Consider the following 56,764-nt stretch of genomic DNA (forward strand, 5'->3'; position numbering starts at 1 on the left):
GGCGGCATTGCCGTGGGTGGGGCGGACGTGGTCGCTGTCGTGCCGCAGGTCCGCGAAGTCGGGCAGCGGGTGCTCGGCGAGGTCGATCCACTGCTGCTCGACGTCGCCCGGGAGCTGCTCGGCGGCGGCGCGGGCGAGCAGTTCGGTGTTGCCGTCGCTGCGGCTGCTGCCCAGCACGAAGAGGAAGCGGCGGGTCATGGGGTCCCCCAGACAAATCGGCGCGCATCAATAATGGTCATGTGCATCATATGCACATGCATGAAATGTCTCAAGGGAAAACCGGCCCGCGGGGCGGACGCTGCTTGGGACGAGCCTGTGACACCTCGGTGACATGAGAATCGCGGGCGAGCGGAGAGACTCGGTGACAGGTGTACGTATGACCGGAGACTCCCCGGCGCACCCGAATGAGGGGACGATGTCTCGACTCAGCCGCGAGAACACGCGGGAACAGAAGGGTGACGCGGGCTCCGCGGCTCACCGGCCCCCGATCGAGGTGCGCGTGTCCGTGCCGGCCCCCACGCGGGGAGCGGACGGGGGCGAGGACGCCGGGCAGGCGCGGGCCGGTGCGTCGGTCGGCGGCGTCCCGGTCGCCGCGGCGGACGGCGAGGAGATCCAGCGGACCGTCCTCGACCGCCTGCACCGCATGGCCCTCGCCTCCGGGCAGCCGGTCCTGGCCACGGTCCACGACGAGCGGATGGGGTACGTGATCCCGCTCCGGATCGACCTGGACGGCTCCAGCCATCTGACGGCGGATCCCGTACCGATGGCGTCGCCGCCTCACGGGCCGGCGCCGACTCCGGCGCCGGCCGGGTCCGCGGTACCGGTGGTGTCCGGCGCCGAACCGCCCGAGCCGCCGCCGGCTCAGGCGTCCGTGACAGATGACCGGCACACGCACGTCTTCCGGCCGGTCGCCGAGCCGGTGGGGGAGTCGGCCCCCACGTTCCGCATGAGGGCGATTCCCGAGCCCTCGCCCGAGTCCCGGGGGGCAGGCGCGGGCGCCGCCACGTTCCGCCTGCGGGCGGTGCCGTCATGGGCCGCCGAGCGTGAGGCGCGCGCCGGGCAGGAACCGCCGTCGGACGCCGCGCCGCCCGGTACGGTCACCGCCCCGACGGGCGCGTTCGGCCCGCCGCCGCGCATGGACGCCGGGACGCACACCGCCGCCGCCCCGGACGCCACCCGCCCGCCGGATCACGGCCACATCCCCGAGCCGCCCCGCCCGGCGGCACAGGGCCATGTTCCCGAGCCGCCCCGCCCGGCAGAGCGGGGTCACGCTCCCGAGCCGCCCCACCCGGCGGCACACGGCCCCGCCCCTGAGTCGACCCGCCCGGCAGAGCGGGTTCCCGCTCCTGACCTCATCCGCCCGGCAGGCCACCACCGCGTCCCCGCGCCGATCCCGCCATCTCCGGCCGTTCGCCGCCCCGCCCCCGGCGTCACCCTCCCGCCCCGCCCGGGGCCCGACCCCAAGCCCACCCCCGCGCGCGGGTTCGACGCCGTGGCCGAGGCCGTGCTCGGGGTCGAGCCGGTCACCGCGCCCGGGAACGGCACCGCGCCCGCGCTGCTCGCCGAGCCGGTGGGACGGATCAACGAGGCCGTGCGGAGCGGGCGCACCGAGGAGGCGGCGAGGCTGGCCGAGCAGACCGTCGCCGACGCGTCCGGGACGCTCGGGGCGGAGCACCCCGAGGTGCTGCGGCTGCGGGAACTCACCGCGTACATCGCCTACTTGGCCGGGGAACCGGTCCGCGCGCTGCGGCTCTCCCTCGAACTGGCCGGCGTGCACCGCCGCCTGGGCGACGCGGAGGCCGCGTACGGCAACGTCCAGAGCGCGGCGACCGCCTGGCGTGCCGTACGCGACCCGGCGCGGGGCCTGCAGCTGGGCCGCGAGCTGATCGGCGTGTGGACCGGGCTCGCGGCCGAGGGCGGTCCGGCCGCCGACGAGATCGAGCAGCTGGACTCCGTGCGCACCCGCATGGAACGGCTCGCCCGGCGCGCCCGGGCGTCGGAGGGCCGGAACCAGGACAGGGCCTAGAGCGACAGCTGCCAGATCGCGTGGGCCAGGGCGTCGCTGTTGCGGTTCAGGGCCGTGTCGTTGATGTTGGACGTCGTGTCGCAGGACGAGTGGTAGCAGCGGTCGAAGGCCACGCCCGCCGTACCACCCCACTTCTGGGCCTGCGCCGCCGTCTTCGTGCGGCTCGCGCCCGTGAACAGGCCGCCCACCGGCACGCCCGCGCTCTTGAACGGCGCGTGGTCGGAGCGGCCGTCGCCCTCGGTCTCGATCTCCGTGGGCACGCCGATGCCGGCGAAGTAGTCCTTGAAGGTCTTCTCGATGGCGGGGTCGTCGTCGTAGACGAAGTAGCCGGGGTTGGGCGAGCCGATCATGTCGAAGTTGAGGTAGCCTCTGATCGTCGCGCGGCTCCCGGCGGAGAGGCTGTTGACGTAGTAGCGGGAGCCGACGAGGCCCAGCTCCTCCGCGTCCCACCAGGCGAACCGCAGGTGCTTGGTGGGCTTGTACTGGGCCCGTGCCACGGCGAGCGCGGTCTCCAGGACGGCCGCCGAACCGGAGCCGTTGTCGTTGATGCCGGGGCCCGAGCTGACGCTGTCGAGGTGCGAGCCGGCCATGACGACCTGGTTGGGGTCGCCGCCGGGCCAGTCGGCGATGAGGTTGTAGCCGTAGCGGCCGGAGTACGTGAACTGCTGGATCCTCGTGGTGAATCCGGCCGCGTCCAGTCTGGCCTTCACGTAGTCGAGGGACGCCCGGTAGCCGGGGCGGCCGTGCGCGCGGTTGCCGCCGTTGGCGCCGGCTATGGACTGCAACTGCGTGAGGTGCGCCTTGACGTTGGCGACGGGTATGTCGGGTGCCGCGGCCGGCAGCGGCGCGGGTGCCGCGTCGGCGACGGTCCCGCCGGCCAGCAGGGTGGTGGCCGCGACGACGGCCGCGGTCATGGCGCGCGCGGAGACGGAGAGCTTCATGTGGGGGCTCCGAATTCCAAGGGAATCCTGGGGGATTCCATGTGAACGGGTGCCCTGGATGGTCGAGGTACGACTGACTCTTGGTCAAGAGCACTATCCGGACAGGGATTTCGTTATCCGAATAGCGGAGCGGCGGTCCGCCCGCGCCGGACCGCCCGTGCCGCCCCGCGCCGCCTAATGGACGCAGAACTCGTTGCCCTCCGGGTCCGCCATCACCACCCACGACCCCGACGGCTCCGCCACGCGCCGCAGCACGCCCGCGCCCAGCCCCTCCAGCCGCGGGACCTCCTCGTCGCGCCGGCCCGCACCCGGGTGCAGATCGATGTGGAGCCGGTTCTTCACTGCCTTCACTTCCGGCACACGCTGGAACAACAGCCTCCGTCCGAGCCCTGTCCCGCTCTCCTCGTCGTACGGGTCCTCGGGATGCCGTACGGCGGCCAGGTCCCGCCAGAAGCGCCGGTCGTGGCGCTCGACGGTGAGCCCGGCCGGTACGGCCCCGGCGCCGAGCAGCTTGTCGATGAGCGGGCTGTTGTCCTCCAGCGCGTAGTGCAGCGCGGCGGCCCAGAAGTCGGCCTGGGCGTGCGGGTCGGCCGCGTCGATGACGAGTTTCCAGTGCACGGGTGTGAGAGTCCGAGTCATGTAACCTCTTATACTGGTTACATGAGTGAGCGGGCAACGGAAACGCCGGGAACACCGGAGACGCGGGGAACAGCGGGGGCCGCCGGATCGGTGCGGCGGCGGCCCACGCCCGGCCTGACGCTGGTCTCCCGGGACGGCAAGCCCTACCGTTTCGACCCGGGCGCCCTGTGCCTGGAGCTGCTGCCGACCGGCGGCCCCGGCGCCTTCGCGCGCTACGAGGTGCTGCACGAGCCCGCCGACCTCGTCACCTGGGCCGGCCGCAGCCGGCTGCGGGGCGGCCTGGACCTCACGGTGAGCGTGGCGGAGCTGGAGCGGACCCGCGTCTTCCGCGACACCCTGTTCCTCCTGACCGCCGACCGTGCCCACGGCCGCCCGCTGCGACGGGCCCACCTCGATGTCGTCAACGAGGCCGCCGCCCGGCCCCCGCTCGTCACCCGCATCGAGCCGGACGGCACGCCCGGCTGGGCCCCGGGCGCCACGGCGACGCAGTTGCTGTCGACGGTGGCCCGCGACGCGATCGACCTGTTCACCGGCCCGTACGGGGACCGCGTCCGCGAGTGCGGCGCCCACGGCTGCCGGCTGCTGTTCGTCGACTCCTCACGCCCCGGCCGCCGCCGCTGGTGCGCGATGGAACACTGCGGAAACCGGGAGAAGGTGCGCGCCCACCGGGCCCGCACCCACCGGGAATCCCCGGACGGGCCCGGCTAACGGCCTTCCGGCAGGTCCTGGGCCTTTGAGGTCCTGGCCTCTTTCCGCAGGCCCTAGGCCTGGTGCCGGCCGACGGGGTCGGCGTTCGGTGTCGTGGCGGTGCGCGGCAGGCGCAGTTCCGCGCGGGCCTGCGCGGCCTTGCGGGCGGTGCGCAGGGCGTCGCCCGTGAGCAGCGACAGCGCCAGCCACACCAGCGCGAACCCGGCCCAGCGCTCCGGCGGCATGGCCTCGTGGAAGTACAGGATGCCCAGCAGGAACTGCAACACCGGCGCCATGTACTGCAGCAGCCCCAGCGTCGACAGCGGCACGCGGATCGCCGCCGCGCCGAAGCACACCAGCGGCAGCGCGGTCACGATGCCGGTCGCGGCGAGCAGCGCGGCGTGCCCCGCGCCCTCGGAGCCGAAGGTGAGGCCGCCCCGCGTGCCGAGCCACAGCAGATACGCCAGCGCGGGCAGGAACTGCACGGCGGTCTCGGCGGCCAGCGACTCGATGCCGCCGAGGTTGACCTTCTTCTTCACCAGCCCGTACGTGGCGAAGGAGAAGGCGAGCACGAGGGAGATCCACGGCGGCCTGCCGTAGCCGACGGTGAGGACGACGACGGCCACGAGGCCGATGCCGACCGCCGCCCACTGCGCGGGACGCAGCCGCTCCTTCAGCAGCAGCACGCCCATGGCGATGGTGACGAGCGGGTTGATGAAGTAACCGAGGGAGGCCTCGACGACGTGGCCGGAGTTCACGGACCAGATGTAGAGGCCCCAGTTGACGGTGATGACGGCCGCGGCGAACGTGATCAGCCCGAGCCGGCGCGGCCGGCGCAGCAGTTCGCCCGCCCAGGCCCAGCGCCGGATCACCAGCAGGGCGACGGACACGAAGGCCAGTGACCACACCATGCGGTGCGCGAGGATCTCCGTCGCCCCGGCCGGCTTCAGCAGGGGCCAGAACAGGGGCACGAGGCCCCACATCCCGTAGGCCGCGAAGCCGTTCAGCAGTCCTATATGCCGCTCGCTCCTCGACTTCCCGGTCACGGGCATCTCCTTCTCGCCTGGCCGCGCAGGTGCAGCACCGACGAAGGTAACGCCGGGATGCCACGGCTGTCATGCCCGTATCGGCATACGGTCATGACAGTTTCACGTCGCCGCCCGGACCTCGACGGCACGTGCCGGGCCGGGGCCGCGTACCGGCTTGTATCCGCTTTGTATGCCCGCCTCCTTCAATCGCCGCGTCACCTCGGCGACCACGGGAGGAACCATGCAGAGACGTAAGAGACACGGCCGGCGGCTGCTCGCGGCGCTGTGCGGCCTGGCCGCGCTGGCGGCTGCGGCCCCGGCCGCCACCGCGGCCCCGGAGACGGCCTCTGCCGGAGTCGAGGCCGCCGCGACCCGGCCCGCGTTCCGCATGCCGTTCGTCTGCGGCCAGACCTGGCGCGGCAGCAACTGGCAGGGCCACAGCCCCGCCCACTCCATCGACTGGAACCACTACGACGCCAACGGCACCCCGGACGACCTCGGCCGCCGCGTCCTCGCCAGCGCGGGCGGCACCGTCCTCCAGTCGTACTACGCCACCAGCACCGGCTACGGCAACACCATCGTCATCGGGCACGGCGACGGCTGGCGCACCCGCTACTCGCACCTGCAGTCCCGCGACGTGCAGGAGGGCGCCACCGTCACGCGCGGCCAGCGCATCGGCACGGTCGGCGCGACGTCCGCGCTCTACGACATCTCCCCGCACCTGCACTACGAGCAGATCCACGACGGCAACGTCGTGGTGGCCGTCGTCCAGGGCGTCTCCTGGCCCGATTACACGACGCGCTACCAGACCAGCACGAACGGCTGCTGAGCCGGGGCGGGAGTTTCGGCGCGGGGCCGGGGCGGGGGAGCGGGTGCGGCGGTCGGGTGCCCGCGCCGGGGGCCGGAGGAGCGGGTGCGGCGGTCGGGTGCCCGCGCCGGGCCGGGGGAGTGGGTGCGGTGGCTGGGTGCCCGCGCCGGGCTGGGGGGCGTATAGAGGCCGGGTGCCGACGTGCCGAAGCTTCCCCGCCCGGCGGTTCAGTGCGCGGCCGCGGCTTCGCATCGCCGTATCCGCCTGTGCCGCACCCGGCGGCTCGCCGCAGCGGCGGCACCCGCGCGCCGCCCTGCCCCCGCTCCCGCCCCCAGCGCCTCACCGCGGCGACTGCGGCATCGCGTCGCTCTGCCCCCGCTCCGGCACCCGGCGGCTCGCCGCAGCGGCGGCACCCGCGTACCGCCGTACCACCGCTCCCGCCCCCAGCGCCTCACCGCAGCAACCGCGGCATCGCGCCGCCCTGCCCCCGCTCCGGCACCCGCGGCTCGCCGCAGCGAACAGCACCCGCGCGCCGCCCTGCCCCCGCTCCCCGCCCCCGGCGCCTCACCGCAGCGACCGCAATTTCGCGTCCACCAGTTCTGCCTGGTCGCGTACGTCGAGGCGGCGCCAGGCCGACAGGGAGCGGTGGAAGTAGCGGCGTGCGGTCTGTTTGCGGCCCGTCGCGTGGTGCAGTTCGCCCAGCAGGCACGCCACCCGTGCCTCCGCGCGCCGGTCGCCGAGCTGTTGCTGCACCGCCAGCGCGCCGACCAGCAGCGCCGAGGCCCGGCCCGGGTCGCCCTGGCGCAGGCACAGCTCCCCGATGCTCTGCTGCACGTACGCCGCGCAGTGCGTGTCGGTCAGCTCGTCGAAGATCCCGAGCGCCCGCTCCAGCTCGGCCCGCGCCACCTGCGGTTCCCCGCGCAGCTCGTGCAGGACGGCGATGCGGCGGCGGACCTGTGCCTCGCGGTGCCGGTCGCCGACGTCGCGGGACAGGGCGAGTGCCCGCGCGAGCCACGGCGCGGCGGCGTCGGGGTCGCCGCGCTCCAGCCACACCGAGGCGATCGCGTTGTGCGCGACGGCCTCGCAGTGCCGGTCGCCCGCGGCCCGGGAGGCGCGCAGCGCCTCGGTGAACGACGTCAGGGCCGCGTCCGGATCGCCGGTCACCCGGTGCACCGAGCCGGTGCCGAGCCCGGCGACGGCCTCGCCCGCGCGGTGGCCGAGGCCGGCGAAGACCTCCCGGGACCGGTCGAACGCGGCGAGCGCGTCGGCGTACCGGTCCTGGTAGAGGTGGAGCTGGCCGAGGTTGCGCAGCAGGGCCGCGGACCGCGCGTCGGCCGGGTCGGGCACCGCGTCCAGGACGAGCCGGTGGGTGCGCAGCCAGTCGTCGTAGTAGCCGCGCATGTCGAAGAAGCCGGCCAGCTCCACGGCGAGATCGGCGGCCCGGGCCGGGTCGCCGAGCCGCAGCGCGGATTCCACGGCGGCGACCAGCACCCGCCGTTCGCTCTCGAACCACTCGATCGGCCGGGCCCGTACGGCGCGGGCGAGTCCGGCGGCCGGGCCGGGCAGCGGCACCGCCTCACCGAGCACCCCGAGGAAACGCGTCGGCATCGCGGCGTTCGCGCAGCGGGCCAGCGCGATCAGGGCGTCCACGGTCCGCAGCCCGCGCTCGCGCCAGAGGTCCGGCGGGTCCGCCTCGGCGAGTTCACGCGCGTAGATGCGGAGCAGGTCGTGCATGCGGTAGCGCTGGAGGCCGAGCGGGTCGGTGCCCACCACCTCCACCAGGTGCTCGTCGAGCAGCGTCTCCAGCGCCCGGTGCGGCTCGCCGGGCCGTCCCGTCGCGGCGGTCACGAGCCAGCCGGGCACCGCCTCGTCGGGCAGCCGGCCGAAGGCGCGGAAGGCGGTGGCCGCGTCCTCGGGCAGATACCGGTAGCTCAACTCGGCGCTCGCCCGCACCTCCAGTTCGCCGGTCTGCAACTGGTCCAGCCGGCCGCGCTCGTCGTGCAGGAAGCCGGCGAGCGCGCCGACGGTCCAGCCGGGCCGGTTGGCCAGCCGTGCCCCGGCGATCCGCACGGCCAGCGGCAGTGAGCCGCAGCCGGTGAGCACCCGGTCCGTGTCCGCGTCCGCCCCGGCGCCGCCCAGCCGGTCCTCGCCGACGATCCGGCCGAGCAGCGCGCGGGCCTCGTCGCGTCGCATGACGCCGAGGGGGCAGTGCTGCGCGGGCAGGGACGGCATCCGGCGGCGGGAGGCGACCAGCACCGCGGAGCCTCCGGTGCCGGGCAGCAGCGGGCGCACCTGCGCTCCGGTCGCGGCGTCGTCCAGGACGATCAGCACGCGCCGCTGGGCCAGCCGGGAGCGCAGCAACGCGGCCCGCTCGCCGGATTCGGCGGGCATGGCGTTGTCGATGACGCCGAGGCCGCGCAGCATCTCGGCGAGCACGTCGGCCGCCTCGCGCGGCCGGTCGCTCATGCCGCCGAGGTCCACGAACAGCTGCCCGTCCGGGAACAGGTGCCGCACGCGGTGGGCGACGTGCACGACCAGCGTGGACTTCCCCGATCCGGGCGGGCCCGACACCACGGCGACGACCGGCCGCCGCCCCGCGCCGGACAGCAGTTCCTCGAGCGCGGCGATCTCCGTGGCGCGGCCCGTGAAGTCGGGCACGTCCATCGGCAGCTGGCACACCGGCGCGGCCGGGGCGGTACGGCGCCGCGCCGCGTGCCCGTTGACCTCCTCGCCGGTGGCGCGCAGCGGGGCGCCGGGGGCGACGCCGAGTTCGGCGGCGAGGACCCGCTCGGCCTGCGCGTAGGCGGCGCGGGCCTCGGTGACGCGCCCGGCGCCGTGCAGGGCGCGGACCAGCATCTGCCACAGGTCCTCGCGCAGCGGGTCCTCGGCGAGCCGGGTCCTGAGGCCGGCGACGAGCGGCGGGTAGTCGCCCAGCCGCAGCCTGACCTGGAGGCATTCGTCCACGGCCAGGGAGCGCAGCTCCTCGACGCGGGTGAGCACCGGGTCCCACACCACGCTGGACGGCAGGTCCTGGAGCACGCCGCCCCGCCACAGCGCGAGGGCGGTGTCGTAGCCGCGCAGGGCGGTGCCGTCGTCGCCCCGGTCGCGTGCGACGCGGGCGCCGTCCAGGAGGTGCTCGAACAGCAGCAGGTCGTGGTCGCCGGGCTCGACGTCCAGGGCGTAGCCGGCCGGCAGGGTGCGCAGCCCGTCGGTGGGGATGCCCCCGGCCGTCAGGGCACGCCGCAGCGCGCGGACGTAGGTGCGGACGTTGGCCACCGCCGAGCGGGGCGCGCCGCCCGGCCACAGCACCTCGGTCAGCACGTCCACGGAGACGAACGCCCCGGGTTGCAGCAGCAGTGTGGCGAGCACCGCGCGCGGCTTGGGACCGCCCAGCCGCAACGGCCCCCCTCCGCCCCGCGCCCGTACCTGGAGCGGGCCCAGCACGCCGAATACCGGCTCCCCCATCCGCCTGCCTCCGTGACAGCCCGTGACTGCGGCTCAGCGTAGCCGTGGGCACAGTCGCCGAACAGGAGTTCAGCGATCCAGTACGGACGGGGCGGCGGCGTGTCAGCCCTTGAGCGCGCTCGTGATCGCCTCGGCGAGCGGCGTGGTCGGGCGTCCCGTCAGGCGGGACAGGTTACCGGAGTCGATCACCAGTTCGCCCTTCTCGCCGCGTACTCCTCGAAGCTCCACGCCTCGTCGCCGCCCAGCTCGTACGTCCGGGCCTGGTCCACCGCGACGCCCGGCCGGTCATCCCGCCCCGCGTCGACTACTCCCTCACCGGCCTCGGACGCGAGGCCGCCGAACAGGTCCGCTCACTCGCGCTGTGGACCGAGCGGCGGATGGCGGACGTGGAACGGGCCCGCCGGGCATACGACGAGGCCCGGACGCACTGAAGCGCCCGGGCCCACAGCCGTACCGCGTGCTCAGCCGACGACCGTCCAGGTGTCGCCGCCGGCGAGGAGGGCGGCCAGGTCGCCCTTGCCGTTCTGCTCGACGGCCGCGTCGAGCTGCTCGGCCATCTGCGTGTCGTAGACGGGCCGGTCGACGGAGCGGAACACGCCGATCGGCGTGTGGTGCAGCGTGTCCGGGTCGGCCAGTCTCGACAGGGCGAACGCCGTGGTCGGCGACGCCGCGTGCGCGTCGTGGACGAGGATCCGCGCCTCGTTCTCCGGCGTGACCGTGACGACCTTCAGGTCGCCGGTCTGCTGGTCCCGTACGACGCCCTTGGCGAGGCCGCTGCCGAAGCGGATCGGCTGCCCGTGCTCCAGGCGGATCACCGCCTCCTCGGCCCGCTGCTTGTCCTTCAGCGCGTCGAAGGCGCCGTCGTTGAAGATGTTGCAGTTCTGGTAGATCTCCACCAGCGCCGTGCCCGGATGCTCGGCCGCCTGCCGCAGGACCTCGGTGAGGTGCTTGCGGTCGGAGTCGACCGTACGGGCCACGAACGACGCCTCCGCGCCGATCGCCAGGGACACCGGGTTGAACGGGGCGTCCACCGACCCCATCGGCGTCGACTTGGTGATCTTGCCGACCTCGGAGGTGGGGCTGTACTGGCCCTTGGTCAGGCCGTAGATCCGGTTGTTGAACAGCAGGATCTTCAGGTTGACGTTGCGGCGCAGGGCGTGGATCAGGTGGTTGCCGCCGATGGACAGCGCGTCGCCGTCACCGGTCACCACCCACACGCTCAGGTCGCGGCGCGAGGCGGCCAGGCCCGTCGCGATGGCCGGGGCGCGGCCGTGGATGGAGTGCATCCCGTAGGTGTTCATGTAGTACGGGAAGCGGGAGGAGCAGCCGATGCCGGAGACGAACACGATGTTCTCCCGGGCCAGGCCGAGCTGGGGCATGAAGCCCTGCACGGCGGCCAGGATCGCGTAGTCGCCGCAGCCGGGGCACCAGCGCACTTCCTGATCGGACTTGAAGTCCTTCATCGACTGCTTGCCCTCGGCCTTCGGGACGAGCGTGAGCGCCTCGATCGTGCCCGTGCCTTCCGTGGACGTGTCAGCCATCGATGGCCTCCTTGAGAGCGGTGGCGAGCTGCTCCGCCTTGAACGGCATGCCGTTGACCTGGTTGTACGAGTGGGCGTCGACCAGGTACTTCGCCCGGATCAGGGTGGCGAGCTGGCCGAGGTTCATCTCGGGGATCACCACCTTGTCGTAACGCCTCAGGACCTCGCCGAGATTCCGGGGGAACGGGTTGACGTGGCGCAGGTGGGCCTGGGCGATCGTCTCGCCGGCCGTGCGCAGCCGGCGGACGGCCGCGGTGATCGGCCCGTAGGTGGAACCCCAGCCGAGCACCAGGGTCCGCGCCTGCCCGGACGGGTCGTCCACCTCGATGTCGGGCACGTCGATGCCGTCGACCTTGGCCTGCCGGGTGCGGACCATGAAGTCGTGGTTGGCCGGGGAGTAGGAGATGTTGCCCGTGCCGTCTTCCTTCTCGATGCCGCCGATGCGGTGCTCCAGGCCCGGCGTGCCGGGGACCGCCCACGGGCGTGCCAGGGTCTGCGGGTCGCGCTTGTAGGGCCAGAAGACGTCGGTGCCGTCGTCCAGGGTGTGGTTCGGGCCCTGCGCGAACTGCACCCGCAGGTCGGGCAGTTCGTCCAGGTCGGGGATGCGCCAGGGTTCCGAGCCGTTGGCGAGGTAGCCGTCGGAGAGCAGGAACACCGGGGTGCGGTAGGTGAGCGCGATACGGGCGGCTTCCAGGGCGGCGTCGAAGCAGTCGGCGGGGGTGCGCGGCGCGACCACCGGGACCGGGGCCTCGCCGTTGCGGCCGTACATCGCCTGGAGCAGGTCCGCCTGCTCGGTCTTGGTGGGCAGGCCCGTCGAGGGGCCGCCGCGCTGGATGTCCACGATCAGCAGGGGCAGTTCGAGGGAGACCGCGAGACCGATGGTCTCCGACTTCAGCGCCACGCCGGGACCGGAGGTGGTGGTCACGGCGAGGGAGCCGCCGAAGGCCGCGCCCAGGGCCGCGCCGATGCCCGCGATCTCGTCCTCCGCCTGGAACGTGCGTACGCCGAAGTTCTTGTGGCGGCTGAGCTCGTGGAGGATGTCCGAGGCCGGGGTGATCGGGTACGAGCCCAGGAAGAGGGGCAGGTCCGCCTGGCGAGAGGCCGCGATCAGGCCGTAGGCCAGGGCCAGGTTCCCGGAGATGTTGCGGTACACGCCCGGCGGAAAGGCCTGCGCGGCCGGCGCCACCTCGTAGGAGACGGCGAAGTCCTCCGTCGTCTCGCCGAAGTTCCAGCCCGCCCGGAACGCGGTCACGTTGGCCTCGGCCACCTCGGGCTTCTTGGCGAACTTGGCCCGCAGGAACCGCTCCGTGCCCTCGGTGGGCCGGTGGTACATCCAGGACAGCAGGCCCAGCGCGAACATGTTCTTCGCCCGCTCCGCGTCCTTGCGGGCCAGCCCCGAATCCTTCAGCGCCTCCACCGTCAGCGTGGTCAGCGGCACCGGATGCACGTGGTAGCCGTCCAGCGAACCGTCCTCCAGCGGCGAGGTCGCGTACCCGACCTTCTGCATCGCCCGCTTGGTGAACTCGTCCGTGTTCACGATGACCTCCGCGCCGCGCGGCACATCAGCGATGTTCGCCTTCAGCGCGGCCGGGTTCATCGCCACGAGGACGTTCGGCGCGTCGCCCGGGGTGAGGATGTCGTGGTCGGCGAAGTGCAGCTGAAAGCTGGAGACGCCCGGCAGGGTGCCTGCGGGCGCGCGGATCTCGGCCGGGAAGTTCGGCAGCGTCGACAGGTCGTTGCCGAACGACGCGGTTTCCGAGGTGAAGCGGTCGCCGGTGAGCTGCATTCCGTCGCCCGAGTCCCCCGCGAACCGGATGATCACCCGATCCAGCCGGCGGACGTCCTTCGTCCCGGCCGGTTTGCGCTGCTCTCCCGCGACGGCTCCGTCGGCCTGTTCCGCTGGGCTACTGACCTGGCTGGTCACTGAACTGGACCTCCCTGGTGGACGGCTGTCCGGGACAGGCCTTCCCGCAGGCCCGCCCGCGTCAACCCTACGTCCGCGGCGCCCGCACCCGGTGTGACATTCGCATGATGGACACGACAGCGAGACGGCCCGCGGCCCCGACGTGTCATGATTTCCCGCCCCCCGGCGACCCGCCTGCGCCGCCACCCCCGAAGACGCCCGTCCCGGTTCACCGGTTTGTCAGGAGTTGAGGTAGGTGAGGACGGCCAGGACGCGGCGATGGTCGCCGTCGCTCGGGGACAGTCCCAACTTCAGGAAGATGTTGCTGACGTGCTTCTCGACCGCCCCGTCGCTGACCACCAGCTGCCGCGCGATCGCCGAGTTCGTCCGGCCCTCCGCCATCAGGCCCAGCACCTCGCGCTCCCGGGGGGTCAGCCCCGCGAGCACGTCCTGCTTGCGGCTGCGGCCCAGCAGCTGTGCGACGACCTCCGGGTCCAGGGCCGTACCGCCCCGCGCCACGCGCACCACCGCGTCCACGAACTCCCGCACCTCGGCCACCCGGTCCTTGAGCAGATAGCCGACGCCACGGCTGGAGCCCGCCAGCAGCTCCGTCGCGTACCGCTCCTCCACGTACTGCGACAGGACGAGCACCCCGAGCCCCGGGTGCGCCTTGCGCAGCTGCACCGCGGCCCGGACGCCCTCGTCGGTGTGCGTCGGCGGCATCCGCACGTCGGCGACCACCACGTCGGGCAGCGCGCCCTGGTCGTCCAGGTCGGTGATGGTCTTGATCAGCGCGTCCCCGTCACCGACGCCGGCCACGACGTCGTGCCCGCGGTCGGTCAGGAGGCGGGTCAGGCCCTCCCTCAGCAGCACCGAGTCCTCGGCGATGACCACCCGCACCCTGTCCTCCACGTCCTTCTGCCCCCTGCCCACGGCGGCCCGCCCCACGGCGGACCTGCGACAGGTCCAGCATCCCAGCATTGGCAGAGGGATGCGGCGCCGCGCCGGGACTGGGGGAGCCGGCTCCGGTTGAGGAGCCCGGATTGCGGCTTGGGGTGGGATTCGCCCACGGAGAGGGCTCGGCCATCGGCCTGCGGTCCGCGGTCCGTGAACCGCGGCCTGCGACCCGCGGCTGGCGGTTTCGGGTGGCCGTCACCTGCGCCACGGCAGTTCGGCCGTCACCCGCGTCGGCCCGCCCGCCGGTGAGTCCACCACGAGGATGCCGTCCACCGCGTCGAGCCGTTCCGCCAGCCCGGCCAGGCCCGAACCCCGGCCCACGTCCGCGCCGCCCGCCCCGTCGTCCATGACCTGGAGCATCAGCCGGTTGTCCACGCGCCACACCTCGACCACCGCCGAGGTCGCCCGCGCGTGCTTGCTGATGTTCTGGAGCAGCTCCGACACCGTGAAGTACGCGATCCCCTCGATCGCCGGCGCCGGCCGCTCCCGCAGGTCCACCTCCACCCGCACCGGCACCGCGCACCGCGACGCCACCGCCGACAGCGCCGCGTCGAGCCCGCGGTCCGTGAGCACGGCCGGGTGGATGCCCCGCGCGAGATCGCGCAGCTCCTGAAGCGCCGTCTTCACCTCGCCGTGCGCCTCGTCCACCATCCGCGCCGCGGCCTGCGGGTCCTCGCGCAGCTTCTCCTTCGCCAGCCCCAGGTCCATCGCCAGGCTGACCAGCCGGGCCTGCGCCCCGTCGTGCAGATCCCGCTCGATGCGCCGCAGATCGGCCGCGGCGGTGTCGACCACGACACCCCGGTCCGACTCCAGCTCCACGACCCGCGTCGCCAGCCGCGACGGCCCGAGCAGCCCGTGCACCATCACCCGGTCCACCATCGTCAGCGCCCGCACGATCCACGGCGTGGCCAGCGTGAACAGCAGCCCCACCAGCGCCGCCACCGTGATCTCGAACGGGTTGTCCAGGTACACGCGGTGCGTCTCGTCCCCGTACAGCTGAAGACCGCCCTGCCCCACCCACATCGGGAAGACCCAGAACCACAGCGGATACGTCACCAGCGCCCAGCCGTACGCCCAGAGGTTCAGGGCGACGACGAAGGAGAACACCGCCCACGGGAAGTGCAGCAGCGCGTACAGCACCGCCCGCCACGACGTGCCGCTCTTGAGGACGGCACCGATCCACGCCATCGGACCCTGCTTGCGCATCCGCAGCGGCTCCGGCTCCGCCACCTCCAGGCCCAGCAGCCCGCGCGCCCGCGCCCGCTCCAGCGCCCCCAGCCCGCGGCAGCCGGCCAGCGCCGCGGCCAGCACCGGGACCCCGAGGAACGTCACCAGCAGACCCGCGCCCAGCGCGACCATCGTGACGGTGAACACGAACAGCAGCACGCTGATCGGCAGGCTCAGCAGCACGAAGCCGAACTCGCGCCAGAAGCGCCCCTCGAACGGTGCCCGCAGCCCCGCCGGCAGCCGGTGCCGCCGCTCCCTGCCGCTCATCGCGCATCCGGGCCCACCCGGCCCGTAGCCCTGCCCGTACTCCATGGCCATCGGTGTCGTCCGTTCCTCGTCGTCCGGTGCCGTACCACCACAGTGCTCCACCGCAGGTCGGCGGACCATGGAGTCCGTCGGCGTCTTGGCAGGGGGGTTTTCCCCACCCCCCGTTCGCGGCCCCGCCCACCACCCCGGCCGCGGGCCCCGCGCCCTATCCCCCATCCCGGTCCCGCCAGGGCAGTTCCGCCGTGACGCTCGTCGGGCCGCCCTCCGGCGAGTCCACGACGAACAGGCCGTCCACCGCGCCCAGCCGGTCCGCGAGCCCTCGCATCCCCGTACCGCCGTCCAGCCGCGCGCCCCCGCGCCCGTCGTCCCGGACCTGGATCAACAGCCGGTCGTCCGCACGCCACACGTCGACCGTCGCCGACCGCGCCCCGCTGTGCTTGCTGACGTTCTGCAGCAGCTCCGAGACGGTGAAGTAGGCGATGCCCTCGATGGCCGCGACCGGCCGGGCGGTCAGGTCCACCGTCACCTTCACCGGCACCGTGCAGCGCGACGCCACCGCCGACAACGCGGCATCCAGACCCCGGTCGGTGAGCACCGCCGGATGAATGCCGCGGGCCAGATCCCGCAGCTCCTGGAGCGCCAGCTTCACCTCGCCGTGCGCCTCCTCGACCATCGCCGCCACGTGCTCGTCCGCCTGGCCCTCCAGCAGCTTCTCCTTGGCCAGGCCGAGGCCCATCGCGAGGTTGACCAGCCGGGCCTGCGCCCCGTCGTGCAGATCCCGCTCGATGCGCCGCAGGTCAGCCGCCGCCGTGTCCACCACGACACCCCGGTCCGACTCCAGCTCGGCGATGCGCCGCTCCAGCTCGTCCGACGGCGACAGCAGCCCGCGCACCATCGCCCGGTCCGCGTTCGCCAGACCCCGCGCGATGTACGGCAGCACCGGCCACAGCACGAACAACGACACCAGCGTGATCACGAAGGTGACCACACCCCACGGCAACCGGATGACGTCGTACAGCACCGTCCGCCAGCCCACCGGGTCCTTCAGCGCCATCCACAGCTGCGCGAAGACCCCGCCGTCGTTCCTGCCGCGGCGGCGCAGCGGCAGCGGGCTCGGCTCGTCCACCCGCACCCCGAGCAGCGCCCGGGCCCGCGCCCGCTCCAGCTTTCCGAGCTGCCGGGCGCCCATCAGACCGGCTGCCAGCAGCGGGAACCCGATCACCGTGACGGTCAGCCAGAGGCTCGTGAACAGCACCGTCATGACGTAGACGAAGCCGAACACCGCCAGCGGCAGGTTCGCCAGGAGATGCGCGATCTCCTTCCAGGTGTGCCGGTCGTAGGCGAAACGCGCCGGCGGCAGCGGCGCGACGGTGCCGCCCCTGGCCGGGCTCGAAGACGGGAGACGTTCGGTCATACCGGCCAGCGTGCCCGGCGACGGGCGCCCCGCGCCATGAGGTGCACCGGCGACCGGCCCCTGGGGAAAACCCCACCCCGCGCCCACCCGCACGCGCCGACGCCCGACGGGCTGCTTACGGTCTCCTTAGCAGGGCCTAGACTCCCGTGCGTACAGATCGCCGAACAGCGGCAGCCACGGGGACACCCGCCGGGACAGCCACTGGCGCCCGACTGGCGCTCGAGGAACAGGGAGCGAGGGACGGACGTGCTCGAACCGACCGTCGTCCATGCGGCAGCCGCCGGCACGACCGCCGTCACCGACGCGACCGCCGCCGACGCGACCGCCGTCGGCACCACGCTCGTCGCGGCGGACTACTTCCAGTCGTACTCGGTCGTCGGACTGCTCGCCGTCCTCGGCGTGCTCTTCGTCGCGGTCGCCTTCGGCGCGGGCCGCCTGCTGCGCCCCGTCGTCCCGACCCCCGAGAAACTCCTGACGTACGAGTGCGGCGTCGACCCCGTCGGCGAGGGCTGGGCCCACACCCAGGTCCGCTACTACGTCTACGCTTTTCTGTACGTGATTTTCGCGGTCGACTCGATCTTCCTGTTCCCCTGGGCAACCGTCTTCGCCGCCGACGGCTACGGCGCCACCACCCTCGTGGAGATGTTCGTCTTCCTCGGCTTCCTCGCCGTGGGCCTGCTGTACGCATACAAGAAGGGCGTCCTGACATGGACGTGAACCCCGAACGCGTGATGCTGCCCGAACCGAAGCGCCTTGGCACCCTCGCGCGCCTCGCCCCCGAACCGATGAAGGTCGTCCTCAACTGGGGACGCCGCTACTCGCTCTGGGTCTTCAACTTCGGGCTCGCCTGCTGCGCCATCGAGTTCATCGCCGCGTCCATGGCCCGCCACGACTTCATCCGCCTCGGCGTGATCCCCTTCGCGCCGGGCCCGCGCCAGGCCGACCTGATGGTCGTCTCCGGCACGGTCACGGACAAGATGGCCCCGGCCGTGAAGCGCCTGTACGAGCAGATGCCCGAGCCGAAGTACGTCATCTCCTTCGGCGCCTGCTCCAACTGCGGCGGCCCGTACTGGGACTCGTACTCGGTCACCAAGGGCGTCGACCAGATCATCCCCGTCGACGTCTACGTCCCCGGCTGCCCGCCGCGCCCCGAGGCGCTCCTCCAGGGCATCCTCAAGCTCCAGGAGAAGATCGCGCGCGAGTCGCTGGGCGAGCGGTACGGCTCGGCGCCCCGCCCGTCCGCCGCCGCCCTCACCAGCGACTTGGTCAAGCCGCCCAGCACGGCCGACGCCGCGCGGGAGGGGGAGACCCGATGACGACGGCCGGCTGGCTGCCCGCCGACATCGAGGACCTCTTCGGCCCGGACGCCACCGCCGAGGAGGCGTACGACGTCCTGACCGTCGACGTCCCCCCGGCCGCGTGGATCCCCGCCCTGGAGACCGCCCGCGACCGGCTCGGCTGCACCTACTTCGACTGGCTCAGCGCGGTCGACGAACCCGGCACCGGCTTCCGCGTCGCCGCCCACGTCGTCGCCCTCTCCCCGGTACGGCGCCTGCTGCTGCGCACGACCGTCCCGCACGAGGCGCCGACCCTGCCGACCGCCGGCGGCGTGTACGCGGGCGCGGGCTGGCACGAGCGCGAGACGCACGAGATGTTCGGCATCACCTTCGAGGGCCACCCCGCCCTGAACCACCTCCTCCTCCCGGACGGCTTCGAGGGCCACCCCCTCCGCAAGGACTTCGTCCTGGCCGCCCGCGTCGCCAAGGCCTGGCCCGGCGCCAAGGAACCCGGCGAGTCGGAACACGGCGGCCCCAAACGCCGCCAGATGCTCCCGCCGGGCGTCCCCGACCCGAACGAATGGGGTCCCCTGAAGGGCCGGCTCCCCCCGGCCCCGGCCCGCCCGGCCCGCGGCACCGCCCGCACGGCGGCCGACCGCCCGCCCCGGCGCACCCGCACCGCGAGCGGGGGCTCGGCCGGCCAGACCACGCCGGAAACCCCGGCGACCCCGGCCACGGAAGCCCCGGCCCCCGCACCGCGCCGCACCCGTACGGCGTCCCAGGGCTCGGCCGGCCAGACGCCGGCGCAGGAGCCTGCCGCCACGGAAACCCCGGCTGCCGCACCGCGCCGGGCACGCAGCGCGGCGGAGGGCTCGGCGTCCCAACGCACGGACGCCGCGGCCGTCACGCCGTCGGCCGAGACCCCGCCCGTCGAGACCCCGCCCGCCGAAACCCCGGCCCGGAAGGCCGCCCCGCGCAGCCCCGACGCCCCGTGGCACCACGCCCGCCCCGCCTTCGAGGCAACGGACGCCGAGCCGACAGCCGAGCCCGAGCCGACAGCCGAGCCCGAGCCGACAGCCGAGCCTGAGCCGACAGCCGAGCCTGAGCCGACTGCCAAGCCCGAGCCGACTGCCAAGCCCGAACCGACAGCGGAGCCCGAACCGACAGCCGAGCCCGAGCCGACGGCCAAGCCCGAAGCGACTGCCAAGCCCGAACCGACAGCGGAGCCTGAGCCGACGGCCAAGCCCGAGCCGACGGCCAAGCCCGAGCCGACGAAGGAGCCGGAGGCCAACACCGCTCCGACCCCCGAAGACCCTGACGACCCCGAACCCCCCACAGGAGGCCCGCAGTGAACGACGCTCTCGACGTCGCCCTGCGACTCCTCGCCGTCTTCGTCGTCTTCCTCGCCTTCCCCCTGCTCGTAGGCCAGACCGAGCACAAGGTGATGGCGCACATGCAGGGCCGCCTCGGCCCCATGTACGCGGGCGGCTTCCACGGCTGGGCCCAGCTCGTCGCCGACGGCGTGAAGTTCGCGCAGAAGGAGGACGTGGTCCCGGCCGGCGCGGACCGCCGCATCTTCCAGCTCGCCCCCGCCGTCGCCCTGCTCCCGTACCTCCTCGTCCTGCTCGCGATCCCCATCGGCCCCGGCGAGGGCGCGGTCGGCGAGGTCGTCGACGCGGGCATCTTCTTCGTCCTGGCGGTCATGGGCGTCGGCGTCCTCGGCTCGCTGATGGCAGGCTGGGCGTCCGCCAACAAGTTCTCCCTGCTGGGCGGCCTGCGCACCGCCGCCCAGCTCCTGGCGTACGAACTGCCGATGCTGCTCACCGCCGCCTCCGTCGCCATGGCGGCCGGCACGGTCTCCCTGGTCGGCATCCTCGACGCCTTCGAGTGGTGGTGGCTGCCCTGGCAGATCGTCGGCGCGATCGTCTTCTTCATCGCCGGCCTCGCCGAACTCCAGCGCCCCCCGTTCGACATGCCCGTCGCCGACTCGGAGATCATCTTCGGCGCGTACACCGAGTACACCGGCCTCCGCTTCGCCCTGTTCCTCCTCGCCGAGTACGCCGGGATCGTCGTGCTGTGCGGCCTGACCACCGTCCTCTTCCTGGGCGGCTGGCACGGCCCCTGGGGCGCCGACGGCCTCGGCTGGGTGTGGACGCTGCTGAAGACCGCGGTCCTCGCCTTCGTCGTGATCTGGCTGCGCGTCACCTACCCCCGCCTGCGCGAGGACCAGCTCCAGAAGCTGTCCTGGACCGTCCTCGTCCCCCTCTCCCTCGCCCAGATCGCCCTCACCGGCATCGTCAAGGTGGTGATCCGGTAACCATGTCCCGCATCCCCGGCTCCGGGCTGGCCAAGGGCCTGGCCGTCACCCTCCGCACGATGACGAGGAAGACCGTCACCGAGCAGTACCCCGACGTCCAGCCCGACCTCCCGCCCCGCACCCGCGGCGTGATCGGCCTGTTCGAGGAGAACTGCACGGTCTGCATGCTGTGTGCCCGTGAGTGCCCCGACTGGTGCATCTACATCGACTCCCACAAGGAGACGATCCCCGCCGCCGCCCCCGGCGGACGCGAACGCAGCCGCAACGTCCTCGACCGCTTCGCCATCGACTTCTCCCTCTGCATGTACTGCGGTATCTGCATCGAGGTCTGCCCCTTCGACGCCCTGTTCTGGTCCCCGGAGTTCGAGTACGCCGAGACCGACATCCGCGACCTCACCCACGAGCGCGACAAGCTCCGCGAGTGGATGTGGACCGTGCCGGCCCCGCCCGCCCTCGACCCCGGCGCCGAGGAACCCAAGGAGATCGCCGCCGCCCGCAAGACGGCCGAGAAACTCGCCGCCGCGCAGGCCGAGCCCCAGGAGGAAGACGCATGAGCCTCCTGCCCGGCACGCCGACCACCGCATCCGACGCGCTGATCACCGCATCCGACGCGCTGACCGCGGCATCCGGCGCCCGGAATGCCACGCCCGGAGCCCTGGTCACCGCCGCCGAAGCCCACGGCTTCCTCTCCCCGACCGGCGTCGAGATCGCCTTCCTCCTCGTCGGCCTGGTCACCCTCGGCGCGGCGATCGTCACCGTCACCACCCGGCAGCTCGTGCACGCCGCCCTGTGGCTGGTGGTGACCCTCGGCGGCCTCGCCGTCGAATACCTGCTGCTCACCGCCGAATTCATCGCCTGGGTGCAGGTCCTCATCTACGTCGGTTCCGTCGTCGTCCTCCTCCTGTTCGGCCTGATGCTCACCCGGGCCCCCATCGGCCGCTCCCCGGACGCCGACTCCGGGAACCGCTGGGCCGCCCTCACCGTGGCCGTCGCCGCCGCTGCCGCCCTGCTCTGGGTCGTCGCCGACGCCTTCCGCACCACCTGGATCGACCTGGACGGCGAGGCCCAGGGCACGACCCGGGTCACCGGCGAGAGCCTCTTCCAGCACTGGGTCCTCCCCTTCGAGGCCCTCTCCGTCCTCCTCCTCGCCGCCCTGGTCGGCGCGATCGTCCTGTCCCGCAAGGCCAAGGCGGACACCCGGGACACCCCGGCCGGCCGCAGCGAGAAGACGGACGCCCAGAACCCCCCGGGCAGCCGCAGCGAGAAGGAAGGGGGCCGCTGATGCACCTCGCCTATCCCGCCGTGCTGTCCGTCCTGCTGTTCTGCACCGGCCTGTACGGCGTCCTCGCCCGTCGCAACGCGATCCTGGTCCTGATGTCGGTCGAGCTGATGCTCAACGCCGTCAACCTCAACCTGGTCGCCTTCGACGTCTGGCTCAGCAAGGCCGCCGAGGAGACCCTGCACTCCGGCCAGGCCCTGACCCTGTTCACCATCGCCATCGCCGCCGCCGAGATCGGCATCGGCCTGGCGATCGTCCTCGCCGTCCACCGCAACCGCGGCACCGCGGACATCGACAAGCTCCGCGACACCGCCGAGCCCCGCGACGCCGACGGACCCGACCGCGACGCCCTCACGGCCGGCCCGGCCGAGAAGGCCGAGGCCACCGCGTGACCACCACCACCCTCGCCGTCCTCGTCCCCCTCCTTCCGTTCCTCGGCGCCGCCGCCGGGCTGCTGCTGGGCCGCACGGCACCCGGCTTCGTCCGCCCGCTCGCCGTCCTGCCGACGCTCACCGCCCTGGTGCTCGCCGTGCTGGTCGCCGTGCGCCAGGACGGCGGCCGGGCCGTCGACGCCGCCACCGAGCTCACGCCCACCGGCTCCGTCCCCGTCGAACTCGCCCTGCACATCGACGGCTTCGCCGCTCTCGTCGCCGTCCTGGTCGGCCTCGTCGCCACCTGCGTGCAGATCTACTCCACCGGCTACCTGCGCGACGACCCGCGCTACCCCTCGTACGCCGCGCTCGTCTCTCTGTTCACCTCCGCGATGCTGCTCGTCGTCTACTCCGGTGACCTGATGGTGCTGCTGGTCGGCTGGGAGGTCATGGGCATCTGCTCGTACTTCCTGGTCGGCCACTACTGGGAGACCCCCGAGGCGCGCGCCGCCTCGCTGAAGGCCTTCCTGGTGACCAAGCTCGGCGACGTCCCCTTCCTCATCGGCCTGTTCGCGCTGGCCACCGACGCCGGGTCGTTCCGCGTGACGAAGGTCCTCGGCGCCGTCGCGAGCGGCGGGCTCGACCACCCGACGCCGATCGCCCTGCTGCTCCTGGCCGGTGTGGCGGGCAAGTCGGCGCAGTTCCCGCTGCACACCTGGCTCCCCGACGCGATGGCGGGTCCCACGCCCGTCTCCGCGCTGATCCACGCCGCGACGATGGTCGCCGCCGGTGTCTACTTCGTCGCACGTCTCCTCCCGCTGTTCGAGGCCTCGCGGGCCGCGATGGTGGTCCTGGCCGTCATGGCGGCCGTCACGATGATCGGCTCGGCGCTCGCCGCGCTCGCCCAGGACGACATCAAGCGCGTCCTCGCCTACTCGACGATCGGTCAGCTCGGCTACATGACCGGCGCCCTCGCCGTCGGCGACCGCGGTGCCGCCGTCTTCCACCTCCTGTCCCACGGCGCCTTCAAGGCGCTGCTGTTCCTCGCCGCCGGCGCGATCATCCACGCCGCCGGCACCAACTCGCTGGCCGCTATGTCCCGCATGCGGAACCTGCGCGCCCGCGTCCCGGACGCCTACTGGACGATGACCGTGGCGCTGCTCGCGCTGGCCGCGATCCCGCCGTTCAGCGGCTTCTTCTCCAAGGAGTCCGTGCTGCGCGCCGCCGAGCACGTCCTGACCGGCCACACCGAACACGCCCCCGGGGCAGCCGGCTGGACCGTCCTCGTCGCCGGCCTGGTCACGGCCCTGCTCACCGCCGCCTACGCGACGCGGCTGTGGCTGCTGGCCTTCCGCGGCCGGGGCGCCGAGGCCCCCGACCACGGCAGGCAGCCCGTACCGATGACCGCCGTGCTGTGGGTGCTCGCCGTGCCGTCCCTCGCCTTCGGCGGGCTCACCTTCCGCCTGCTGCCCGACTGGTTCGACGGCGCCGACCTGACCCCGACCCCGACCACCTCCGTGCTCGGCACGGGCGTGGCCCTCGCCGGCGGCCTCGTCACCTACGCCGCCTGGCGGCACACCACCGCGCTCGCTCCCCGCGTCCCGATGGGCGCCGTCGCCGCCCACCCCGAGGGCGACGCCGCGCAGGTCGAGGCCGAGGCCATCACCAGCCACACCCCCGCCTACGGCGACGTGGCGTCCGCACCCGACCCGGCGGACCCGGGCCGGCTGCTGCTCGGCCCGCTGCACCGGCACGCGGCCGGCGGCTTCCACCTGGACGCCGCGTACACGGCCCTGTTCGTCCGCCCGGTGCGCGGCGCCGCGAGCCTCGTCAGGTTCCTCGACCGGGAGGTCGTCGACGCCTACGTACGCGGCGCGGGCGTCCTGCCCCGCTGGCTCGGCACCGCCGTACGCCACGCCCAGACCGGCAATGTGCAGACCTATGTGAGCGCGCTGCTCGCCGGCACCGTCGTCCTCGCGGTGGCCGTCGTCCTCGTCGCCACGGGAGCGTGAGCAGGCGTGATCGATATCAACGAGTCCGTGATGCAGTTCCTTCTCGCGTTCGTCGTCGTCGGCCCGCTCCTCGGGGCCGCCGCCGCTCTCCTGCCCGCCCCGCCCGGGCTGAAGGGGAAGTCACCCCGACAGGCCGTGCTGCGGCACGGCGTCACCGTCACCGGCGCCGTCCTCCTCGCGGCGGTCGTGCTCGCGCTCGGCTTCGACCACGACCAGCCGTCGAAGATGCAGGCCAGTACGGACATCAGCTGGATCCCCGCGCTCGACGTGCGCATCCACCTCGGCATCGACGGCATTTCCCTCCCCCTGCTCGTCCTGACCGCGCTGCTGACCTTCCTCTGCGCGCTCTACTCGTACTTCCACATGCCCGCGGGCCCGGCCCCGAAGGCCTTCGTCGCCCTGCTGCTCGTCCTGGAGTCCGGCACCCTCGCCACCTTCGCCGTCCTCGACCTGCTGCTGTTCTTCCTCGCCTTCGAGATGGTCCTGATCCCGATGTACTTCCTCATCGCCCGCTGGGGCGGCGAGGGCCGGACCGGGGCCGCCTGGAAATTCATCCTGTACACGCTGCTCGGCTCGGTCGTCATGCTGCTCGGCCTGCTCCTGGTCGGTCTCAGGGCGGGCACCTTCGACATGGTCGCACTCGCCACTGACAACGGCCGGTCGCTCACCACCTCCGTGCAGGTCATCGCCGTTCTGGCGATCGGGATCGGGCTCGCCGTGAAGACGCCGATGTGGCCGCTGCACAGCTGGCTGCCCGACGCCCACACCGCCGCCCCGACCGTCGGCTCGGTCCTCCTCGCCGGTGTCCTGCTGAAGATGGGCACGTACGGATTCGTCCGGATCCTGCTCCCCGTGGCACCCGACGGCTTCCGCACCTTCGCGCCGTACCTCGCCGCCTTCGCCGTCGTCGGCATCATCTACGGCTCGCTGGCCTGCCTCGCCCTCGCCCGGCGCGGCGCCAAGGGCGACCTCAAGCGCCTCATCGCCTACTCATCCGTCGGCCACATGGGCTTCGTCCTGCTCGGCATCGCCACCATGACACCCACCGGCGTGAACGGCGCCCTGTTCGCCAACATCGCCCACGGCCTCATCACCGGCCTGCTGTTCTTCCTGGTCGGCGCCCTGAAGGACCGCACCGGCAGCACCGACCTCGACCACCTGGCCCAGCAGACCGGCGCCGCGCTGTACGGCCGGGCCCCGCGCCTGGGCGGCCTGCTCGCGTTCGGCGCCGTCGCCTCCCTCGGCCTGCCCGGACTCGCCGGGTTCTGGGGCGAGATGCTGGCCCTGTTCGGCGCGTTCCAACCCGCCGCCGGCCTCAGCCGCCCCGCCTTCCTCACCTTCATGGCGATCGGCGCGTTCGGCACGCTGCTGACGGCCGCGTACCTGCTCGTCGTGGTCCGCCGCGTCTGCATGGGCGCCGTTCCCCAGGACGCGCCACGCCTCGCCGACGTCCGGGGGTACGAGTTCGCGGCCTGGACGCCGCTCGTCGCCCTCACCGTCGTCGCGGGCCTGTGGCCCAAGGCCCTCCTCGGCCTGTCCGACCCGGCCGTGCAGCAGCTCCTCGCAGGAGGCACCCGATGAGCTCCCTGGCCCAGCCCCTGGCCGCGTCGGTGGTCCAGTCCGTCGACTGGCTCGCCATCGCCCCGCCCACCCTCGCGGCGGTCGTCGGACTCGCCGTCCTCGTCGCCGACCTGTTCGTGCCCGACGCCCGCAAGGCCGTCCTCGGCTGGGCGTCCGTCACCGGACTCGCCGCCTCCACCGCCCTGCTGCTGCCCCTCCTGGACGGCGACCGCAGCACCTTCTGCCTGACCGGCGACCCCGGCGTGTGCAGCTACACCGCCGACCGCTTCACGCTGACCATCCAGTTCCTGGTGCTCGGCGGCGCCCTCCTCGCCGCCCTGCTGTCCGTCACCACCCTCAAGGACGACGCCAAGCGGCTCCCCGAGGGCGAGTTCTGGTTCCTGCTGCTGTCCAGCGCCGCCGGCGCCGCCCTGCTGCCCGCCTCCCGCGACCTCGCCACCCTGGTCGTCGCCCTGGAAGTCGCCTCCCTGCCCGCGTTCGCCCTCGTCGGCCTGCGGCACGGCGACCGCAGGTCCTCCGAGGCGGCCCTGAAGTTCTTCCTGTCCTCGGTCACCGCCACCGCGGTCAGCCTCATGGGCATCAGCTTCGTCTACGCCACCACCGGCACCCTCCACCTCACCGAGATCGCCCAGCGCATCCAGGACGTCGACGGACAGCTCCACACCCTCGCCCAGACCGGTGTCGTCCTCACCCTCGTCGGCTTCGCCTTCAAGACGGCAGCCGTCCCCTTCCACTTCTGGGTTCCCGACACCTACGCCGGCGCCCCCCTGCCGATCGCGGCCTACCTGTCCGTCGTCGGCAAGGCCGTCGGTTTCACCGGCCTGATCCTCGTCACCGTCGTCGCCCTCCCGTCGTACGCCGACGTCTGGGGCCCGGCCATGGCCGCGCTCGCCGCGCTCACCATGACCGTCGGCAACGCGGGCGCCCTGCGCCAGCAGGCCACACGCGCGTACAGCGCCGTACGCCTGCTCGCCTGGTCGTCCGTCGGACAGGCCGGCTACCTCCTGGTGCCGGTCGCCGCCGCCGCGTACTCCGACGACGCCGAACGCTCCATCGGCTCCACCGTCGCCTACGCCCTCATGTACGCCGCCGTGAACCTCGGCGCCTTCACGGTGGCCGCCCTGGTCGGCCGTACGCGGACCCTCAACCGCCTCACCGACTACCGCGGCCTGTACGCCACGAACCCCGTGGCCGCGCTCCTGCTGGCGTTCTTCCTGCTCTGCCTCGCAGGACTCCCGCCGGGCATCATCGGCCTGTTCGCCAAGGTCGCCGTCTTCTCGGCCGCCGTCGACGCCGGCCTCGGCTGGCTCGCCGTCGTCATGGCCGTCAACGTCGTCGTCGCGCTGTTCTACTACCTCCAGTGGACGGCCCTGCTGTTCCGCGCCCCCGAGGGCGAAGCCGTACGGCACCACGTGCCCGCCCCGCTCACGGCCGCGCTCGCCGTCACCGCCGTGCTCGGCGTCGCCCTGTCCGGCGCGCCCCAGCTGGTCCTGCGCTTCGCGGACACCGGCCTCTTCTAGACCGCGCCCGGGGCACGCGGCGGCCCGGGCCGGCGGCCCGCTAGCGCTCCCGCACGCATGCCCGAACGTGCACCTGCGCGCGCGCGTGGGATGCCCGGCCGCCACGCGCGCGTGCGGCGCGGCCTTCCCTCACCCGGGCGGCCGACACGCGCCACCGCGCGCACCAGGGAACTGGCGGCCCCTGCCTGGCGTTGACCAGTACGGAAGGGTCCACTGGACGGGACACCACGGCACCAGTGGTGTCACACACAGGCAGAGCAGCATCGACCAGCAAAGGGTTCCCCTGCCGCACCACTTGGAGGGCGTACCGTGCACCGCCGGCACAACGGGCTCAGGACCGCAGTACTCCTCGGGGGACTGTCCGCACTCATCATCGTCATCGGCGGCTTCTTCGGCCGTGCCGGGCTCGTCGTCGCCGTCCTCGTCGCCCTGGGCACCAACGCCTACGCGTACTGGAACAGCGACAAGCTGGCACTGCGCGCGATGCGTGCCCGCCCGGTGAGCGAATTCGAGGCCCCCGCGCTCTACCGCATGGTCCGCGAGCTGTCCACGCAGGCCCGCCAGCCCATGCCCCGCCTGTACATCTCCCCGACAGAAGCGCCGAACGCCTTCGCCACGGGCCGCAACCCCCGCAACGCGGCGGTGTGCTGCACCGACGGCATCCTCCGCCTGCTGGACGAGCGCGAGCTGCGCGGCGTCATAGGGCACGAGCTGAGCCACGTCTACAACCGCGACATCCTGATCTCCTCAGTGGCCGGCGCCCTGGCCTCCGTGATCATGTTCCTGGTCAACTTCGCCTGGCTCATCCCGATCGGCCGCTCGGACGACGACGACGGCCCCGGCCTGCTCGGCATGCTGCTGATCATGATCCTGGGCCCGCTCGCCGCCACCCTCATCCAGCTCGCCATCAGCCGCTCCCGCGAGTACGAGGCCGACGCCGCCGGCTCCCAGCTCACCGGCGACCCGCTCGCCCTCGCCAGCGCCCTGCGCAAGCTGGAAGCGGGCACGAAGCAGCTCCCCCTGCCGCCCGAGCCCCGCATCGAGACGGCGAGCCACATGATGATCGCCAACCCCTTCCGCCCCGGCCAGGGCCTTTCGAAGATGTTCTCCACCCACCCGCCCATGGCCGAACGCATCGCCCGGCTCGAGAGAATGGCGGGGCCTCGCTGACCCCGGCGCGTGCGTGACCCCGCCCGCCCCCGCCGACGTCACGCACCCGAGCCCGTCCTCCACCGCCGTACCCCGTACGCCGCCGCGCCGACGGCCAGCACGCCCGCGCCCGCGGTCACGGACGTCACCGGCAGCGCGAAGGCGAGTACGGCGCAGCCGACGAGGCCCACGGCGGGCGTCAGGCGCGCCGCAGGGGCCGGATCGAGCGTCCAGGCCGACGCGTTGGCCACGGCGTAGTACGCCAGCACGCCGAAGGAGGAGAACCCGATCGCGCCGCGCAGATCCACCGTGGCGGCCAGCACGGCGACCACGACGCCCACGGCCGACTCCGCCCGGTGCGGCACCTGGAAGCGCGGGTGGACGGCCGCGAGCGGGGCGGGCAGATGCCGGTCCCGGGCCATCGCCAGCGTCGTACGCGACACGCCCAGGATCAGGGCGAGCAGCGAGCCCAGCGCGGCCACGGCGGCGCCCGCGCGCACCACCGGCGCGAGTTCCGGCACCCCGGCCGCGCGCACCGCGTCGGCCAGCGGAGCGGACGTCTCGGCGAGGCCGCCCGGCCCCAGCACGGACAGCACGGCCACCGCCACGCACGCGTACACGAAGAGCGTGATGCCCAGGGCCAGCGGGACGGCGCGCGGAATCGTCCGCGCCGGGTCCCGCACCTCCTCGCCGAGCGTGGCGATACGCGCGTACCCGGCGAAAGCGAAGAACAGCAGGCCACCCGCCTGGAGCACCCCGCCGACGCCCCCGGAGACCCCCACGTCCAGCCGCCCGGCGCCCGACTCCCCGGACCCCAGGCACACGACCACGACGGCAGCGAGAACCGCCAGCACCACGGCCACGATCACCCGCGTCAGCCGGGCGGACTTCTGGACGCCGCCGTAGTTCACCGCGGTCAGCGCGACCACGGCCGCGACGGCGACGGCATGCGCCTGCCCCGGCCAGACGTACACGCCGACCGTGAGCGCCATCGCCGCGCAGGACGCCGTCTTCCCGACGACGAAGGCCCAGCCCGCTAGATATCCCCAGAACTCCCCGAGCCGCTCCCGCCCGTACACGTACGTGCCGCCCGAGGCCGGGTACCGGGCGGCCAGCCGCGCCGACGAGGAGGCGTTGCAGTAGGCGACGACGGCGGCGGCCGCGAGCCCGAGGAGCAGCCCCGAACCGGCGGCGCGCGCGGCGGGGGCCAGGGCGGCGAAGACGCCGGCGCCGATCATCGAGCCGAGCCCGATGACGACGGCGTCCGTCACGCCGAGTGTGCGCCGCAGTTCAGGACCGGTGGCAGTCATGGCCCGCACCCTACTGACCCACCACACCCGTCCACGCAACCACCGGGTGCCGCGCGGACGTCCTCTCCACCAGCACGGCATGAACGACGCCCGGGCGGGCCCCGACCGGAGCAGCATCACACCGGGGGTACGGCTTCGGCGCAGCGGGAAAGGGCAGGGTCACGGCATGACGTTCATCAGCTGGATCATCCTGGGGCTGCTGGCGGGAGCGATCGCCAAGTTCCTGCTGCCGGGCCGCGACCCGGGCGGGCTCGTCGGCACGACCGTGATCGGCATCGCGGGCGCGTTCATCGGCGGCTGGATATCGGCCCGCTGGCTGGACCACCCGATCACCAAGGACTTCTACGACGGCACGACCTGGGCGGCGGCGATCGGCGGCGCGCTGGTCCTACTGATCGGATACCGCCTGCTGTTCGGCCACTCACGCGACTGACGCGCGAGGGCGCGCGGCAGGAAGGGGTGGGCCCCAGGACCGGAGGGCGCCCACCCGTCGCCTCACCTCACCGGTAGTTCACGAACTGCAGCGCGAAGTCGAAGTCCTTGCCCTTCAGCAGCGAGATGACGGCCTGCAGGTCGTCACGGCTCTTGGAGCTGACCCGCAGCTCGTCGCCCTGCACCTGGGCCTTCACGCCCTTGGGGCCCTCGTCGCGGATGATCTTCGCCACCTTCTTCGCGTTCTCCTGGGAGATGCCCTCCTCGATGGAGGCGAAGATCTTGTACTCCTTGCCGGAGAGCTGGGGCGCACCGGCGTCCAGCGCCTTCAGCGAGATGCCGCGCTTGACCAGCTTGGACTGGAAGACGTCGAGGACAGCCTTCACCCGGTCCTCGGAGTTCGCCTCCATGAGGATCTTCTCCCCGGACCACGAGATCGAGGCACCCACGCCCTTGAAGTCGTAGCGCTGCGAGATCTCCTTGGCGGCCTGGTTGAGGGCGTTGTCGACCTCCTGCCGCTCGACCTTCGAGACGATGTCGAAACTGGAGTCGGCCATGTCCTGTGGCTCCTTGTATCGGGGTGCGTATCGGATGCGTACCGGGCACGGACCGGCGTACGTGGGGTGGCCGCCGGACCCGGTGGGGACCCGGGCCGCATCCGCACAAGACTAGCCACCCACGGCCCTCCGGACGCAGATCAATCGGGTGGCGAAGCACCCCTCCGCATCGGGTATTGTTTACGTCGTTGCCACGGAGCGCCGCCGAAAGACGGTTCGAAGGGCAGCAACCCCGGCGGTGTGCCCGAGCGGCCAAAGGGAGCAGACTGTAAATCTGCCGGCTCAGCCTTCCCAGGTTCGAATCCTGGCGCCGCCACACTTGAGGAGACCCCCTCCGAACTGCGGAAACGCAGCACGGAGGGGGTCTCCTCGTTGTGCGGGCCGTTGCGCGGAACGCCGTCCGTGAGGGCCCCCGTGGACCAGGGCACACTGACCCCATGTCCACCCCACGCAGACCCTGCCCCGAGTGCCGTCGTGAGATCGCCGTCGTCGGTGGGCGGTTCGCGCGGCACGATCCTCCCCGGGCTCGTGAGCACGGGGAGCTCGTCTCCTGTCCCGGTTCCCGGCGGCCGGCCCGACTCGGAGCGTCCCAGCCGACGTTGGACGGGTATGCCGTCCCGGACTTTCCCGGACAGCTGCCCCTCTTCTAGGCGCCGGGCGCCGGCCTCAGTTTCCCGCCACCGACTTCACCGCCACCGACACCGGTGTCGAACCGCCGATCAGCTCCAGCGTGAGACCTGCCGTCGACGACGACTCCACCAGCTCCGCGAGTACGGCGGCCACGTCGTCGCGCGGCACCGGGCCCCGGCCCGTGTGCGCCTCCAGCCGTACGAGCCCGGTCCCCGCCTCGTCCGTCAGCGAACCCGGGCGCAGGATCGTCCAGTCGATGCCCTTCAGGCGCTGGACGTGCGCGTCGGCCTCGCCCTTGGCCCGCAGGTACACGTCGAAGATCTCCCGGCCCTCGTGCTTCGGGTCGGCCCCCATGGACGACAGCACGACGAGGCGTCCCACACCCGCCCGGACCGCCGCGTCCGCGAAGAGGACCGCCGCGCCCTTGTCCACCGTGTCCTTGCGGGCCGCCCCGCTGCCCGGTCCCGCGCCCGCCGCGAACACCGCCGCGTCCGCGCCCCGCAGCCGCTCGGCGACCTCCTCCACCGACGCCGACTCCAGGTCGAGCACGACCGGCTCGGCTCCCGCCTGCCGCAGATCGTCGGCCTGTTCCGGCTTGCGGATGATGCCCGCCACCTCGTCCCCGCGCGCGGCGAGCAACCGCTCCAGCCGCAGCGCGATCTGACCATGACCACCAGCGATGACAATGCGCATGCCTCCGACCGTACGCCCGCACCGCCCCGCCCGCCGCACGGCTCCGCCCCAATCCCGCCCCGACGTACGACCCGCCCCGCCCGTCGCCCCTACGGCTCCACCCGCCCCGCCCGCCGCACGGCTCCGCCCCCATCCCACCCCGCCGTAAGACTCCGCCCGCCCCCGCCGCACGGCTTCCCCCTACGAAACCTCCCCCCGCCCCTGCCGCGGCAGCCCCAGCTCCGGTGATCCCGGCGAGTTGCCGTACTCCCGCACCGCGCTGGTCCGTGCCACCACGCGCCCCCGGTGCACCACAATGCGGCTGTACGCCAGTGACAGCGCGCCCGCCAGGTTCTCGCCGCGTACCGCCAGCAGTTCCGCCGGGAAGCCCGCCTCCACCCGGACCTCGGGTAGGCCCAGTACCGCCCGCGCCGACGAACTGACCGCGTCGTACGCCTCCTCGGGGCGCAGCCCGTACCGTGAGGCCAGCAGGTACGCCGCCTCCAGTGGGTCCCCCCGGCCCACCGGGTTGGACACGTCCCGCAGGGCGCCGCTCCCGGCGGCGACGCGCACCCCGGCCGCCCGCAGCAGCCGTACCGGCGTCGCGTCGCGCAGGTCGGCGCACGCGCAGCCGCCCTGTGGCAGGCACACCACCGTCACGCCCGCCGCCGCGAGCTGGTCGGCCGTACGGGCGGCCAGGTCGGAGGGCAGGCGACTCAGGCCGGCGCACGGGCCGAGCGTCACGCCGGGGCGCAGTCCGCCCGCCATCGCCGCGAGCCGGGCGATGCGGGCCGGGTCGTCGGCGTCGGTGTGCAGGTCGACGGGGCAGCCGTGCTCGGAGGCGACCTCCAGGACGGCCTCGACGTAACCGGTCGGGTCGGGGTCCAGGTCGGGGCAGCCGCCCACCACGGACGCGCCCATCTTCACGGCGTCCCGCAGCATCGCCAGCCCGTCGGCCCCCGCCACCCCGGTCAGCACCCGGGGGACCGCGACCGTCGTCAGCTCGGCCAGCCCGCGCAGCGCCCGCCCGGCCCGCTGGACGGCGCCGACCGCGCCGAGCCCCTGGACGTCGCCCACGCGCACGTGTGCCCGTACCGCCGTCGCCCCGTGGCCGAGTTGCAGCAGCACCGCCTCCGTGGCGCGGCGCTGCACGACCTTGGCGTCGTACGACACCGGGCCGTCCGCGGCGGCCGTGAGCGCGGTGTCGCCGTGGGCGTGCGGCTCGGCCGGGGCCGGCAGGAGGAGATGGCCGCCGAGGTCCACCCGCGTGCCGCGCGTGCCGCCCTGCGACAGGCTGCCCGCCGTGCCGACCGCCTCGATGCGCCCGCCGCCGAGCCGTACGTCCACGGTCCGGCCGTCGGTCAGCCGCGCCCCGCACAGCAGGAGCGAGGCCGGTTCGACCGGATCCGGCGAGGACGACGAGTGAGGCGGCTGCGGCTGGCTGTCGGGCATCGCGCTCCTGGATCTCGGGGGGCTGCGCAGAGGGGGAGGACGCAAGATCACGCAGAGTGGGTCGAGCCTAGGACGGCGACCCGGCCACGGCGCGCAGGAGGGCAATAGTCGTACCGGCGTGGCCCGCCGTCCGGTGCCGCCGGAAACCGGTGCGGCAGGGACAGTTGAGGTGCGCGGGAGGCCGGTCGGGGTGGGGGCGGCGGAAGGCCCGAAACGGATTTGGGCGAACCGCTGCCGACCGTGTAATGTCTTCATCGCTCGCCCCAATAGCTCAGTCGGCAGAGCGTCTCCATGGTAAGGAGAAGGTCTACGGTTCGATTCCGTATTGGGGCTCTGGTGTGAAAGGTTCCCGCCGTGAGGCGGGGCCCGATCGCATCCAAGCGGTGTAGCTCAGTCGGTAGAGCAAGCGGCTCATAATCGCTGTGTCACCGGTTCAAGTCCGGTCACCGCTACTCTCAGTAGCCGATTGCGGGGTCGGTCCTTCGATCGGCTACTCTTCTTGCGTTAATACAGTCAATCCGTTCGTCAAGGAGCACTCACGTGGCTGCCACCGACGTCCGCCCGAAGATCACGCTGGCCTGCGTGGAGTGCAAGGAGCGGAACTACATCACCAAGAAGAACCGGCGTAACAACCCGGACCGTCTTGAGATGAAGAAGCACTGCCCGCGTTGCAACGCGCACACCGCGCACCGCGAAACGCGATAAAACAGGCTCGTACACGAGGCCGCCCCCGCAGTCGGGGGGCGGCCTCGCGTCGTTCTCGGTCCCGGTTACCGGTCGGTTCGGCCGGCTGCGGACACCCGCGCAGGTCAACCAGAGCAGACAGCAGGAGGTGCCGAGCCATGGCGCTCGACCAGTCCTTCGTGGGGCGGACGTATCCGCCCACCGAGCCCTACGAGGTGGGCCGGGAGAAGATCCGTGAGTTCGCGGAGGCGGTGGGTGACGCCGGCCCTGCGTACACGGACCGGGAGGCCGCCCGGGCGCTCGGTCACCCCGACGTGATCGCTCCGCCGACCTTTGTGTTCGCGATCACGTTCAAGGCCGCGGAGCGGGTCGTGCAGGACCCGCAGCTGGGACTCGACTACAGCCGGGTGGTGCACGGCGACCAGAAGTTCGCGTACACCCGGCCGGTGCGGGCCGGTGACCGGCTGACGGTCACCTCGATCATCGATGCGGTCAAGTCGATGGCGGGCAACGACATCCTGGACATCCGCGGCGAGGTCCACGACGAGGCCGGGGAGCACGTCGTGACCACCTGGACGAAGCTGGTCGCGCGTGCGGCCGAGGGGGCGTGAGCACCACCATGACGGCGAAGATCGCGTACGCCGACGTCGAGGTCGGCACCGAACTGCCCGCCCAGTCCTTCCCCGTGACGCGCGAGACGCTCGTCCGGTACGCGGGCGCCTCGGGTGACTTCAACCCGATCCACTGGAACGAGAAGTTCGCCAAAGAGGTCGGCCTGCCGGACGTCATCGCGCACGGCATGTTCACCATGGCCGAGGCGATCCGCGTCGTCACCGACTGGACCGGCGACCCGGGCGCGGTCGTCGAGTACGGCGTCCGCTTCACCAGGCCCGTCGTCGTCCCGAACGACGACAAGGGCGCCGTGATCGAGGTCACCGGCAAGGTCGCGGCCAAGCTGGACGACAACACGGTCCGCGTCGACCTGACGGCCACCAGCGACGGCCAGAAGGTGCTGGGCATGTCCCGGGCGGTCGTACGGCTCGCCTGATCGTCACTGTGTGTAAGGGGCGTCCTCCTGGGAGGGCGCCCCTTACGCGTGTCGTCACCGACGCCCCGCGCGTGCCGAGGCGGCCCGGCCGTCACCCCTTGACTCGGTTAGTGATTGAGTACTAACTTTCTCTTCATGGTCAGGATGAGCGCAGAAGAGAGGCGTGAAAGCGTCATCCGCGCGGCGATCTCGGAATTCGCGCAGAACGGCTATCACGGCACCTCCACCGAGGCGATCGCCAAGCGGGTGGGTGTCTCGCAGCCGTATCTCTTCCGGCTCTTCCCGGGCAAGAAGGCGATCTTCCTGGCGGCGACCGAGCGCTGCATGCGGGACATGCGGCGGGTGTTCGAGGAAGCCGCCCGGGGCAAGCAGGGCGAGGAAGCCCACCACGCCATGGGGGAGGCGTACACGCGGCTGATCTCCGAACAGCCCGAGCGGCTGCGCATGCAACTGCAGACCTTCCTCGCGGTCGCGGTCGCCGAGGCGTCGGGGGACCACGAGTTCGGCGAGATGGTCCGCAAGGGCTGGATGGAACTCTGGGACAGCGTGCACCTGCCCCTCGGGGCCGACGCCGGCGAGACCACGACCTTCATGGCGTACGGGATGCTCATCAACACCCTGTCCGCCATGGGGTTCCCGCCGGGGCACCGGGTGTGGGAAGGGCTCGACCTCTCGTCCCGGGCGCAGCAGGAGGTCGAAGGGTCGCCGTAGCGGTTGCCGCGGGACCCTCAGGTGGCGGCGGAGATGTCGGTCTCCTCATGCCCGCGGAAGTTAGTCATCAATAACTAATCAAACCTGGCAAGCACTCCTTGGGGAGAGATGTCACAGCGCACGCCGCAAGGCCGCGGAGGGACCGCCTGGGCCCTCGCCATCACCAGTGTCGCCGGATTCATGGCGGCACTCGACAACCTCGTCGTCACCACCGCCCTGCCCTCGATCCGCGAGGACCTCGGCGGGGCGCTGCACGACCTCGAATGGACCGTCAGCGCCTACACGCTCACCTTCGCGGTCCTGCTCATGTTCGGTGCCGCCCTCGGCGACCGCTTCGGCCGCCGACGCCTCTTCATCGCCGGGATCACCGTCTTCACCGCGGCCTCCGCCGCCGCGGCCATGGCCCCCGGCATCGACTCCCTCATCGCCGCCCGCGCGGTGCAGGGCGTCGGCGCGGCCGTCATGATGCCGCTGACGCTCACCCTGCTGACGGCGGCCGTCCCGGCGGACCGGCGCGGCATGGCGTACGGCATCTGGGGCGCGGTGAACGGGCTCGCCGTGGCCTCCGGGCCGCTGGTCGGCGGCAGCCTCACCGAGCACATCTCCTGGCAGTGGATCTTCTGGCTGAACGTTCCGCTGGGGCTGGCCCTGCTGCCGCTCGCCCGGCTCCGCCTCAGCGAGTCCTACGGCACCGGCGCCCCGCTCGACCTGCCCGGCACCCTGCTCGCCAGCGGCGGCCTCTTCGGGCTCGTCTACGGCCTGGTGCGCGGCCCGGTCGACGGCTGGACCGGGCCGGTGGTCATGACCGGGCTGTTCGCCGGGGCGGCGCTGCTCGCCGGGTTCGTCCTCTACAGCAGCCGCGCCGCCAACCCCATGCTGCCGATGCGGCTGTTCCGCTCCCGGGCCTTCGCGGGCATCAACGCGGCGAGCCTGCTGATGTTCCTCGGCATGTTCGGCTCGATCTTCCTGCTCAGCCAGTACATGCAGGGCGTCCTCGGCTACTCGCCCACCGAGGCCGGACTGCGCATGCTGCCCTGGACCGGCATGCCGATGCTCGTCGCCCCCGTCGCGGGCATCCTCTCCGACCGCATCGGCGGGCGGCCGGTCGTCGCCGCCGGGCTGTTCCTCCAGGCCGCGGGCCTCGGCCAGCTGGCCCTGGTGGCCACCGCCGACGCCTCCTACGCCGTCCAGCTGCCCGGTCTCGTCATCAGCGGCGTCGGCATGGCCCTGTTCTTCGCGCCCGCCTCCAGCCTCGTGATGTCCAGCGTCCGCGCCAAGGAACAGGGCATCGCCTCCGGCGCCAACAACGCGCTGCGCGAGGTGGGCGGCGCGCTCGGCATCGCCGTCATGGCGTCGATCTTCGCGGCACGGGGCGGCTACGAATCCGGCCAGGCCTTCGTGGACGGGCTGCGACCCGCGCTGGTCACCGGCTCCGCGGTCGTCGCCCTCGCCGGCGGTGCCGCGCTGCTCATCCCCACCAGGCGGAGCGCGGCACGGGCGGCGATGCGGGAGGAGCCGCAACGCCTGCCGGAACCGGCCGTCCACTGACCCACCAGCACGAAGACGGAGGAACCATGCCCACCCTTCCCTGGACCGTCCCGCACCCGGCACCGCACGGCGCCGAGGTCCACGTGTTCGCCTCCCGTTTCGAGACCCGCACCCTGTGGGGAGCGCTGAGGTTCCTCGCGGGCACACCGGCCGTGTGGCGGCAGGTGAGCCGGGCACCCGGCGCGTACGGGGCGACCCTCAGGGCGAAGCCGCTGCGCAGGACGTTCTGGACGCTGTCCGCCTGGGAGTCGCCCGCGGCGCTCAAGGACTTCGCCCGGTCCGGAGCCCACTCCCCGGCGTCCCGGAAGCTGTCCGGCCTGATGCGCGACGCGCGGTTCGCCGGCTGGCAGGCCACCGGCGACGACCTGCCGCCCGACTGGGACGACGCGATCCGCCGCCTCGCGTGACGCACACGCGCGTACGGCCCCGCTGCGGGGGGCGGGGCCGTACGCACGCGTGCCGGGACTGTCGGTGCCGTCTCGTAGTCTTGAGCCCGTGCAGGAACTCCACGACGCCTCCCTCGCCCCGCTGACCACCTTCCGGCTGGGCGGCCCCGTGACCCGGCTGGTCACCGCCACGACCGATGCCGAGGTGATCGCCGCCGTCCGCGACGCCGACACCGCCGGCACGCCGCTGCTGATCATCGGCGGCGGGTCGAACCTGGTCATCGGCGACAAGGGCTTCGAGGGCACCGCGCTCGTCATCGCCACCAAGGGCTTCGCACTCGACGGCACGAGCCTGGAGCTGGCCGCCGGAGAGGTGTGGACCGACGCCGTCGCCCGCACCGTCGAGGCCGGACTCGCCGGCGTCGAATGCCTCTCGGGCATCCCGGGCTCGGCGGGCGCGACCCCCATCCAGAACGTGGGGGCGTACGGCCAGGAGGTCTCCTCCACCATCACCGAGGTGATCGCCTACGACCGCAGGACGGGCGAGACGGTCACCCTGGGGAACGAGGAGTGCGACTTCTCCTACCGCCACAGCCGCTTCAAGGCCGACCCCGAGCGGTACGTGGTGCTGCGCGTCCGCTTCGCGCTGGAGGACGCGGACGGCCTGTCCGGTCCGATCAGGTACGCGGAGACGGCCCGCGCCCTCGGCGTCGAACCGGGCGGGCGCGTACCGCTGGCCGCGGCCCGCGAAACGGTCCTGAAGCTGCGCGCCGGCAAGGGCATGGTCCTCGACCCCGAGGACCACGACACCTGGTCGGCCGGGTCCTTCTTCACCAACCCGATCCTCACGGCGGAGCAGTTCGCCGCGTTCCACGCGCGCGTGAAGGAGCGCCTCGGCGCCGACGCGGAACCGCCCGCCTACCCGGCGGGGGAGGGGCGGACGAAGACCTCCGCGGCCTGGCTCATCGACAAGGCGGGCTTCACCAAGGGCTACGGCAGCGGCCCCGCCCGCATCTCCACCAAGCACACGCTCGCGCTCACCAACCGCGGCGGGGCCACGACGGAGGACCTGCTGGCGCTGGCCCGCGACGTGGTGGCCGGCGTCCGCGAGGCCTTCGGGATCACGCTGGTCAACGAGCCGGTGATGGTCGGCGTGAGCCTCTGACTCACCTCACGCGGCGGCCGACGCCACCCGGCCTCAGTCCGTCAGCCAGGCGTCGATGCCCGCCAGCAGCTCCGCCTTGACCGCTTCCGGCGCCGCCGACGCCCGTACCGACTGGCGGGCCAGCTCCGCCAGTTCCGCGTCCGAGAAGCCGTGGTGGTGCCGGGCGATCTCGTACTGGGCCGCCAGCCGCGAGCCGAACAGCAGCGGATCGTCCGCGCCCAGCGCCAACGGGACACCCGCCTCGAACAGCCGGCGCAGCGGCACGTCCTCCGGCTTCTCGTACACCCCCAGCGCCACGTTCGACGCCGGGCACACCTCGCACGTCACGCCCCGGTCCGCCAGCCGCTTCAGCAGCCGCGGGTCCTCCGCCGCCCGCACCCCGTGCCCGATCCGGTGCGCCCCCAGGTCGTCCAGGCAGTCCCGCACGGACACCGGGCCGGCCAGCTCACCCCCGTGCGGCGCCGACAGCAGCCCGCCCTCCCGCGCGATCGTGAACGCCCGGTCGAAGTCCCGTGCCATGCCGCGCCGCTCGTCGTTCGACAGCCCGAAGCCGACGACGCCCCGGTCCGCGTACCGCACCGCCAGCCGCGCCAGCGTCCGCGCGTCCAGCGGGTGCTTCATACGGTTGGCGGCCACCAGGACCCGCATCCCGAGCCCCGTCTCCCGCGCCGCCCTCTCCACCGCGTCCAGGATGATCTCCAGCGCCGGGATCAGCCCGCCCAGCCGCGGCGCGTACGACGTCGGGTCGACCTGGATCTCCAGCCACCGGGAGCCGTCCCGCACATCCTCCTCGGCGGCCTCCCGCACCAGCCGCTGGATGTCCTCCGGCTGCCGCAGGCACGAGCGCGCCGCGTCGTACAGCCGCTGGAAGCGGAACCAGCCCCGCTCGTCCGTCGCCCGCAGCTGCGGCGGTTCCCCGCTCTTCAGGGCCTCGCTCAGCGTGTCCGGCAGGCGGACGCCGTACTTGTCGGCCAGCTCCAGCACGGTCCCCGGCCGCATGGATCCGGTGAAGTGCAGGTGCAGATGGGCCTTCGGCAGCTCAGAGAGATCACGTACACGCTCCATTCCAGGATCCTGCCGTACGCCCCCGCCGTCCCGGTAGCGCATTCCCCGATCGTGGTCTTGCTCGTACGAAAAAACGGACGGTCCGCCACCGGCCGCGCGCGAAAAGGCCGCCCGGCCCCCTCACGTGAGCAGACCGGACGGCCTTCCGGCGCGACAGCGGGACCTCAGTCCCGGGCCTCCGCCAGCAGCTTCTGGATGCGGCTCACGCCCTCGACGAGGTCCTCGTCGCCGAGCGCGTAGGACAGCCGCAGATACCCCGGCGTACCGAACGCCTCGCCCGGAACGACCGCGACCTCGACCTCCTCCAGGATCAGCGCGGCCAGCTCCACGGTGTCCTGCGGGCGCTTCCCGCGGATGTCCTTGCCGATCAGCCCCTTGACCGACGGGTAGGCGTAGAACGCGCCCTCCGGCTCCGGGCAGACCACGCCGTCGATCTCGTTGAGCATCCGCACGATCGTCTTGCGGCGCCGGTCGAAGGCCTCCCGCATCGTCGCGACGGCGTCCAGGTCGCCGGAGACGGCGGCGAGGGCCGCGGCCTGGGCGACGTTGGAGACGTTGGACGTGGCGTGCGACTGGAGGTTCGTCGCGGCCTTCACGACATCCTTCGGGCCGATGATCCAGCCGACGCGCCAGCCGGTCATGGCGTACGTCTTGGCGACGCCGTTGACGACGATGCACTTGTCGCGCAGCTCGGGCAGGAGCGCGGGCAGCGACGCGAAGGTCGAGTCGCCGTACACGAGGTGCTCGTAGATCTCGTCGGTCAGCACCCACAGCCCGTGCTCGACGGCCCACTCGCCGATCGCCTCGGCGTCGGCGCGGCTGTAGACGGCGCCGGTCGGGTTCGACGGCGAGACGAACAGGACGACCTTGGTCTTCTCGGTGCGGGCGGCCTCGAGCTGCTCGACCGAGACGCGGTAGCCGGTGGTCTCGTCGGCGACGACCTCGACGGGCACACCGCCGGCGAGCCGGATCGACTCGGGGTACGTCGTCCAGTACGGGGCCGGGACGATGACCTCGTCGCCCGGGTCGAGGATCGCGGCGAACGCCTCGTAGATCGCCTGCTTGCCGCCGTTGGTCACCAGGATCTGGGACGCGTCCACCTCGTAGCCGGAGTCGCGCAGCGTCTTCGCGGCGATGGCGGCCTTCAGCTCGGGCAGGCCGCCGGCCGGCGTGTAGCGGTGGAACTTCGGGTTCTTGCAGGCCTCGATCGCCGCTTCGACGATGTAGTCCGGGGTCGGAAAGTCGGGTTCACCCGCGCCGAAGCCGATCACCGGACGCCCGGCGGCCTTGAGGGCCTTGGCCTTGGCGTCCACGGCGAGGGTGGCGGACTCGGAGATCGCGCCGACTCGGGCGGAGACCCGGCGCTCGGTGGGAGGGTTTGCAGCGCTCATGAACCCCATCGTTTCAGACGGGAAACGCGAACGGTACGCGGGTTTCACGGACTGAACAGGACCGGGCAAAGGCCGGAACATCAGTCCGTATCCACCACGTGTTCACCACGGCCCGCCCCCGTGGACAGGGCGATCTTCCGCCAACCTGCGGCCCGTCCGGCCCGTTCGAAGGGCCGCGCGGCCGCTTTCTGTTCGACGCCCGGCCCCGGAACACGTACACTCTCACCTCGTTGGCCTTCAGCACGCCGCGCTCATCCGGTGCACACCAAGCATCCGGGTGCATGCGGTACGTTGGTGGACACACAAAGGGTCGTAGCTCAATTGGTAGAGCACTGGTCTCCAAAACCAGCGGTTGGGGGTTCAAGTCCCTCCGGCCCTGCTACACACACCTTCGCCAGGATGTGTGCGCGTGTACGTACAGCAATGCGGCGCCGTGCGGCTCAGACCGGGCGCGGCACGGCCACGACCCGGAATCAGGTGAGGACGAGTGACGGACGCCGTGGGCTCCATCGACATGCCTGATGCCCAGGACGAGGCGGCGGACTCCAAGAAGTCCCGCAAGGGCGGCAAGCGGGCCAAGAAGGGTCCCCTGAAGCGTCTCGCGCTGTTCTACCGCCAGATCGTCGCGGAACTCCGCAAGGTCGTCTGGCCGACCCGCCACCAGCTCACGACGTACACGACCGTGGTGATCATCTTCGTGGTCATCATGATCGGCCTGGTGACCGTGATTGACTATGGGCTCAGCAACGCCGCCAAGTACGTCTTCGGCTGAGCACACAGCGAAGAGCGCCGAGGTACCCGGCGCTCCTTTCGCATGTTCCACCCCCATGTATCCAGGAAGAAGCAGCCACCGTGTCTGACCCGAACGTGAACGACGCCATCGAGCCTGTCGAGTCCGTCGAGGACGAGCTCGACGCCGTCGAGGGTGCGGACAGCGAGGACACCGAGGCCTCTGCGGAGGTCGAGGCTGCCGACGCCGTCGCGGACGAGCCCGCCGAGGCCGGCACCGACGAGGCCGACGCCGGCACCGAGGTCGCCGAAGAGGAGCCCGAGGCCGAGCCCGCGGACGAGCGCGACCCGATCGAGAAGCTCCGCGACGAACTGCGGGTCCTGCCCGGCGAGTGGTACGTCATCCACACGTACGCCGGTTACGAGAACCGCGTGAAGACGAACCTGGAGCAGCGCGCCGTCTCACTGAACGTCGAGGACTACATCTTCCAGGCCGAGGTGCCGCAGGAAGAGGTCGTCCAGATCAAGAACGGCGACCGCAAGACCATCAAGCAGAACAAGCTCCCGGGCTACGTCCTGGTCCGCATGGACCTGACGAACGAGTCCTGGGGTGTCGTCCGCAACACCCCCGGCGTCACCGGCTTCGTGGGCAACGCCTACGACCCGTACCCGCTGACCCTGGACGAGATCGTCAAGATGCTCGCGCCGGAGGCCGAGGAGAAGGCCGCCCGCGAGGCCGCCGAGGCCGAGGGCAAGCCGGCTCCGCAGCGCAAGGTCGAGGTCCAGGTGCTGGACTTCGAGGTGGGCGACTCGGTCACCGTCACCGACGGCCCGTTCGCCACGCTGCAGGCGACGATCAACGAGATCAACCCGGACTCGAAGAAGGTCAAGGGTCTCGTCGAGATCTTCGGCCGCGAGACCCCGGTCGAGCTGTCGTTCGACCAGATCCAGAAGAACTGACGTCTTCCGGACTCAACGCTTCCGAGCAGGTCAGACAGGCTCTCGCAGCTGGTCTGACCTGCTCGGTTTTTGGACGCGCATGGATACCCGTTATCGTTGTGCGGTATGCCTCCGTCCGGATGATCCGGACCGGTAGGCGGAAAAACTCTCACTAGGACCCGGAGAGAGCACATGCCTCCCAAGAAGAAGAAGGTCACGGGGCTCATCAAGCTCCAGATCCAGGCCGGTGCCGCCAACCCGGCCCCGCCGGTCGGCCCCGCGCTGGGCCAGCACGGCGTGAACATCATGGAGTTCTGCAAGGCGTACAACGCCGCGACCGAGTCGCAGCGTGGCTGGGTGATCCCGGTGGAGATCACGGTCTACGAGGACCGTTCCTTCACCTTCATCACCAAGACGCCGCCGGCCGCCAAGATGATCCTCAAGGCCGCGGGCGTGGAGAAGGGCTCCGGCGAGCCGCACAAGACCAAGGTCGCGAAGATCACGCGCGACCAGGTCCGCGAGATCGCCACCACCAAGATGCCCGACCTCAACGCCAACGACCTGGACGCCGCCGAGAAGATCATCGCCGGCACCGCCCGTTCCATGGGCGTCACGGTCGAGGGCTGACCTCACCCCGTCACCAAGCAGAAGTGTGGAAGGGCCTGCTCGGCCCGGACCACGACTCCTAAGAATCCACAGGAGCAGTAGTGAGCAAGCGCAGCAAGTCCCTTCGCGCTGCGGACGCCAAGATCGACCGGGAGAAGCTGTACGCCCCGCTCGAGGCCGTCCGTCTGGCCAAGGAGACCTCCACGACCAAGTTCGACGGCACCGTCGAGGTCGCCTTCCGTCTGGGTGTCGACCCGCGCAAGGCCGACCAGATGGTCCGTGGCACCGTGAACCTTCCGCACGGCACCGGCAAGACCGCCCGGGTCCTGGTCTTCGCGACCGGTGACCGTGCCGAGGCCGCGCGTGCCGCGGGCGCCGACATCGTCGGCGCCGACGAACTCATCGACGAGGTGGCGAAGGGCCGTCTGGACTTCGACGCCGTGGTCGCCACCCCGGACCTCATGGGCAAGGTCGGCCGCCTCGGCCGCGTGCTCGGTCCGCGCGGCCTGATGCCGAACCCGAAGACGGGCACCGTGACGCCGGACGTCACCAAGGCCGTCAACGACATCAAGGGTGGCAAGATCGAGTTCCGCGTCGACAAGCACTCGAACCTGCACTTCATCATCGGCAAGGTGTCCTTCGACGACACCAAGCTGGTGGAGAACTACGGCGCCGCGCTGGAGGAGATCCTCCGTCTGAAGCCGTCCGCCGCCAAGGGTCGCTACATCAAGAAGGCCGCCATCACCACCACGATGGGCCCCGGCATTCCGCTCGACCCGAACCGCACCCGCAACCTCCTCGTCGAGGAGGACCCGGCCGCGGTCTGAGCCTGACGGCTCACCTCGTCGGACGACGGGCCCCGCACCCTGTGGTGCGGGGCCCGTCCCCCTTTTCCGGCCCTGTGCCGGCGTCCTGCCGCCGCGCGGGGCCCGCCGCGCCTGCGCCCCGAGGACCGGGGACGTGGCGCCCGCTGAGCGCCGCAGGGGCGGATTTGCTTGACAGCGATGTGGTCACGTACTCTCCTACCGAAGCCAAAGACCGCTGGTCGTTGCCGTGCGCTCGTCAGAGGGCGCGGTGGCCGAAGGATCCGCTGAACTGCGGACGACCCGCGCAGGTAACTGTGGAAGAACTCCCGGAGTGCGCTCGTGCAGCGAGCGTGCGCCCGGTCGAGTCCGCCCCGTGCGCCTGCGCCGGGGCGTTTCGTTTTCCCTCAGTCCTCCTTCGGGTCCGCGCGGTCCGAATCACCCGGAAGGAGGCCGAGGCTCTATGGCGAGGCCCGACAAGTCCGCCGCGGTTGCCGAGCTGACGGACAAGTTCCGCAGCTCCAACGCCGCCGTGCTGACCGAGTACCGCGGTCTCACCGTGGCGCAGCTGAAGCAGCTGCGCCGGTCGCTCGGTGAGAACGCCCAGTACGCCGTGGTGAAGAACACGCTGACCAAGATTGCGGCCAACGAGGCCGGGATCACGACGCTGGACGACCAGTTCAATGGTCCGACGGCTGTCGCCTTCATCACCGGTGACCCGGTGGAGTCGGCGAAGGGTCTGCGCGACTTCGCCAAGGACAACCCGAATCTCGTCATCAAGGGCGGTGTCCTTGACGGCAAGGCGCTGTCCGCCGACGAGATCAAGAAGCTTGCGGACCTCGAGTCCCGCGAGGTTCTGCTCGCCAAGCTGGCGGGTGCCATGAAGGGCAAGCAGTCCCAGGCTGCCGCGCTCTTCCAGGCTCTCCCGTCGAAGCTCGTCCGCACCGTGGACGCTCTTCGTGCCAAGCAGGCAGAGCAGGGCGGTGCCGAGTAATTCGGCTCGCTTTCCGATCCTCGCCGCATGAGGTGAGGGTCGATGCGGGCCCGACGTACGCCCGCCTCACCCAGTACATCCGGCACCTGCCGATTTAGTGGAAGGACCGCCATCATGGCGAAGCTCAGCCAGGAAGACCTGCTCGCGCAGTTCGAGGAGATGACCCTCATCGAGCTCTCCGAGTTCGTGAAGGCCTTCGAGGAGAAGTTCGACGTCACCGCCGCCGCCCCGGTCGCCATGGCCGGTCCGGCCGGTCCGGCCGCCCCGGCCGAGGCCGAGGCCGAGAAGGACGAGTTCGACGTCATCCTCACCGGCGCCGGCGAGAAGAAGATCCAGGTCATCAAGGTCGTGCGTGAGCTGACCTCCCTCGGTCTGAAGGAGGCCAAGGACCTGGTCGACGGCACCCCGAAGCCGGTTCTGGAGAAGGTCAACAAGGAGGCCGCGGACAAGGCCAAGGAGGCCCTCGAGGGCGCCGGCGCGTCCGTCGAGGTCAAGTAAGACCTTCCCGGTCCCGCTGGACCTGTAACGCCTCAGCACCGAGGAGCGATCATCCATCCGGGTGGTCGCTCTTCGGCGTTTCCGAGGCCCGGCGAGGGCTGCCTTGCACCTGTGGCGGTGCGGAGTAAGGTGATCTTCGTTGTGCTCCGCGGGCCAGGAAGACGCCGGGCGGCAACCAGTTTGGGCGAGGGGGCCCTTGACGAACCGGACGCAGCGCGCGATTCTCAGGACGCGTCGCCAGAAGGATCCGAATCCGAGGCATGGATCGGCGACGAAGAGGGCAGTATCACCGTGCGTTGAGAGCAGGGCCTTGTCGCAGGAGTTGAGAACAACGAGGGTCTCACACACCCGCACTGGACATCAGTGTGCCAAGTGGCTACACTGACCCTTTGCGCTGCCTGTTAGCTGCCCCCTGCCCGTCACCAGGGGTCTGCCCTCACTTCAGCACCGACAAAAGATCGTCTCTGACCTGGGACATCCGTCTGTGCAGTCGGTGAGGGGCCGGTACGCGCGTAGTGAGTCCGAGCCCTCGGAAGGACCCCCTCTTGGCCGCCTCGCGCAACGCCTCGACCGCGAATACGAACAACGCCGCCAGCACCGCCCCGCTGCGCATCTCTTTTGCAAAGATCAAGGAGCCCCTCGAGGTTCCGAACCTCCTCGCGCTGCAAACCGAGAGCTTCGACTGGCTGCTCGGCAACGACGCGTGGAAGGCTCGCGTCGAGGAGGCTCTCGAGAACGGGCAGGACGTCCCCACCAAGTCCGGTCTGGAGGAGATCTTCGAGGAGATCTCCCCGATCGAGGACTTCAGCGGGTCGATGTCGCTGACCTTCCGCGACCACCGTTTCGAGCCGCCGAAGAACTCGATCGACGAGTGCAAGGAGCGCGACTTCACGTACGCGGCTCCCCTCTTCGTCACGGCCGAGTTCACGAACAACGAGACCGGCGAGATCAAGTCCCAGACGGTCTTCATGGGTGACTTCCCGCTCATGACGAACAAGGGCACCTTCGTCATCAACGGCACCGAGCGTGTCGTCGTGTCGCAGCTAGTCCGCTCGCCCGGCGTCTACTTCGACTCCTCCATCGACAAGACGTCCGACAAGGACATCTTCTCCGCCAAGATCATCCCGTCCCGGGGTGCCTGGCTGGAGATGGAGATCGACAAGCGCGACATGGTCGGTGTCCGCATCGACCGCAAGCGCAAGCAGTCCGTCACCGTCCTGCTGAAGGCGCTCGGCTGGACCACCGAGCAGATCCTCGAGGAGTTCGGCGAGTACGAGTCCATGCGCGCCACCCTGGAGAAGGACCACACCCAGGGCCAGGACGACGCGTTGCTCGACATCTACCGCAAGCTGCGCCCGGGCGAGCCCCCGACGCGCGAGGCGGCGCAGACCCTGCTCGAGAACCTCTACTTCAACCCGAAGCGCTACGACCTCGCCAAGGTCGGCCGCTACAAGGTGAACAAGAAGCTCGGCGCGGACGAGCCGCTGGACGCCGGTGTGCTCACCACCGACGACATCATCGCCACCATCAAGTACCTGGTGAAGCTGCACGCCGGTGAGACCGAGACGATCGGCGAGTCCGGCCGCTCGATCATCGTCGAGACCGACGACATCGACCACTTCGGCAACCGCCGCATCCGCAGCGTCGGCGAGCTGATCCAGAACCAGGTCCGTACGGGTCTCGCCCGTATGGAGCGCGTCGTGCGCGAGCGCATGACCACCCAGGACGTCGAGGCGATCACGCCGCAGACCCTGATCAACATCCGGCCGGTCGTCGCCTCCATCAAGGAGTTCTTCGGCACCAGCCAGCTGTCCCAGTTCATGGACCAGAACAACCCGCTGTCGGGCCTGACGCACAAGCGTCGTCTCAACGCCCTCGGCCCGGGTGGTCTCTCCCGTGAGCGGGCCGGCTTCGAAGTCCGTGACGTGCACCCCTCGCACTACGGCCGCATGTGCCCCATCGAGACGCCCGAAGGCCCGAACATCGGCCTGATCGGCTCGCTGGCCTCCTACGGCCGGGTCAACGCGTTCGGTTTCATCGAGACGCCGTACCGCAAGGTCGTCGACGGCCAGGTCACCGACGAGGTCGACTACCTGACCGCCGACGAGGAAGACCGCTTCGTCATCGCGCAGGCCAACGCGCCGCTGACCGACGAGCTGCGGTTCGCCGAGGCCCGCGTCCTGGTCCGCCGCCGTGGCGGCGAGGTCGACTACGTCGCCGGTGACGACGTGGACTACATGGACGTCTCGCCGCGCCAGATGGTGTCGGTCGCGACCGCCATGATCCCGTTCCTGGAGCACGACGACGCCAACCGCGCCCTCATGGGCGCGAACATGATGCGCCAGGCCGTGCCGCTGATCCAGTCCGAGGCGCCGCTCGTCGGCACCGGCATGGAGTACCGCTCCGCGGTCGACGCCGGCGACGTCGTCAAGGCCGAGAAGGACGGTGTGGTCCAGGAGGTCTCCGCGGACTACATCACCACCGCCAACGACGACGGCACGTACATCACGTACCGCCTGGCCAAGTTCTCGCGCTCCAACCAGGGCACCTCGGTCAACCAGAAGGTCATCGTCAACGAGGGCGACCGGGTCATCACCGGTCAGGTCCTCGCCGACGGCCCGGCCACGCAGAACGGCGAGATGGCCCTCGGCAAGAACCTGCTGGTCGCGTTCATGCCGTGGGAAGGCCACAACTACGAGGACGCGATCATCCTGTCGCAGCGCCTCGTGCAGGACGACGTCCTGTCCTCGATCCACATCGAGGAGCACGAGGTCGACGCCCGTGACACCAAGCTCGGCCCCGAGGAGATCACCCGGGACATCCCGAACGTCTCCGAGGAGGTCCTCGCCGACCTCGACGAGCGCGGCATCATCCGCATCGGTGCCGAGGTCGTCGCCGGCGACATCCTCGTCGGCAAGGTCACGCCCAAGGGCGAGACCGAGCTGACGCCCGAGGAGCGCCTGCTGCGCGCGATCTTCGGCGAGAAGGCCCGTGAGGTCCGCGACACCTCGCTGAAGGTCCCGCACGGCGAGATCGGCAAGGTCATCGGCGTCCGCGTCTTCGACCGCGAAGAGGGCGACGAGCTGCCGCCGGGCGTGAACCAGCTGGTCCGCGTCTACGTGGCGCAGAAGCGCAAGATCACCGACGGTGACAAGCTCGCCGGCCGGCACGGCAACAAGGGCGTCATTTCCAAGATCCTGCCGATCGAGGACATGCCGTTCCTGGAGGACGGCACCCCGGTCGACATCATCCTCAACCCGCTGGGCGTGCCGTCCCGGATGAACCCGGGACAGGTCCTGGAGATCCACCTCGGCTGGCTCGCCAGCCAGGGCTGGGACGTCTCCGGCCTCGCGGACGAGTGGGCCGAGCGCCTGCAGGCCATCGGCGCCGACCGGGTCGACCCGCGGACCAACGTGGCCACCCCGGTCTTCGACGGTGCCCGCGAGGACGAGCTCGCCGGTCTGCTGGAGCACACCGTCCCGAACCGCGACGGCGACCGCATGGTCCTGCCGTCCGGCAAGGCCCGGCTGTTCGACGGCCGTTCGGGTGAGCCGTTCCCGGACCCGATCTCGGTCGGCTACATGTACATCCTGAAGCTGCACCACCTGGTCGACGACAAGCTGCACGCCCGCTCGACCGGTCCGTACTCGATGATCACCCAGCAGCCGCTGGGTGGTAAGGCCCAGTTCGGTGGCCAGCGCTTCGGTGAGATGGAGGTGTGGGCGCTGGAGGCTTACGGCGCCGCGTACGCCCTCCAGGAGCTGCTGACCATCAAGTCCGACGACGTCACCGGCCGCGTGAAGGTCTACGAGGCCATCGTCAAGGGCGAGAACATCCCTGAGCCCGGCATCCCCGAGTCCTTCAAGGTGCTCATCAAGGAGATGCAGTCCCTGTGCCTCAACGTGGAGGTGCTGTCCTCGGACGGCATGTCCATCGAGATGCGCGACACCGACGAGGACGTCTTCCGCGCTGCGGAGGAGCTTGGCATCGACCTGTCCCGGCGTGAGCCGAGCAGCGTCGAAGAGGTCTGACGGGAGTCCGGCCGGGCTCGTCATGAGCCCGGCCGGCCCCAGGACCCCCGTATCAGACCCCATGACTTACAACCCTGAGAGGGATTGACGCATAGTGCTCGACGTCAACTTCTTCGACGAGCTCCGGATCGGTCTGGCCACCGCTGACGACATCCGTCAGTGGAGCCACGGCGAGGTCAAGAAGCCCGAGACGATCAACTACCGCACGCTCAAGCCCGAAAAGGACGGACTCTTCTGCGAGAAGATCTTCGGTCCGACCCGGGACTGGGAGTGCTACTGCGGCAAGTACAAGCGCGTCCGCTTCAAGGGCATCATCTGCGAGCGCTGTGGCGTCGAGGTCACCCGCGCCAAGGTGCGCCGTGAGCGGATGGGCCACATCGAGCTGGCCGCCCCCGTCACCCACATCTGGTACTTCAAGGGCGTCCCGTCGCGCCTGGGCTACCTGCTCGACCTGGCCCCGAAGGACCTGGAGAAGGTCATCTACTTCGCGGCGTACATGATCACGTACGTCGACGAGGAGCGCCGCACCCGCGACCTGCCCTCGCTGGAGGCCCACGTCTCCGTCGAGCGCCAGCAGATCGAGCAGCGCCGCGACGCCGACCTGGAGGCCCGCGCCAAGAAGCTCGAGACCGACCTGGCCGAGCTGGAGGCCGAGGGCGCCAAGGCCGACGTGCGCCGCAAGGTGCGCGAAGGCGCCGAGCGCGAGATGAAGCAGCTGCGCGACCGCGCCCAGCGCGAGATCGACCGTCTCGACGAGGTGTGGAACCGCTTCAAGAACCTCAAGGTCCAGGACCTGGAGGGCGACGAGCTGCTCTACCGCGAGCTGCGTGACCGCTTCGGCACGTACTTCGACGGTTCGATGGGTGCCGCGGCGCTGCAGAAGCGCCTGGAGTCCTTCGACCTGGAGGAGGAGGCCGAGCGCCTCCGCGAGATCATCCGCACCGGCAAGGGCCAGAAGAAGACCCGTGCGCTCAAGCGCCTGAAGGTCGTCTCCGCGTTCCTGCAGACGTCCAACAGCCCCAAGGGCATGGTGCTCGACTGCGTGCCGGTCATCCCGCCGGACCTGCGTCCGATGGTGCAGCTGGACGGTGGCCGCTTCGCGACCTCCGACCTGAACGACCTGTACCGCCGTGTCATCAACCGCAACAACCGCCTGAAGCGGCTTCTCGACCTCGGCGCGCCCGAGATCATCGTGAACAACGAGAAGCGCATGCTCCAGGAGGCCGTCGACGCGCTCTTCGACAACGGCCGCCGCGGCCGCCCGGTCACGGGCCCCGGCAACCGCCCGCTGAAGTCGCTGTCCGACATGCTCAAGGGCAAGCAGGGCCGCTTCCGCCAGAACCTGCTCGGCAAGCGCGTGGACTACTCCGCGCGTTCCGTGATCGTCGTCGGTCCGCAGCTGAAGCTGCACCAGTGCGGTCTGCCGAAGGCGATGGCGCTGGAGCTGTTCAAGCCGTTCGTGATGAAGCGCCTGGTCGACCTGAACCACGCGCAGAACATCAAGAGCGCCAAGCGCATGGTCGAGCGCGGCCGCACGGTCGTGTACGACGTGCTGGAAGAGGTCATCGCGGAGCACCCGGTTCTGCTGAACCGTGCGCCCACGCTGCACCGCCTCGGCATCCAGGCCTTCGAGCCGCAGCTGGTCGAGGGCAAGGCCATCCAGATCCACCCGCTCGTGTGCACCGCGTTCAACGCGGACTTCGACGGTGACCAGATGGCCGTCCACCTGCCGCTGTCCGCGGAGGCGCAGGCCGAGGCCCGCATCCTGATGCTGTCCTCGAACAACATCCTCAAGCCCGCCGACGGCCGTCCGGTGACGATGCCGACCCAGGACATGGTCCTCGGTCTGTTCTTCCTCACCACCGACGGCGAGATGCGCGAGCTCAAGGGCGAGGGCCGGTCCTTCGCCTCCGTCGCCGAGGCGATCATGGCCTTCGACGCGGGCGACCTGTCGCTCCAGTCGAAGATCGACATCCGCTTCCCGGTGGGCACCATCCCGCCGCGCGGGTGGACGCCGCCGGCGCGCGAGGAGGGCGAGCCGGAGTGGCAGCAGGGTGACAGCTTCCGGCTGAACACCACGCTGGGCCGCGCGCTCTTCAACGAGCTGCTGCCCGAGGACTACCCGTTCGTCGACTACGAGGTCGGCAAGAAGCAGCTCTCCGAGATCGTCAACGACCTCGCCGAGCGCTACCCGAAGGTCATCGTGGCGGCGACGCTCGACAACCTGAAGGCGGCCGGCTTCTACTGGGCGACCCGTTCCGGTGTCACCGTGGCCATCTCCGACGTCGTCGTCCCCGAGGCGAAGAAGGAGATCGTCAAGGGCTACGAGGCGCAGGACGAGAAGGTCCAGAAGCAGTACGAGCGCGGTCTGATCACCAAGGACGAGCGCACGCAGGAGCTCATCGCGATCTGGACCAAGGCGACCAACGAGGTCGCCGAGGCGATGAACGACAACTTCCCGAAGACCAACCCGATCTTCATGATGGTGAACTCGGGTGCACGAGGCAACATGATGCAGATGCGTCAGATCGCCGGTATGCGTGGTCTGGTGTCGAACGCGAAGAACGAGACGATCCCGCGTCCGATCAAGGCGTCGTTCCGCGAGGGCCTGTCCGTGCTGGAGTACTTCATCTCCACGCACGGTGCCCGTAAGGGTCTGGCGGACACCGCCCTGCGTACCGCCGACTCGGGTTACCTCACCCGTCGTCTGGTCGACGTCTCCCAGGACGTCATCATCCGCGAGGAGGACTGCGGCACCGACCGCGGCCTCAAGCTCGACATCGCCGAGCGCGGCGCCGACGGCGTGCTGCGCAAGGCGGACAACGTCGAGACCTCCGTGTACGCGCGCTGCCTCGCCGAGGACATCGTGGTCGACGGCAAGGTGCTGGCCCCGGCCGGCACCGACCTGGGCGACGTCCTCATCGAGGAGCTGGTCCGGCACGGCGTCCAGACGGTCAAGACCCGCTCGGTCCTGACCTGCGAGTCCGCCGTCGGCACCTGCGCCATGTGCTACGGCCGTTCGCTGGCCACCGGCAAGCTGGTCGACATCGGTGAGGCGGTCGGCATCATCGCCGCCCAGTCCATCGGTGAGCCCGGCACGCAGCTGACGATGCGTACCTTCCACACCGGTGGTGTGGCCGGTGACGACATCACGCAGGGTCTGCCGCGTGTCGTCGAGCTCTTCGAGGCCCGTACCCCGAAGGGTGTCGCCCCGATCTCCGAGGCCTCCGGCCGCGTCCGGATCGAGGAGACCGAGAAGACGAAGAAGATCGTCGTCACCCCGGACGACGGCAGCGACGAGACGGCGTACCCGATCTCGAAGCGTGCCCGTCTGCTGGTCAGCGAGGGCGAGCACGTCGAGGTGGGCCAGAAGCTCACCGTGGGTGCCACCAACCCGCACGACGTGCTGCGCATCCTGGGCCAGCGCGCCGTCCAGGTCCACCTGGTCGGCGAGGTCCAGAAGGTCTACAACTCGCAGGGTGTGTCGATCCACGACAAGCACATCGAGATCATCATCCGGCAGATGCTGCGCCGTGTGACGATCATCGAGTCCGGCGACGCCGAGCTGCTGCCCGGCGAGCTGGTCGAGCGCTCGAAGTTCGAGACCGAGAACCGCCGCGTGGTCCAGGAGGGCGGTCACCCGGCCTCGGGCCGTCCGCAGCTCATGGGTATCACCAAGGCCTCGCTGGCGACCGAGTCGTGGCTGTCGGCGGCGTCCTTCCAGGAGACGACCAGGGTCCTCACGGACGCGGCGATCAACGCCAAGTCCGACTCCCTGATCGGCCTCAAGGAGAACGTCATCATCGGTAAGCTCATCCCGGCCGGTACGGGCCTGTCCCGCTACCGCAACATCCGGGTCGAGCCGACCGAGGAGGCCAAGGCCGCGATGTACTCGGCCGTGGGCTACGACGACATCGACTACTCGCCGTTCGGCACCGGCTCCGGCCAGGCCGTGCCGCTGGAGGACTACGACTACGGGCCTTACAACCAGTAAGGCGCAGGTCTGAGCGACTGGAGGGCGGTCACCCGTTGCGCGCGGGTGGCCGCCCTTCGGCATGCCCCGATGTGTGACAAGGGCGTCACGAAGGGTGGTTTTCCGGGGGCGGGCGGAACCAACCAGGGGGTATCGGGCGTTCGAGTCTTCGAGAGCTGTCCACCGGGCCCCGGGAGGTACCCGTGTCGTACCCGACACCGTGGCAGGGCAAGCCGTTGCAGGGGCCGGGCGGGCCGCCGATGCTCGCGTCGCACGCGGACCGGGAGCGGGCCGTGGACGTGCTGCGGGCGGGGTACGGGGAGGGGCGGCTGGACCACCCCGAGTTCGAGAAGCGCGTCGCGCGGGCGTACACGGCCCGTACGGTGGCCGATCTGGCCGTGCTGGTCGCCGACCTGCCGCAGGGGCCCGTGCCGCAGCCGGTGGTCGCGGTGGGCCCCGTGCCGCCGACGTTCCTGCCGGCGCCGCAGCCGAGGACGAACGGCAAGGCGATCGCGTCGATGGTCTGCGGCATCCTGTGCGTGGCCACCGGCGGGCTCACGGGCCTGCCGGCGGTGATCCTTGGCCACCTGGCCCACTCCGAGATCCGCCGCACGGGCGAGGGCGGCGACGGCCTCGCCCTCACGGGGCTGGTGCTGGGCTGGCTTTCGGTGGCCGGCTGGGTGTTCTTCTTGGGGTTGATCGGGGTGGTGGCGGTGCTTTCCGGGTCGTCCTGACCGGTGCGGGGTCAGCGCGGCGGCTGGAGGTAAGGCTGCAGATGGTGCAGGCGCGTGTAGTAGTCCGGGTGTGAGGCCAGCAGCTTGCTCGCCGCACTCTTCTTGACCGGGACGCCCCGGTTGGCCGCGGTGAGCATGGCGGTCTGTTGCTGCTCGTGCTGGTGCATCTTGTCCAGTACGGCCGCCAGCATCGGGGCGTAGCCAAGTGCGGCGGCGTGCTGGTCGGCGCGCAGCTCGGAACGGCGGCCGACGGCGGCGATGGCGTAGGGCAGCCCGAGGATCAGCAGGGGCAGTCCGTACAGCGTCTTGAGCGAGACCATCGCAAGGCCGATCGCGAACGTGCCGACGACGAGGACGCCGAGGCAGGCGAAGACGCTCGAGAGGCGGAACAGGACCGTGGCGACCACGCGCAGCACACGCCAGGCGAACCGGCCGGGCACCGCGTACCAGTAGCCGAGCAGCGAGGACCAGGCGTGGCCTCCGACGTGGTGGCCCAGCTCGTGTGCCATGACGGCGGCGAGTTCGCCGTTGGGGAGCTGGTGCATGGCGAAGCGGGTGACGCCGACGATGTGGCCGGCCGCAGCGACCGCGTTGAGGCTGTCGCTGTCCTCCACCCACAGCTCGTACGTGCGTCCGTCGATGCCTGCCTGGGCGGTCACCTGATGCCAGACCGGTTCGAGTTTGGCTCGTTCTTGCGACGTGGGGTAGCGCAGGCGGAGCAGATGGCGCGCGAGGGCGCGTTCGGTGGGGCGATGGAACACGAGTGCGCCGCTGGCGAGCCAGGCCAGGACGACGAGCAGGCTGAGCAGACCGAGGGGCAGGGAGACGAGGGCGACGACGAGGAGGCTGCACAGGAAGTTCGGCAGGTGGAGCAGCAGGGTGCCGACGGCGGTGGCGTCGGTGCGGCGCTGGTGGGCGGAGAGGTGGACGCGGCCGACCCGGGTGATGTCGATGTGGTGGGGGTGGGTGGCGTCCTCGGAGGGGGAGGGTGGCATGGACTGGGGGTATTGCGGGGGGCCCTGCGGCGGCACCTGAGGGTGGGCCTGCGGGTACGTCGGGTGGGACGGGTAAGCCGGGGGCGACTGGGGCTGGGGCGTGGGGTAGGGCGGGGGTGCCGTGGGCTGGGCGGATTGCGGGGGCATCTGCGGGTACTGCGGTGGAATCTGCTGGGGGTGGGTGGGCTGTGGCTGGACGGGCCGGGCGTAGGGCTGCGGGTATTCGGGCGGGGTCGGTGACGTCGGGGAGGGCTGCGTCATGGTCATTCCTCGGGGTGCGTGTGTGGAGGGCCGACCCGTGGGTCAGCCGATGAGCAGGGAGGCGGGCAGCAGGAGCGTTCCGGCGCAGAAGGCGATCAGGCCGGCACGGATCCACTGGTGCTTGCGCCAGGCGATGCGGCTCGTGTCGGTGAGGGCTGCGACCAGGCCGGCCTCGGGGTCGGCCTGGGTGTCGGCGAGTGCGGCGTCCAGATGGCCGCTGTCGACGGCCCGCCGGATGTCGCCGAAGTACGTGAGGGGTCGGCCCGGCGCCCAGGTGCCGGTGCGATAGCGGGGCAGGACGGCCAGGAGCAGCGCGAAGAGCGAGACGGCGAGGGCCAGGACCCCGGCCCACCAGAACAGGGAGCCGACCGTGGAGAGCGCGTCCGGGGTCCAGCCGCGTCCGGCGAGCAGGCCGCTGAACACACCGGCGGTCATACCGAGCGCGGCGACGAGGACGGCGGCCTTGCTGTCGGCGCGGGCTATCTCGGTGCGCTGGTCGGTGAGGAGGCGTTCGCAGAGGTGGATGCGGGCGGGTGGCGGCGTCGCGGGTGTGGGCTCGGGCCGGGGCACGGGGGCGGGCGCAGGTGTGGGGTCGACCGGCGTCATGGACCGGTGCCCTCCTGCGCGCCGTCGTCGGCCTGTGCGTCGGCACTGGTCTGAGGTGCGCCACTGGTCTGCGGCGCGTCAGACACGTACGGGGTGCTGCCGTAGCCGGGCGGCGGCTGCCATGGAGCCGTGGCA

Annotated in this window: 51 protein-coding genes, 4 tRNA genes and 2 pseudogenes (2 of these 57 running past the window's edge); 37 read left to right on the plus strand and 20 right to left on the minus strand. The window is 71.5% G+C overall.

Annotation, left to right across the window (positions count from 1 at the left end):
* Positions 1-198: the start of an NAD(P)H-dependent oxidoreductase gene (locus AB0M97_RS07330; RefSeq protein WP_365959774.1), read on the minus strand. It extends 384 nt beyond the left edge of the window; 198 of the gene's 582 nt are visible here — the first part of the coding sequence; it begins with the start codon at positions 196-198; the stop codon falls past the left edge of the window.
* Between the two features lie 217 nt (positions 199-415).
* On the opposite strand from AB0M97_RS07330, the gene AB0M97_RS07335 reads away from it, so the two are divergent.
* Entirely contained in the window at positions 416-2,026 is a 1,611-nt protein-coding gene (locus AB0M97_RS07335; protein WP_365959775.1) for a tetratricopeptide repeat protein, read from the plus strand.
* Here AB0M97_RS07335 and AB0M97_RS07340 read toward each other — a convergent pair.
* Positions 2,023-2,967 (minus strand): M28 family metallopeptidase, encoded by a 945-nt coding sequence (locus AB0M97_RS07340; protein WP_365959776.1) that lies wholly within the window; start codon positions 2,965-2,967, stop codon positions 2,023-2,025. The genes AB0M97_RS07335 and AB0M97_RS07340 overlap by 4 nt on opposite strands.
* A 174-nt stretch (positions 2,968-3,141) precedes the next feature.
* On the minus strand, positions 3,142-3,606 hold the full coding sequence (locus AB0M97_RS07345) for a VOC family protein (protein WP_365959777.1): 465 nt from the start codon (positions 3,604-3,606) through the stop codon (positions 3,142-3,144).
* A gap of 21 nt (positions 3,607-3,627) precedes the next feature.
* Here AB0M97_RS07345 and AB0M97_RS07350 point away from each other — a divergent pair, with 21 nt between their 5' ends.
* On the plus strand, positions 3,628-4,314 hold the full coding sequence (locus tag AB0M97_RS07350) for a CGNR zinc finger domain-containing protein (protein WP_365959778.1): 687 nt from the start codon (positions 3,628-3,630) through the stop codon (positions 4,312-4,314).
* Positions 4,315-4,367: 53 nt separating this feature from the next.
* On the opposite strand, the gene rarD is transcribed toward AB0M97_RS07350, so the two are convergent.
* Complete coding sequence (rarD, locus tag AB0M97_RS07355; protein WP_365959779.1) at positions 4,368-5,339, minus strand: EamA family transporter RarD; 972 nt, start codon at positions 5,337-5,339, stop codon at positions 4,368-4,370.
* A 223-nt stretch (positions 5,340-5,562) separates the two neighbouring features.
* Between rarD and AB0M97_RS07360 the strand changes: the two genes are divergently transcribed.
* The gene (locus AB0M97_RS07360) at positions 5,563-6,150 is read left to right on the plus strand and encodes a M23 family metallopeptidase (protein WP_365959780.1); all 588 of its coding nucleotides are present in this window, start codon (positions 5,563-5,565) and stop codon (positions 6,148-6,150) included.
* 543 nt (positions 6,151-6,693) lie between these two features.
* Here the strand turns inward: AB0M97_RS07360 and AB0M97_RS07365 are convergent.
* Positions 6,694-9,594, minus strand: coding sequence for a BTAD domain-containing putative transcriptional regulator (locus AB0M97_RS07365; RefSeq protein ID WP_365959781.1), 2,901 nt, complete (start codon positions 9,592-9,594; stop codon positions 6,694-6,696).
* Between the two features lie 102 nt (positions 9,595-9,696).
* A pseudogene (locus tag AB0M97_RS07370) lies at positions 9,697-9,848 on the minus strand (KR domain-containing protein); the annotation flags it as partial.
* Between the two features lie 3 nt (positions 9,849-9,851).
* On the opposite strand from AB0M97_RS07370, the pseudogene AB0M97_RS07375 reads away from it, so the two are divergent.
* Positions 9,852-10,025: pseudogene (locus AB0M97_RS07375) on the plus strand (winged helix-turn-helix transcriptional regulator); the annotation flags it as partial.
* Between the two features lie 30 nt (positions 10,026-10,055).
* Here the strand turns inward: AB0M97_RS07375 and AB0M97_RS07380 are convergent.
* From AB0M97_RS07380 to AB0M97_RS07400, 5 genes are all read right to left on the minus strand, one after another.
* Complete coding sequence (locus AB0M97_RS07380) at positions 10,056-11,135, minus strand: 2-oxoacid:ferredoxin oxidoreductase subunit beta (protein WP_365959782.1); 1,080 nt, start codon at positions 11,133-11,135, stop codon at positions 10,056-10,058.
* The gene (locus AB0M97_RS07385; protein ID WP_365959783.1) at positions 11,128-13,059 is read right to left on the minus strand and encodes a 2-oxoacid:acceptor oxidoreductase subunit alpha; all 1,932 of its coding nucleotides are present in this window, start codon (positions 13,057-13,059) and stop codon (positions 11,128-11,130) included. Before AB0M97_RS07385 ends, AB0M97_RS07380 begins: the two co-directional genes overlap by 8 nt.
* A gap of 219 nt (positions 13,060-13,278) precedes the next feature.
* Complete coding sequence (locus AB0M97_RS07390) at positions 13,279-13,938, minus strand: response regulator transcription factor (RefSeq protein WP_365959919.1); 660 nt, start codon at positions 13,936-13,938, stop codon at positions 13,279-13,281.
* A 252-nt stretch (positions 13,939-14,190) separates the two neighbouring features.
* Entirely contained in the window at positions 14,191-15,540 is a 1,350-nt protein-coding gene (locus tag AB0M97_RS07395) for a sensor domain-containing protein (protein ID WP_365959920.1), read from the minus strand.
* Between the two features lie 154 nt (positions 15,541-15,694).
* Entirely contained in the window at positions 15,695-16,903 is a 1,209-nt protein-coding gene (locus tag AB0M97_RS07400) for a sensor domain-containing protein (RefSeq protein ID WP_365959784.1), read from the minus strand.
* A gap of 381 nt (positions 16,904-17,284) precedes the next feature.
* Here AB0M97_RS07400 and AB0M97_RS07405 point away from each other — a divergent pair, with 381 nt between their 5' ends.
* The 11 genes from AB0M97_RS07405 to htpX all read left to right on the plus strand — a co-directional run bounded on the left by AB0M97_RS07405 (position 17,285) and on the right by htpX (position 28,430).
* A complete protein-coding gene (locus tag AB0M97_RS07405; RefSeq protein WP_365959921.1) occupies positions 17,285-17,620 on the plus strand; it encodes an NADH-quinone oxidoreductase subunit A in 336 nt (111 codons plus the stop codon).
* Complete coding sequence (locus AB0M97_RS07410; RefSeq protein ID WP_365959785.1) at positions 17,611-18,219, plus strand: NADH-quinone oxidoreductase subunit B family protein; 609 nt, start codon at positions 17,611-17,613, stop codon at positions 18,217-18,219. Before AB0M97_RS07405 ends, AB0M97_RS07410 begins: the two co-directional genes overlap by 10 nt.
* Positions 18,216-19,532, plus strand: a complete 1,317-nt coding sequence (locus tag AB0M97_RS07415; protein ID WP_365959786.1) for an NADH-quinone oxidoreductase subunit C — start codon at positions 18,216-18,218, stop codon at positions 19,530-19,532. Before AB0M97_RS07410 ends, AB0M97_RS07415 begins: the two co-directional genes overlap by 4 nt.
* Positions 19,529-20,497, plus strand: coding sequence for a complex I subunit 1 family protein (locus AB0M97_RS07420; RefSeq protein ID WP_365959787.1), 969 nt, complete (start codon positions 19,529-19,531; stop codon positions 20,495-20,497). The genes AB0M97_RS07415 and AB0M97_RS07420 overlap by 4 nt, the downstream gene beginning before the upstream one ends.
* A gap of 2 nt (positions 20,498-20,499) precedes the next feature.
* Complete coding sequence (locus AB0M97_RS07425) at positions 20,500-21,051, plus strand: NADH-quinone oxidoreductase subunit I (protein ID WP_365959788.1); 552 nt, start codon at positions 20,500-20,502, stop codon at positions 21,049-21,051.
* A 101-nt stretch (positions 21,052-21,152) separates the two neighbouring features.
* A complete protein-coding gene (locus AB0M97_RS07430) occupies positions 21,153-21,779 on the plus strand; it encodes an NADH-quinone oxidoreductase subunit J (protein ID WP_365959922.1) in 627 nt (208 codons plus the stop codon).
* Positions 21,779-22,168: an NADH-quinone oxidoreductase subunit NuoK gene (nuoK, locus tag AB0M97_RS07435; RefSeq protein WP_365959789.1), complete on the plus strand. Its 390-nt coding sequence runs from the start codon at positions 21,779-21,781 to the stop codon at positions 22,166-22,168. Before AB0M97_RS07430 ends, nuoK begins: the two co-directional genes overlap by 1 nt.
* On the plus strand, positions 22,165-24,159 hold the full coding sequence (locus AB0M97_RS07440; RefSeq protein WP_365959790.1) for an NADH-quinone oxidoreductase subunit L: 1,995 nt from the start codon (positions 22,165-22,167) through the stop codon (positions 24,157-24,159). The genes nuoK and AB0M97_RS07440 overlap by 4 nt, the downstream gene beginning before the upstream one ends.
* 6 nt (positions 24,160-24,165) lie before the next feature.
* Positions 24,166-25,740, plus strand: a complete 1,575-nt coding sequence (locus tag AB0M97_RS07445) for an NADH-quinone oxidoreductase subunit M (protein WP_365959791.1) — start codon at positions 24,166-24,168, stop codon at positions 25,738-25,740.
* The gene (locus tag AB0M97_RS07450) at positions 25,737-27,260 is read left to right on the plus strand and encodes an NADH-quinone oxidoreductase subunit N (RefSeq protein WP_365959792.1); all 1,524 of its coding nucleotides are present in this window, start codon (positions 25,737-25,739) and stop codon (positions 27,258-27,260) included. Before AB0M97_RS07445 ends, AB0M97_RS07450 begins: the two co-directional genes overlap by 4 nt.
* A 309-nt stretch (positions 27,261-27,569) precedes the next feature.
* Positions 27,570-28,430: a zinc metalloprotease HtpX gene (htpX, locus tag AB0M97_RS07455; RefSeq protein WP_365959793.1), complete on the plus strand. Its 861-nt coding sequence runs from the start codon at positions 27,570-27,572 to the stop codon at positions 28,428-28,430.
* A 38-nt stretch (positions 28,431-28,468) separates the two neighbouring features.
* Here htpX and AB0M97_RS07460 read toward each other — a convergent pair whose 3' ends face one another.
* The gene (locus AB0M97_RS07460) at positions 28,469-29,719 is read right to left on the minus strand and encodes an APC family permease (protein ID WP_365959794.1); all 1,251 of its coding nucleotides are present in this window, start codon (positions 29,717-29,719) and stop codon (positions 28,469-28,471) included.
* A gap of 166 nt (positions 29,720-29,885) precedes the next feature.
* On the opposite strand from AB0M97_RS07460, the gene AB0M97_RS07465 reads away from it, so the two are divergent.
* On the plus strand, positions 29,886-30,152 hold the full coding sequence (locus AB0M97_RS07465) for a GlsB/YeaQ/YmgE family stress response membrane protein (RefSeq protein WP_365959796.1): 267 nt from the start codon (positions 29,886-29,888) through the stop codon (positions 30,150-30,152).
* 67 nt (positions 30,153-30,219) lie between these two features.
* On the opposite strand, the gene AB0M97_RS07470 is transcribed toward AB0M97_RS07465, so the two are convergent.
* The gene (locus tag AB0M97_RS07470) at positions 30,220-30,708 is read right to left on the minus strand and encodes a YajQ family cyclic di-GMP-binding protein (RefSeq protein WP_365959797.1); all 489 of its coding nucleotides are present in this window, start codon (positions 30,706-30,708) and stop codon (positions 30,220-30,222) included.
* A 234-nt stretch (positions 30,709-30,942) separates the two neighbouring features.
* On the opposite strand from AB0M97_RS07470, the gene AB0M97_RS07475 reads away from it, so the two are divergent.
* Positions 30,943-31,024: transfer RNA gene (locus AB0M97_RS07475), tRNA-Tyr, on the plus strand.
* 121 nt (positions 31,025-31,145) lie between these two features.
* Positions 31,146-31,358 carry a hypothetical protein gene (locus AB0M97_RS07480; protein ID WP_365959798.1) on the plus strand — a complete coding sequence of 71 codons (213 nt, stop codon included), beginning with the start codon at positions 31,146-31,148 and terminating at the stop codon, positions 31,356-31,358.
* Between the two features lie 16 nt (positions 31,359-31,374).
* Here AB0M97_RS07480 and AB0M97_RS07485 read toward each other — a convergent pair whose 3' ends face one another.
* A complete protein-coding gene (locus tag AB0M97_RS07485; protein ID WP_365959799.1) occupies positions 31,375-32,031 on the minus strand; it encodes an SDR family oxidoreductase in 657 nt (218 codons plus the stop codon).
* Between the two features lie 180 nt (positions 32,032-32,211).
* Entirely contained in the window at positions 32,212-33,462 is a 1,251-nt protein-coding gene (locus AB0M97_RS07490; protein ID WP_365959801.1) for an amidohydrolase family protein, read from the minus strand.
* 260 nt (positions 33,463-33,722) lie between these two features.
* On the opposite strand from AB0M97_RS07490, the gene AB0M97_RS07495 reads away from it, so the two are divergent.
* The 9 genes from AB0M97_RS07495 (at position 33,723) to AB0M97_RS07535 (ending at position 39,004) form a co-directional block, all read left to right on the plus strand.
* Positions 33,723-33,795: transfer RNA gene (locus AB0M97_RS07495), tRNA-Thr, on the plus strand.
* Positions 33,796-33,841: 46 nt separating this feature from the next.
* Positions 33,842-33,914 (plus strand) — tRNA-Met (locus tag AB0M97_RS07500).
* 88 nt (positions 33,915-34,002) lie between these two features.
* Complete coding sequence (gene rpmG, locus AB0M97_RS07505; protein ID WP_003948671.1) at positions 34,003-34,167, plus strand: 50S ribosomal protein L33; 165 nt, start codon at positions 34,003-34,005, stop codon at positions 34,165-34,167.
* A 137-nt stretch (positions 34,168-34,304) separates the two neighbouring features.
* Entirely contained in the window at positions 34,305-34,757 is a 453-nt protein-coding gene (locus tag AB0M97_RS07510; RefSeq protein ID WP_365959802.1) for a MaoC family dehydratase N-terminal domain-containing protein, read from the plus strand.
* Between the two features lie 8 nt (positions 34,758-34,765).
* The gene (locus AB0M97_RS07515; protein ID WP_365959923.1) at positions 34,766-35,194 is read left to right on the plus strand and encodes a MaoC family dehydratase; all 429 of its coding nucleotides are present in this window, start codon (positions 34,766-34,768) and stop codon (positions 35,192-35,194) included.
* A 135-nt stretch (positions 35,195-35,329) separates the two neighbouring features.
* Positions 35,330-35,905, plus strand: a complete 576-nt coding sequence (locus tag AB0M97_RS07520; RefSeq protein ID WP_365959803.1) for a TetR/AcrR family transcriptional regulator — start codon at positions 35,330-35,332, stop codon at positions 35,903-35,905.
* Between the two features lie 108 nt (positions 35,906-36,013).
* Entirely contained in the window at positions 36,014-37,453 is a 1,440-nt protein-coding gene (locus AB0M97_RS07525) for an MFS transporter (RefSeq protein ID WP_365959804.1), read from the plus strand.
* 26 nt (positions 37,454-37,479) lie between these two features.
* Positions 37,480-37,860, plus strand: coding sequence for a DUF3291 domain-containing protein (locus tag AB0M97_RS07530; protein ID WP_365959805.1), 381 nt, complete (start codon positions 37,480-37,482; stop codon positions 37,858-37,860).
* Between the two features lie 88 nt (positions 37,861-37,948).
* A complete protein-coding gene (locus AB0M97_RS07535; protein WP_365959807.1) occupies positions 37,949-39,004 on the plus strand; it encodes a UDP-N-acetylmuramate dehydrogenase in 1,056 nt (351 codons plus the stop codon).
* A gap of 33 nt (positions 39,005-39,037) precedes the next feature.
* Here AB0M97_RS07535 and AB0M97_RS07540 read toward each other — a convergent pair whose 3' ends face one another.
* Together AB0M97_RS07540 and AB0M97_RS07545 are read right to left on the minus strand one after the other, a co-directional pair.
* Positions 39,038-40,069 carry an adenosine deaminase gene (locus tag AB0M97_RS07540; RefSeq protein ID WP_365959809.1) on the minus strand — a complete coding sequence of 344 codons (1,032 nt, stop codon included), beginning with the start codon at positions 40,067-40,069 and terminating at the stop codon, positions 39,038-39,040.
* A 164-nt stretch (positions 40,070-40,233) separates the two neighbouring features.
* Positions 40,234-41,460, minus strand: coding sequence for a pyridoxal phosphate-dependent aminotransferase (locus tag AB0M97_RS07545; protein WP_365959810.1), 1,227 nt, complete (start codon positions 41,458-41,460; stop codon positions 40,234-40,236).
* A 306-nt stretch (positions 41,461-41,766) separates the two neighbouring features.
* Here AB0M97_RS07545 and AB0M97_RS07550 point away from each other — a divergent pair.
* The 10 genes from AB0M97_RS07550 to AB0M97_RS07595 all read left to right on the plus strand — a co-directional run bounded on the left by AB0M97_RS07550 (position 41,767) and on the right by AB0M97_RS07595 (position 54,767).
* A tRNA-Trp gene (locus AB0M97_RS07550) sits at positions 41,767-41,839 on the plus strand.
* Positions 41,840-41,947: 108 nt separating this feature from the next.
* A complete protein-coding gene (gene secE, locus AB0M97_RS07555; protein WP_365959812.1) occupies positions 41,948-42,232 on the plus strand; it encodes a preprotein translocase subunit SecE in 285 nt (94 codons plus the stop codon).
* A gap of 80 nt (positions 42,233-42,312) precedes the next feature.
* Positions 42,313-43,149: a transcription termination/antitermination protein NusG gene (nusG, locus tag AB0M97_RS07560; protein ID WP_365959814.1), complete on the plus strand. Its 837-nt coding sequence runs from the start codon at positions 42,313-42,315 to the stop codon at positions 43,147-43,149.
* 171 nt (positions 43,150-43,320) lie between these two features.
* On the plus strand, positions 43,321-43,755 hold the full coding sequence (gene rplK, locus AB0M97_RS07565) for a 50S ribosomal protein L11 (protein ID WP_006130605.1): 435 nt from the start codon (positions 43,321-43,323) through the stop codon (positions 43,753-43,755).
* An 80-nt stretch (positions 43,756-43,835) separates the two neighbouring features.
* On the plus strand, positions 43,836-44,561 hold the full coding sequence (gene rplA, locus AB0M97_RS07570) for a 50S ribosomal protein L1 (protein WP_365959815.1): 726 nt from the start codon (positions 43,836-43,838) through the stop codon (positions 44,559-44,561).
* Between the two features lie 439 nt (positions 44,562-45,000).
* Positions 45,001-45,531 carry a 50S ribosomal protein L10 gene (gene rplJ, locus AB0M97_RS07575; protein WP_365959816.1) on the plus strand — a complete coding sequence of 177 codons (531 nt, stop codon included), beginning with the start codon at positions 45,001-45,003 and terminating at the stop codon, positions 45,529-45,531.
* A 114-nt stretch (positions 45,532-45,645) separates the two neighbouring features.
* A complete protein-coding gene (gene rplL / locus AB0M97_RS07580) occupies positions 45,646-46,029 on the plus strand; it encodes a 50S ribosomal protein L7/L12 (RefSeq protein WP_365959817.1) in 384 nt (127 codons plus the stop codon).
* A gap of 545 nt (positions 46,030-46,574) precedes the next feature.
* Complete coding sequence (rpoB, locus tag AB0M97_RS07585) at positions 46,575-50,060, plus strand: DNA-directed RNA polymerase subunit beta (protein ID WP_365959818.1); 3,486 nt, start codon at positions 46,575-46,577, stop codon at positions 50,058-50,060.
* Between the two features lie 94 nt (positions 50,061-50,154).
* Entirely contained in the window at positions 50,155-54,054 is a 3,900-nt protein-coding gene (locus AB0M97_RS07590; protein ID WP_365959819.1) for a DNA-directed RNA polymerase subunit beta', read from the plus strand.
* A 182-nt stretch (positions 54,055-54,236) separates the two neighbouring features.
* Positions 54,237-54,767, plus strand: a complete 531-nt coding sequence (locus AB0M97_RS07595) for a DUF1707 and DUF4190 domain-containing protein (protein ID WP_365959820.1) — start codon at positions 54,237-54,239, stop codon at positions 54,765-54,767.
* Between the two features lie 11 nt (positions 54,768-54,778).
* Here the strand turns inward: AB0M97_RS07595 and AB0M97_RS07600 are convergent, their stop codons facing one another.
* The 3 genes from AB0M97_RS07600 to AB0M97_RS07610 all read right to left on the minus strand — a co-directional run.
* Positions 54,779-55,762 (minus strand): M48 family metalloprotease, encoded by a 984-nt coding sequence (locus AB0M97_RS07600; RefSeq protein ID WP_365959821.1) that lies wholly within the window; start codon positions 55,760-55,762, stop codon positions 54,779-54,781.
* Positions 55,763-56,065: 303 nt separating this feature from the next.
* Positions 56,066-56,629 (minus strand): Pycsar system effector family protein, encoded by a 564-nt coding sequence (locus tag AB0M97_RS07605; RefSeq protein WP_365959822.1) that lies wholly within the window; start codon positions 56,627-56,629, stop codon positions 56,066-56,068.
* Positions 56,626-56,764: the 3' end of a hypothetical protein gene (locus tag AB0M97_RS07610; RefSeq protein ID WP_365959823.1), read on the minus strand. 1,364 nt of this gene lie beyond the right edge of the window; the window shows 139 of its 1,503 coding nt (coding positions 1,365-1,503); the start codon falls outside the window, past its right edge — the gene reads right to left on this strand; it ends in the stop codon at positions 56,626-56,628. The genes AB0M97_RS07605 and AB0M97_RS07610 overlap by 4 nt, the downstream gene beginning before the upstream one ends.

It is taken from the genome of Streptomyces sp. NPDC051207 (assembly GCF_040682395.1).
Taxonomy (GTDB): domain Bacteria; phylum Actinomycetota; class Actinomycetes; order Streptomycetales; family Streptomycetaceae; genus Streptomyces.

Bases quoted from the DNA above. Each gene is read 5' to 3' on its own strand.
- AB0M97_RS07400 (WP_365959784.1), bottom strand. From the start codon at position 16,903: ATGACCGAACGTCTCCCGTCTTCGAGCCCGGCCAGGGGCGGCACCGTC.
- AB0M97_RS07450 (WP_365959792.1), top strand. From the start codon at position 25,737: ATGAGCTCCCTGGCCCAGCCCCTGGCCGCGTCGGTGGTCCAGTCCGTC.
- rplK (WP_006130605.1), top strand. From the start codon at position 43,321: ATGCCTCCCAAGAAGAAGAAGGTCACGGGGCTCATCAAGCTCCAGATC.
- AB0M97_RS07530 (WP_365959805.1), top strand. From the start codon at position 37,480: ATGCCCACCCTTCCCTGGACCGTCCCGCACCCGGCACCGCACGGCGCC.
- AB0M97_RS07545 (WP_365959810.1), bottom strand. From the start codon at position 41,460: ATGAGCGCTGCAAACCCTCCCACCGAGCGCCGGGTCTCCGCCCGAGTC.
- AB0M97_RS07345 (WP_365959777.1), bottom strand. From the start codon at position 3,606: ATGACTCGGACTCTCACACCCGTGCACTGGAAACTCGTCATCGACGCG.
- AB0M97_RS07410 (WP_365959785.1), top strand. From the start codon at position 17,611: ATGGACGTGAACCCCGAACGCGTGATGCTGCCCGAACCGAAGCGCCTT.
- AB0M97_RS07525 (WP_365959804.1), top strand. From the start codon at position 36,014: ATGTCACAGCGCACGCCGCAAGGCCGCGGAGGGACCGCCTGGGCCCTC.
- AB0M97_RS07395 (WP_365959920.1), bottom strand. From the start codon at position 15,540: ATGGCCATGGAGTACGGGCAGGGCTACGGGCCGGGTGGGCCCGGATGC.
- AB0M97_RS07415 (WP_365959786.1), top strand. From the start codon at position 18,216: ATGACGACGGCCGGCTGGCTGCCCGCCGACATCGAGGACCTCTTCGGC.
- nuoK (WP_365959789.1), top strand. From the start codon at position 21,779: ATGCACCTCGCCTATCCCGCCGTGCTGTCCGTCCTGCTGTTCTGCACC.
- AB0M97_RS07365 (WP_365959781.1), bottom strand. From the start codon at position 9,594: ATGGGGGAGCCGGTATTCGGCGTGCTGGGCCCGCTCCAGGTACGGGCG.
- AB0M97_RS07490 (WP_365959801.1), bottom strand. From the start codon at position 33,462: ATGCCCGACAGCCAGCCGCAGCCGCCTCACTCGTCGTCCTCGCCGGAT.
- AB0M97_RS07460 (WP_365959794.1), bottom strand. From the start codon at position 29,719: ATGACTGCCACCGGTCCTGAACTGCGGCGCACACTCGGCGTGACGGAC.
- AB0M97_RS07510 (WP_365959802.1), top strand. From the start codon at position 34,305: ATGGCGCTCGACCAGTCCTTCGTGGGGCGGACGTATCCGCCCACCGAG.
- AB0M97_RS07350 (WP_365959778.1), top strand. From the start codon at position 3,628: ATGAGTGAGCGGGCAACGGAAACGCCGGGAACACCGGAGACGCGGGGA.
- AB0M97_RS07340 (WP_365959776.1), bottom strand. From the start codon at position 2,967: ATGAAGCTCTCCGTCTCCGCGCGCGCCATGACCGCGGCCGTCGTCGCG.
- rplL (WP_365959817.1), top strand. From the start codon at position 45,646: ATGGCGAAGCTCAGCCAGGAAGACCTGCTCGCGCAGTTCGAGGAGATG.
- AB0M97_RS07470 (WP_365959797.1), bottom strand. From the start codon at position 30,708: ATGGCCGACTCCAGTTTCGACATCGTCTCGAAGGTCGAGCGGCAGGAG.
- AB0M97_RS07465 (WP_365959796.1), top strand. From the start codon at position 29,886: ATGACGTTCATCAGCTGGATCATCCTGGGGCTGCTGGCGGGAGCGATC.
- AB0M97_RS07380 (WP_365959782.1), bottom strand. From the start codon at position 11,135: ATGGCTGACACGTCCACGGAAGGCACGGGCACGATCGAGGCGCTCACG.
- AB0M97_RS07600 (WP_365959821.1), bottom strand. From the start codon at position 55,762: ATGCCACCCTCCCCCTCCGAGGACGCCACCCACCCCCACCACATCGAC.
- AB0M97_RS07515 (WP_365959923.1), top strand. From the start codon at position 34,766: ATGACGGCGAAGATCGCGTACGCCGACGTCGAGGTCGGCACCGAACTG.
- AB0M97_RS07605 (WP_365959822.1), bottom strand. From the start codon at position 56,629: ATGACGCCGGTCGACCCCACACCTGCGCCCGCCCCCGTGCCCCGGCCC.
- rplJ (WP_365959816.1), top strand. From the start codon at position 45,001: ATGGCGAGGCCCGACAAGTCCGCCGCGGTTGCCGAGCTGACGGACAAG.
- AB0M97_RS07520 (WP_365959803.1), top strand. From the start codon at position 35,330: ATGGTCAGGATGAGCGCAGAAGAGAGGCGTGAAAGCGTCATCCGCGCG.
- AB0M97_RS07335 (WP_365959775.1), top strand. From the start codon at position 416: ATGTCTCGACTCAGCCGCGAGAACACGCGGGAACAGAAGGGTGACGCG.
- AB0M97_RS07360 (WP_365959780.1), top strand. From the start codon at position 5,563: ATGCAGAGACGTAAGAGACACGGCCGGCGGCTGCTCGCGGCGCTGTGC.
- AB0M97_RS07425 (WP_365959788.1), top strand. From the start codon at position 20,500: ATGTCCCGCATCCCCGGCTCCGGGCTGGCCAAGGGCCTGGCCGTCACC.
- AB0M97_RS07480 (WP_365959798.1), top strand. From the start codon at position 31,146: ATGTCCACCCCACGCAGACCCTGCCCCGAGTGCCGTCGTGAGATCGCC.
- AB0M97_RS07540 (WP_365959809.1), bottom strand. From the start codon at position 40,069: ATGGAGCGTGTACGTGATCTCTCTGAGCTGCCGAAGGCCCATCTGCAC.
- AB0M97_RS07485 (WP_365959799.1), bottom strand. From the start codon at position 32,031: ATGCGCATTGTCATCGCTGGTGGTCATGGTCAGATCGCGCTGCGGCTG.